General features: G+C 36.5%; 30 protein-coding genes, 1 tRNA gene and 16 pseudogenes. 25 read left to right on the forward strand and 22 right to left on the reverse strand.

Annotated elements, in window-relative coordinates; genetic code table 11:
- Window positions 1–111: 111 nt before the first annotated feature.
- Window positions 112–1,878, reverse strand: a complete 1,767-nt coding sequence (locus BTN50_RS07010; protein WP_223823288.1) for a GGDEF domain-containing protein — start codon at window positions 1,876–1,878, stop codon at window positions 112–114.
- Window positions 1,879–2,650: 772 nt separating this feature from the next.
- Between BTN50_RS07010 and BTN50_RS07015 the strand changes: the two are divergent.
- A pseudogene (locus BTN50_RS07015) lies at window positions 2,651–3,202 on the forward strand (transposase); the annotation flags it as partial.
- A gap of 167 nt (window positions 3,203–3,369) precedes the next feature.
- Window positions 3,370–3,705, forward strand: coding sequence for a DUF413 domain-containing protein (maoP, locus tag BTN50_RS07020; protein WP_096619598.1), 336 nt, complete (start codon window positions 3,370–3,372; stop codon window positions 3,703–3,705).
- Between the two features lie 372 nt (window positions 3,706–4,077).
- Here the strand turns inward: maoP and BTN50_RS10510 are convergent.
- Window positions 4,078–4,713: pseudogene (locus tag BTN50_RS10510) on the reverse strand (transposase).
- 971 nt (window positions 4,714–5,684) lie between these two features.
- Window positions 5,685–5,760: transfer RNA gene (locus BTN50_RS07025), tRNA-Asn, on the reverse strand.
- A gap of 593 nt (window positions 5,761–6,353) precedes the next feature.
- On the opposite strand from BTN50_RS07025, the gene nadE reads away from it, so the two are divergent.
- Complete coding sequence (nadE, locus tag BTN50_RS07030; protein ID WP_096619599.1) at window positions 6,354–7,190, forward strand: ammonia-dependent NAD(+) synthetase; 837 nt, start codon at window positions 6,354–6,356, stop codon at window positions 7,188–7,190.
- Window positions 7,191–7,277: 87 nt separating this feature from the next.
- On the opposite strand, the pseudogene BTN50_RS07035 reads toward nadE, so the two are convergent.
- Window positions 7,278–8,125, reverse strand: a pseudogene (locus tag BTN50_RS07035) (IS5 family transposase).
- Between the two features lie 306 nt (window positions 8,126–8,431).
- Between BTN50_RS07035 and BTN50_RS07040 the strand changes: the two are divergent.
- Window positions 8,432–8,614, forward strand: coding sequence for a hypothetical protein (locus BTN50_RS07040; protein ID WP_096619600.1), 183 nt, complete (start codon window positions 8,432–8,434; stop codon window positions 8,612–8,614).
- A gap of 347 nt (window positions 8,615–8,961) precedes the next feature.
- Here the strand turns inward: BTN50_RS07040 and BTN50_RS07045 are convergent, their stop codons facing one another.
- The gene (locus tag BTN50_RS07045) at window positions 8,962–13,014 is read right to left on the reverse strand and encodes a hybrid sensor histidine kinase/response regulator (protein ID WP_235611004.1); all 4,053 of its coding nucleotides are present in this window, start codon (window positions 13,012–13,014) and stop codon (window positions 8,962–8,964) included.
- A gap of 527 nt (window positions 13,015–13,541) precedes the next feature.
- Here BTN50_RS07045 and BTN50_RS07050 point away from each other — a divergent pair.
- Entirely contained in the window at window positions 13,542–14,081 is a 540-nt protein-coding gene (locus tag BTN50_RS07050; RefSeq protein WP_150137325.1) for a hypothetical protein, read from the forward strand.
- A gap of 289 nt (window positions 14,082–14,370) precedes the next feature.
- Here the strand turns inward: BTN50_RS07050 and BTN50_RS11435 are convergent.
- Window positions 14,371–14,869, reverse strand: a pseudogene (locus tag BTN50_RS11435) (transposase); the annotation flags it as partial.
- Window positions 14,870–15,448: 579 nt separating this feature from the next.
- On the opposite strand from BTN50_RS11435, the gene BTN50_RS07055 reads away from it, so the two are divergent.
- From BTN50_RS07055 to BTN50_RS07060, 3 genes are all read left to right on the forward strand, one after another.
- Window positions 15,449–15,640: a transposase gene (locus BTN50_RS07055; RefSeq protein WP_161492987.1), complete on the forward strand. Its 192-nt coding sequence runs from the start codon at window positions 15,449–15,451 to the stop codon at window positions 15,638–15,640.
- Window positions 15,612–15,788 (forward strand): hypothetical protein, encoded by a 177-nt coding sequence (locus tag BTN50_RS10225; RefSeq protein ID WP_161492988.1) that lies wholly within the window; start codon window positions 15,612–15,614, stop codon window positions 15,786–15,788. Before BTN50_RS07055 ends, BTN50_RS10225 begins: the two co-directional genes overlap by 29 nt.
- A 916-nt stretch (window positions 15,789–16,704) precedes the next feature.
- Window positions 16,705–17,706: a D-alanine--D-alanine ligase gene (locus BTN50_RS07060; protein ID WP_096619603.1), complete on the forward strand. Its 1,002-nt coding sequence runs from the start codon at window positions 16,705–16,707 to the stop codon at window positions 17,704–17,706.
- Window positions 17,707–18,110: 404 nt separating this feature from the next.
- Here BTN50_RS07060 and BTN50_RS10230 read toward each other — a convergent pair whose 3' ends face one another.
- Together BTN50_RS10230 and tkt are read right to left on the reverse strand one after the other, a co-directional pair.
- The gene (locus BTN50_RS10230; protein ID WP_161492989.1) at window positions 18,111–18,269 is read right to left on the reverse strand and encodes a hypothetical protein; all 159 of its coding nucleotides are present in this window, start codon (window positions 18,267–18,269) and stop codon (window positions 18,111–18,113) included.
- Between the two features lie 534 nt (window positions 18,270–18,803).
- Window positions 18,804–20,798, reverse strand: coding sequence for a transketolase (gene tkt, locus BTN50_RS07065; protein WP_096619604.1), 1,995 nt, complete (start codon window positions 20,796–20,798; stop codon window positions 18,804–18,806).
- 828 nt (window positions 20,799–21,626) lie between these two features.
- Here tkt and BTN50_RS07070 point away from each other — a divergent pair.
- On the forward strand, window positions 21,627–22,085 hold the full coding sequence (locus tag BTN50_RS07070; protein ID WP_096619605.1) for an L-alanine exporter AlaE: 459 nt from the start codon (window positions 21,627–21,629) through the stop codon (window positions 22,083–22,085).
- 558 nt (window positions 22,086–22,643) lie between these two features.
- On the opposite strand, the pseudogene BTN50_RS11440 reads toward BTN50_RS07070, so the two are convergent.
- Window positions 22,644–23,256 (reverse strand): annotated as a pseudogene (locus BTN50_RS11440) (transposase).
- A 135-nt stretch (window positions 23,257–23,391) separates the two neighbouring features.
- Between BTN50_RS11440 and BTN50_RS11445 the strand changes: the two are divergent.
- The 4 genes and pseudogenes from BTN50_RS11445 to BTN50_RS07090 form a co-directional block, all read left to right on the forward strand.
- A pseudogene (locus tag BTN50_RS11445) lies at window positions 23,392–23,533 on the forward strand (IS5/IS1182 family transposase); the annotation flags it as partial.
- A 147-nt stretch (window positions 23,534–23,680) separates the two neighbouring features.
- Window positions 23,681–24,229, forward strand: coding sequence for a YaeQ family protein (locus BTN50_RS07075; protein WP_096619606.1), 549 nt, complete (start codon window positions 23,681–23,683; stop codon window positions 24,227–24,229).
- Between the two features lie 731 nt (window positions 24,230–24,960).
- Entirely contained in the window at window positions 24,961–25,167 is a 207-nt protein-coding gene (locus BTN50_RS12445; RefSeq protein WP_096619607.1) for an IS1 family transposase, read from the forward strand.
- A 1,014-nt stretch (window positions 25,168–26,181) separates the two neighbouring features.
- Complete coding sequence (locus BTN50_RS07090; RefSeq protein WP_096619609.1) at window positions 26,182–28,164, forward strand: replication initiator protein RctB domain-containing protein; 1,983 nt, start codon at window positions 26,182–26,184, stop codon at window positions 28,162–28,164.
- A 128-nt stretch (window positions 28,165–28,292) separates the two neighbouring features.
- On the opposite strand, the pseudogene BTN50_RS07095 reads toward BTN50_RS07090, so the two are convergent.
- The 4 genes and pseudogenes from BTN50_RS07095 to BTN50_RS07110 all read right to left on the reverse strand — a co-directional run bounded on the left by BTN50_RS07095 (window position 28,293) and on the right by BTN50_RS07110 (window position 32,900).
- Window positions 28,293–29,091: pseudogene (locus BTN50_RS07095) on the reverse strand (IS5 family transposase).
- A gap of 552 nt (window positions 29,092–29,643) precedes the next feature.
- A complete protein-coding gene (locus BTN50_RS07100; RefSeq protein WP_096619610.1) occupies window positions 29,644–30,894 on the reverse strand; it encodes a quaternary amine ABC transporter ATP-binding protein in 1,251 nt (416 codons plus the stop codon).
- On the reverse strand, window positions 30,887–31,786 hold the full coding sequence (locus BTN50_RS07105) for an ABC transporter permease (protein ID WP_096619611.1): 900 nt from the start codon (window positions 31,784–31,786) through the stop codon (window positions 30,887–30,889). The genes BTN50_RS07100 and BTN50_RS07105 overlap by 8 nt, the downstream gene beginning before the upstream one ends.
- Before the next feature lie 121 nt (window positions 31,787–31,907).
- Entirely contained in the window at window positions 31,908–32,900 is a 993-nt protein-coding gene (locus BTN50_RS07110) for an ABC transporter substrate-binding protein (protein ID WP_096619612.1), read from the reverse strand.
- A 724-nt stretch (window positions 32,901–33,624) separates the two neighbouring features.
- On the opposite strand from BTN50_RS07110, the gene BTN50_RS12450 reads away from it, so the two are divergent.
- Window positions 33,625–33,738 carry a hypothetical protein gene (locus BTN50_RS12450; protein ID WP_096619642.1) on the forward strand — a complete coding sequence of 38 codons (114 nt, stop codon included), beginning with the start codon at window positions 33,625–33,627 and terminating at the stop codon, window positions 33,736–33,738.
- Between the two features lie 1,509 nt (window positions 33,739–35,247).
- Here the strand turns inward: BTN50_RS12450 and BTN50_RS07125 are convergent.
- Together BTN50_RS07125 and BTN50_RS07130 are read right to left on the reverse strand one after the other, a co-directional pair.
- Window positions 35,248–35,775: a nicotinate-nicotinamide nucleotide adenylyltransferase gene (locus BTN50_RS07125; RefSeq protein WP_096619613.1), complete on the reverse strand. Its 528-nt coding sequence runs from the start codon at window positions 35,773–35,775 to the stop codon at window positions 35,248–35,250.
- Window positions 35,776–36,111: 336 nt separating this feature from the next.
- A pseudogene (locus BTN50_RS07130) lies at window positions 36,112–36,896 on the reverse strand (IS5 family transposase); the annotation flags it as partial.
- Window positions 36,897–37,539: 643 nt separating this feature from the next.
- Between BTN50_RS07130 and BTN50_RS07135 the strand changes: the two are divergent.
- The gene (locus BTN50_RS07135; protein ID WP_096619614.1) at window positions 37,540–39,087 is read left to right on the forward strand and encodes a Re/Si-specific NAD(P)(+) transhydrogenase subunit alpha; all 1,548 of its coding nucleotides are present in this window, start codon (window positions 37,540–37,542) and stop codon (window positions 39,085–39,087) included.
- 12 nt (window positions 39,088–39,099) lie between these two features.
- Window positions 39,100–40,494, forward strand: coding sequence for a Re/Si-specific NAD(P)(+) transhydrogenase subunit beta (pntB, locus tag BTN50_RS07140; protein ID WP_096619615.1), 1,395 nt, complete (start codon window positions 39,100–39,102; stop codon window positions 40,492–40,494).
- A gap of 240 nt (window positions 40,495–40,734) precedes the next feature.
- Here the strand turns inward: pntB and BTN50_RS11460 are convergent.
- Window positions 40,735–40,984, reverse strand: a pseudogene (locus tag BTN50_RS11460) (transposase); the annotation flags it as partial.
- A gap of 96 nt (window positions 40,985–41,080) precedes the next feature.
- Between BTN50_RS11460 and BTN50_RS12455 the strand changes: the two are divergent.
- Entirely contained in the window at window positions 41,081–41,299 is a 219-nt protein-coding gene (locus BTN50_RS12455; RefSeq protein WP_201260745.1) for a hypothetical protein, read from the forward strand.
- Window positions 41,300–42,172: 873 nt separating this feature from the next.
- Window positions 42,173–44,260 (forward strand): elongation factor G, encoded by a 2,088-nt coding sequence (gene fusA, locus BTN50_RS07150; protein ID WP_096619617.1) that lies wholly within the window; start codon window positions 42,173–42,175, stop codon window positions 44,258–44,260.
- Between the two features lie 104 nt (window positions 44,261–44,364).
- On the opposite strand, the pseudogene BTN50_RS09565 reads toward fusA, so the two are convergent.
- Window positions 44,365–44,475: pseudogene (locus tag BTN50_RS09565) on the reverse strand (IS5/IS1182 family transposase); the annotation flags it as partial.
- Between the two features lie 68 nt (window positions 44,476–44,543).
- Between BTN50_RS09565 and BTN50_RS12460 the strand changes: the two are divergent.
- A pseudogene (locus BTN50_RS12460) lies at window positions 44,544–44,731 on the forward strand (IS5/IS1182 family transposase); the annotation flags it as partial.
- 76 nt (window positions 44,732–44,807) lie between these two features.
- Here the strand turns inward: BTN50_RS12460 and BTN50_RS07155 are convergent.
- The 4 genes and pseudogenes from BTN50_RS07155 to BTN50_RS12465 form a co-directional block, all read right to left on the reverse strand.
- Window positions 44,808–45,476 carry a DedA family protein gene (locus tag BTN50_RS07155; RefSeq protein WP_096619618.1) on the reverse strand — a complete coding sequence of 223 codons (669 nt, stop codon included), beginning with the start codon at window positions 45,474–45,476 and terminating at the stop codon, window positions 44,808–44,810.
- 1,928 nt (window positions 45,477–47,404) lie between these two features.
- A complete protein-coding gene (locus BTN50_RS07165; RefSeq protein ID WP_096619619.1) occupies window positions 47,405–49,255 on the reverse strand; it encodes a DEAD/DEAH box helicase in 1,851 nt (616 codons plus the stop codon).
- Window positions 49,256–49,689: 434 nt separating this feature from the next.
- Entirely contained in the window at window positions 49,690–51,195 is a 1,506-nt protein-coding gene (locus BTN50_RS07170) for an EAL domain-containing protein (RefSeq protein WP_096619620.1), read from the reverse strand.
- Window positions 51,196–51,666: 471 nt separating this feature from the next.
- Window positions 51,667–51,831: pseudogene (locus BTN50_RS12465) on the reverse strand (IS5/IS1182 family transposase); the annotation flags it as partial.
- 95 nt (window positions 51,832–51,926) lie between these two features.
- Between BTN50_RS12465 and BTN50_RS09575 the strand changes: the two are divergent.
- The 6 genes and pseudogenes from BTN50_RS09575 to BTN50_RS07200 form a co-directional block, all read left to right on the forward strand.
- Window positions 51,927–52,081, forward strand: a pseudogene (locus BTN50_RS09575) (IS5/IS1182 family transposase); the annotation flags it as partial.
- A gap of 354 nt (window positions 52,082–52,435) precedes the next feature.
- A complete protein-coding gene (rfaD, locus tag BTN50_RS07180; protein WP_096619622.1) occupies window positions 52,436–53,380 on the forward strand; it encodes an ADP-glyceromanno-heptose 6-epimerase in 945 nt (314 codons plus the stop codon).
- A 67-nt stretch (window positions 53,381–53,447) separates the two neighbouring features.
- The gene (lpxM, locus tag BTN50_RS07185) at window positions 53,448–54,389 is read left to right on the forward strand and encodes a lauroyl-Kdo(2)-lipid IV(A) myristoyltransferase (RefSeq protein ID WP_096619623.1); all 942 of its coding nucleotides are present in this window, start codon (window positions 53,448–53,450) and stop codon (window positions 54,387–54,389) included.
- Between the two features lie 527 nt (window positions 54,390–54,916).
- Window positions 54,917–55,839: pseudogene (locus BTN50_RS07190) on the forward strand (IS5 family transposase).
- Window positions 55,840–56,160: 321 nt separating this feature from the next.
- Entirely contained in the window at window positions 56,161–56,439 is a 279-nt protein-coding gene (gene ppnP, locus BTN50_RS07195) for a pyrimidine/purine nucleoside phosphorylase (protein ID WP_096619643.1), read from the forward strand.
- A 149-nt stretch (window positions 56,440–56,588) separates the two neighbouring features.
- Window positions 56,589–57,373: pseudogene (locus BTN50_RS07200) on the forward strand (transposase).
- Window positions 57,374–57,507: 134 nt separating this feature from the next.
- Here the strand turns inward: BTN50_RS07200 and BTN50_RS07205 are convergent.
- Window positions 57,508–57,666, reverse strand: a pseudogene (locus BTN50_RS07205) (transposase); the annotation flags it as partial.
- Between the last annotated feature and the right edge of the window lie 5 nt (window positions 57,667–57,671).

Here is a 57,671-nt window from a genome sequence, read left to right on the forward strand (position 1 = left end):
AATCAAGCTTTAATTAATCGTAGCTCAGGCCTTGTTTCTTAATGCTAATTGATATTTTTTGTCTGAATTCGCATTAAGAAATAAAGCTAAGACATTCCGGAAATAATGCATTTAGAATGGATGAGAAGTGTCTTTTGGCACAATGTCCATCCGCTTAATTTCAGCTCTGTTTCTGCCACTACGTTTAGCATTATAGAGGCGTTGGTCGGCGGTTTCGAGCAGCTGATTTGGTTGTGTGTCACTATCTGGTGCACAAATAACACCACCGATACTAATGGTAATAATTCCGCTATTTCTACTACCCTGATGCGATATACTCAAATCACGCACGGCCTGACAGAGTAGCCATGCCGCTTTTTGTGCCTGCTCATAGTTACAACGTTTTATGAGAAGCGCAAATTCTTCACCACCGAAGCGGGCAATCGACCCTTCCAAGTTGGTTGCCACTTGATTCATTGTACGTGCAACATAAGTAAGGACTTTATCACCCTTCAAATGACCATAAATATCATTATAAGCTTTAAAGTGATCAATGTCGATCATCATGATAGTAAGCACGGACTCCTCCTTTACTGCATCGTACAAGGCGGCGTTAAGCAGTCTCCTAAACGGACGACGATTAAGTAAACGAGTGAGCTCATCCGTCTCAGCTTCAACCCGTAGTCTTTCATTTGCTAAAATTAACTCTTCTTGAAGCTCTGTCATTGCAATATGATCACGTTCCCTAATTGTCAATTCACTGAGCATTGTTGCAAAGCGTTTTAGCAATAGGCTTTTATTCTCATTCCATTGCAAAGAAACTTGTCTTTTAGTGACAACGAAAATACCGAAACTTTTGTGCCCATCAGACAGTGGGAACATTGCGAGGCTATGAATGCCGACTTTTTTGAGAAATGCACGTTCAGTGAGTGCATTACTTTGTAGAGTATCAACATCTACTATTATAGCAGTGTTATGAACTTCCATCAACCAACGCTTCAACTTATACATATCACTGAAATCAATCTCTGGTTCATCGCTGTTTTCTGGAAATGACGCACGATAGATAACTTTATTAAAATCAAGTGACAGCCAAAAGATATGGTCGGCCTTTAGTAAGTTAGCCATTTGCGGCATGCTCAAACGAACATAATGTTCTATATTGGTTTTATGGCCGCTGAGCAACCTTAGCGATAGGTTAGCAAGTAATTTATTAGCGTTATTCTGCCAATCCAGTTCTTGTGTTCGAATACTGACTTCTTCCGCTAGTAAGGTTTTGTGTTGACGAAGAGTTCTTTCTTCCAGTTTCTTTCCAATCAAATCAACACGAACACGCTGGTACAGTGCTTGGATGGATTTTGCTACCTGACCAATCTCATCCTTACTTTTTATTAATGTCTGCGTGATAGCAAACTTCCCAATGTTAGTTAAATCAATTTTATCAACATGTTCGGCGAGTACTTTCATCCTGCTTGTAAAAGTACGTCGAACAATAAAAAGAAGCAGTAAGGCGATAACAATTGCTTCAAGCAGATAAATCAGTGCAACAGAGCTTGCGTTTTCAATTGCAATATCTTCAATGGCTTTAAGATCTAAGAATACTTTGAAAGATCCACTATAATCTTCTGCATCATTCAAGTTATATTGAGTGAAAAAATCAGTCGGTAATAATTGTTTATCTATGTATGCCCATTGTTGACGGTCATCATTGTCGATGAAGAGAACATTGCGGATATATGGCATATTGGCCAGACTTTGCAGCTGCTGATGGATTAATGTCTGATCGTTCTTTTTGATAGCATCTTTAACGACAGAAATCGTACTGTCCATACGTTTTTCTAAAGTACTTTTAGTAGCATCGACAGTATGTGTGTAGTTAATACTTATTTGTACACTCATTGAAAGTAGTGCAAAAAATACGCTAACCCCCAACACTAATATGGTTAGTTGTGTTTGGATGTTGTGACGTAATTTAAAACAGTTTTTCAGCATGCAATAGACTTAACATATTGAATTTTAATTAATATTATTAGTTGAGGAGCTGTTGCATAGTATGTAATCCTTTTAAATATTTTGTAGTTTTTTGTGTTTTTAAATAATGCAAATATTAATTGAACAATGGATGCTGATTTTCTGGATGACCCATGAATTTTATGTAAGTGAAAGAAATAGAATAATCGCTTTATTGTTGTTACATAATAAAAAAGGAAACTATAAAAGCTACTTTTTTGGAAGGGCGTGTGTGTACAAACGCTATAGCACTTACCTGAAGAGGGCCTTCGTATACTGTTCAACTGATGCTCACCTAAGGTCCCCTTGGCGTAAACATATTTCCTACTAACGTTGAGAGTTATGATCAGCGCGAAACGTACAAGCCTAGAAAATGATTCTTTCATCTTCTCTCTCCCAAGTATCGACAATTTTTCAACCATTTACAGTCGGTATTTGAAGTTTACAGCACTTTTAGAGCTTACCTTGACTAGAAATTCATTTAATCGGAGGAGTATGTATCATATGTGCAAATAAAAAGCACTTTAAATGCTGCTGTTATTCTTCTGTATCATATCAAAACGCTTTTGTTTATTATTAATTGGAGCTTTATTTCCTAAATAAGGGAACTGAATGATCAATCTACGCTCTAAACAGCTAGGTCACTTAAATGTTCAGATCTATAAGAAAGCTTTACTACAAAACAACTAACGGGAAGCAGTATAATCAAGCTTTAACCAACAGGGGCTCTCTAACATTCTAGATTAATGCAAAAGCTATTCAGCTATGGAATTAAATTAAGCAGAGTAATGACAGAAAACCTCATTTACTTAGCGACTTAGCAATTACAACGGCCACCATGGTTAAACACGTATTTTTAATACCATTGGGAGATCTGCAAAGATTCATTAATTCTCTTTACAAGCTTGTTCCACTGCCATGGTTATGCTCTCACTATTCATGCATTAGCAAACGAACCAAGACGATTAACATCACACTCAAGATGAAGAATAAAGGAACCATCCAGCACTTACTCATTAATTTAAGAAGGCTCAAAATCTACGGTGAAGGGAAATGGAAAGTAAAAAAGCATGGTACTGATGAAAAACAGCTAGTCTGGCACCAGTTACATTTAGTGGTAAAGATAAATACTCATGAAGGCATTGCTGCTGAGTTCAGTGCATCAAATATAACTGACGGTGAAGTGCTACCTAACTTACTCAAACAGATCCGCTGAAAAATCAATGAAAGATCCGACGATAAAGACTCGACAATACTTTTAATCATAGTTATAAAATAGACTAAGAATTAGATTTATTTATTGTTACATTAAAAATATTTTTCTTTACAGTTGCATAGGTTAGAGATAAATATTATGCAAATATATTAAGGAGTTAAATAATGTTTAGTGGTCAAAAATTTTTTGATGACAAGCATTTTCCAAAAGGTTTTGCCCGGTCCGGTTACTTCACCATCAAGGATGCGCAACTTTTGGAAACCTGTGGGCGTACTATGACGGCGTTGTTCGAAGGCACGATGGTTCCACAAGATGAGGAACAACAAAGGTTTGTTGACGAAATAAACGGTCGTCGTGCTGCTGAGTCTCAATATTCTTTGTGTTGGTTGAAATATCTTAAAGAGATTAACCAGAAGCATGTAGTTTATAACCTTTGTTCAACATCTCGTGGTGGTCCCATGGAAGACTATTTAGAAGCAGAGATTGACGAACAAAGTTAATTTAAGGATTTGATTGTTTACCTATGATAGTCGGTTCAGGCGAGTATGACAGGTTAAAGTGTCTTCAATGCATTATGCATATACTCAAATTAATTTAAAGATGCCGGTTTAAAGCTTATTATTTATAATACGTTAAAGAACATGTAATCACTGATAAAATCACAGTGAAAAATTGTTCAATAGTTTCTTTAACTTCTTTAAAACAACGTTTACTTTAAAAGTAAACGTTGTTTTTTGATTATTCATTTATCATCTTCCAGAACTGTTCTATCGGGTGAATATTTAGGAGTTTAATTTTATCATTCGAGTTCAGATCATAAATTTCAACAGAATTTACTATTAAACAATCACTTTCGTTTTAGGCACACCTAGCTAAGTCAACTTATTTAATGCTTTTATCATGGCGTAAACTTCCTTAATCTAAACATTGTGATTCCTGAAGCTCAATATCTATCCGGAAAGTATTTTGATTCGAAACATTGGCGTTTCTGATAGGGAAGATTTATGGTAATCATCCCTAATTTTTCAATGCTAATTGGAACCGTATAACTTCTGGTAACTGACCGTTAAATTATACGAGTAATTTCGTTTTAAAAAATTATTTTTTAGAGGGATGAGTAGAACTACTTGTTTAATACAAAATGATTTTTGTAAAATTGTCCGGTGTTATAAGCACTATCGGCTGATCTTTCATTGCTTTTCCAGCAAGTTTATTTAAGCAAATTAGGTAGCACTTCACCGTCAGTCACATTTGATGCACTTAACTTAGCAGCAATAATTGCATGCGTATTTATATTTACCGCTACACGTCGCTTATACCAGACTCACCATTTCCCATCAGTACCATGTTTTTTTACTTTCCATTAGCCTTCACAGTAGACTTTGAACCCTGTAGAATCAATGACTAAGTCACTAAATAAACGAGATCTCCCATGATTACTCTGCTTCATTTGATTTCATAGCTAAACATTTTTTATCAATTCAAAATATTAGTGAATCACGATTAATTAAAGTTTGATCATATTACTTCCAGTTAATTGTTTTGTGGCTAAGCTTGTGCATAGGCCTAAATATGTAAGTGAACCTAGCTATTTAGAGCGTAGATTAATAATTTAGTTCTCTGATTTAGGAGATAAAACCTGTCAAAAAACAATATTTCGAATCAAAAAACTTTTCAGAGGGACATTGAGTCTAAAAGACTACGATGCCCAAATTGACGAAATCTTCACAATAATAAAATCGTCAAACAAACAGATAAAGCTAGGTATGCCTAACACGAAAGCGATCATCAAATAGTTAATGATACTGAAATTCGCTATTGAAACTAAAATTAGGGAACCAAGTCCCTAAGCAATACAGTTCACTTAAATATTTAGGTTTATAGGCAAGCTTGACTCCAGAACAACCACTGAGAGCAGTATAATAAGTTTCAATTAATCGAGGCTAACTAGTACTAACATTCTAGATTGATGAAGAAGCCATTCAGCTATGGAACCCCACCAAGTAGGATAACCATGAAAAATTTAATTTATTTAGTAACTTAACCGGTTTTACTATATAAACTCGAATCAGGAAACAAAACCGACAAAATACGTAATATTTTTCTATGCTAAACAAAAACTAAACTTTCCTTCCTCCCGTGAGCACCATATAACAATAGAATGAACGTTCCATTAATTTAGGCATCTAAACTTCATAATTTATTGTATGCACTTTATTTGCTGCTACCTCACCACAATTTTACTGAGCTCATCTCAGATCTGCGCAACTGCTTGAATATCAAGCTTAATCATCTTGATACTCAGCTGCTTTCATCAAAAAAATCTTAATACTTAGTTGTCCAATTATTTGGGTCACTTCAAAAAAGAACATTTCTTCTATTTAATTTTTAAGTAAAATTTAACAGAATCCACTCAAACTTTACAATAAATTACGCTAAAATTTTTAAAAAACCTCACCTTTTGGCAAAGCCTTAAATTTGGCTCCCTCTGCAAGACTTGAACTTGCGACATACGGATTAACAGTCCGCCGTTCTACCAACTGAACTAAGAGGGATTTTTTATTCAAAAATATGTTACCTTTCGAAAACAAGATAATATTAGGCAATGGGCTGAGCGCATGCAAGCACTAATTTATATTCCACGCTACAATTAGTACAAGTGGCTAATAGATGAGCTAATTAACACTATTCTGGGCTTTATTTTTTAAATTAGAGAACTAGATCTTTAATCAGTACTCCATACAGCTAGGCCAACTGAAATATTTAGATCTATGAACAAGATTCGCTGCAAAAGAACTAACTGGAAGCAGTACAATCAAGCTTTAATTAATCATATCTCAGCCTAATACTCGGGAAATGATGTATTATTGGAACCATTTTTAACCAATTAAAACTATTTAAAATTAAACATTATCGGAGCCGTAGTTGTGTCAACTTTATGGTTCACTTGTTGACTGGACTCATAGGGTATTCATTTCGACTAAATCAACAGAGCATCAAGATAACTAAGATTGCTCCATAAGCACTTATGAAAATTTGAGATTAAATTGTTTGCAATGGTTGTTGCTGCAATAATTAATCATTTTTTATGATTAAATTATTACAGCATGGAATTATTGTATAACAACGCAATGAGGAACCCCACGCAATGGAACAAGCTATTCGCGCAAAGATGAAAGTGCTACCGTCAATTGACCCTGAATTTGAGATTCAACGTCGTGTTAACTTCATCAAAAAGCGTCTTAATGATTCTCTTACAACCTCTTTGGTACTGGGTATAAGTGGCGGCTTAGATTCTTCGACATGTGGTCGACTGGCCCAGATTGCTGTTGATCAGTTAAATAAAATTACAGGCTTTAATGACTATCAGTTCATTGCTGTTCGATTACCATATGGCGTGCAAGAAGACGAACATGACGCGCAGTTAGCCTTAAGCTTCATTTGTCCTACCCACTCTGTGAGCGTAAATATCAAAGATGGTGTAGATGGGCTTCATACATCAACGCTTACATCACTTTCCAAGACTAACTTACTATCAACGGGCCATGAAAAAATCGATTTCATTAAAGGCAATGTTAAAGCACGTGCACGTATGGTCGCACAATATGAAATAGCAGGGATTGTTGACGGCTTAGTGTTAGGTACTGACCACTCGGCAGAAAATATCACCGGTTTTTACACCAAATTTGGTGATGGCGCATGCGATTTAGCACCTTTATTTGGTTTAAGTAAACGTCAAGTTCGTCAGCTTGCGGCACATCTGGGTGCACCTGACTTATTAATTGTAAAAACACCCGCTGCTGACTTAGAAGAACTTGCATCACAGAAGTCTGATGAAGATGCATTACAATTAACCTATGACGAGATCGATGATTTCTTAGAAGGTAAACCTGTAGAGGATCGTGTTACTGAACGATTGATTTCTATCTATAAAATTACCCAACATAAACGTCAACCTATCCCAACTATTTATGACGAAGAGTGAGTGTCATACTTTAATTGTTTGAGTCTAACGAAGGACTTGGCCTCCTGATTTAAGTACAAGTAGCAAAGCCCAACACAATTCATTATTTCATTGTGTGCTCACTTTTATTTTAAACATACCTAGTCCTATCAGCGTATTTAACGCTTTTACCATGGGATAAGTTTCGCTAATTGAAGCATTGCGATCTCTTAGGCTGAATGTTCTTCCCAGTAATTTTTTATTTCAAAACATTTCCGTCTCCAAAAGGGAACATTTATTGTAACTATACCTCGTTTTTTACACTAATTTGAACCGTATAAGTGCTGGTAATTACTCGCTAAATTACGCGGATAACTTCGTTCCAAAAATTGCGATTTTTCTTAGTGAGGTGATTGGAACCACTCATTTAATATGAACGACATCGTAAGCTCCATTGCCTGTTATTTCATTGATTTTTCAGTGTATCTGCTTGAATAAATTAGATAGTACTTCACTATCAGTCACATTTGATGCACTAACTCAGCAGCAGTAATTTCATGCGTATTTATATCTACAGCTAAATGTAACTTGTACCAGACTCACTGTTTTCCATCAGTGCCATGCTTTTTTACTGTACATTAGCTTTCACCATAGACTCTGAGCTCTGTAAAATTAATGGCTACGCACTGGGTGATCTCTTTAGTCTTCGTTTTGAGCGCGACATTAACCGTTTTAGCTCGCTTGCAAATGCATAAATCGTAAGGGCATGACAACGGCAGTTGAGCAAATTTGAAAACAACATTAATGAATCTTGGCAAACCTTGCAATGACCTTAAGAATACGCATTTAACCATGAGAGCTATCGTAATGGCTAAATTGTTAAATAAACGAAGCCTCCCATAATTACTCTGATTAATTTGATTCCATATTTGAAAGACTTCTGTCTTAATCAACAATATTAGTGAACCACGATTAATTGAAGCTTAATTACACTGCTTCCAGTCAGTGGTTTTGTGGCTAAATTTGTTCATAGACTTGAACATTTAAGTTAGCGTAGCTGTTTAGAGCATAAATTGATAATGTAGTTCCTTGATTTAGGAAACAAAGTCAAGATGAATGAAAAAATTTAAAAAATATACGTTGATGGGAGATGGCTAGTTTGGGGTAAGTTACATTTAGAGGTAGATGTAAATACGCATGACATTATTGCTGCTGAATTAATGTCATCAGACGTGACTGCCGGTAAAGTGCTACTTTATTTGTTCAAATAGATCCACCGCAGTATGGATGAAATATCAAGTGATGGCACTTATGATATCAGACAATGTTACGAAATCATTCGTATTAAACGAGCGGTTCCACTCACCCTTCTAAGAAAAGGAGCAATTTTCAAAAATGAAGTTATCCACAGAATTGAGCGATCAATTACCAGCATTTCTACGGCTCACATCAGCATTGAAAAATAAAGTGTAGTTATCATACGTGTTCCTTATTAAAAACAGTAATGTTGCGAGTGAAGAAACTCTTCTAAGAGGCATTTAACCTAAGGAATTACAATACTCAGATTAGCGAGGCCTACGCAATGATAAAAGCGTTAAATAAGCTGACAGAGCTAAAGATGCCTACACGGAAGCAATCATCTAATAATTAGTCACAATAGGATTTATTATCCTAACTCAAATTAAAAAACAAACACTCATTGACTTCGTTCACCCAACGTAAGCAATAAGAATCATTCAAAAAAGTTAATATATTATGCTAGGTTTAATTTCATGAATGCATCACTCGTAATTGCGTGTCATTTACGATTCAATTAAAATAATGATGAAGTACTTTCTTCTTCATCATCTTCCAGAGATTCCAGCACAATCTCAAGCTTCTTAGAAGCTATTTCATATTCAAATTTACGAATAGCATTTTCTATGTGTTCCAGATTTACTGCTATATTTTTAGATTTTTTTTTAATTTTTGCAATGAAATCAACGGCTTGCGTATCAAAATTGTTCAATAATATTTGAAGTTGCTCGAGTTCTATACGAAACTCCTTAAAAGTATAACCCATAAAGCTGACTTGAACGGAGCTTTTTTCATTTTGTTTTATTGGGATATACCGTTGGATTTTTAGCAACATACTTTGTATTTTGTCTATTAAAATGACTTCTATTTCGTTTGTACTGCCCGCTTGATCTTCTAAATTACCTGCAAGTACCGCCAATTTTTTTGCAGAGACATTCGCAGCAGCGCCTTTCAATGAGTGTGCAAATAGCGTTACTTCTTTTCGGTTGCCCTCAGCCAAAGCATAACGTATTTGATTAATTGTTCCCAACTGACTGTCAGTAAAAGCTGTCATCACTTTCCAATATGCGGCAGTGTTACCGCCGATACGACGAGTACCTTCATTGGCATCTAGCACTAAAGGGTCTATGTCACTAAAATTTAAGCACGACTGTGTTTCTACTTCTTTTTGCTCGTTAGCTATCACTGCAGTCTTAACTACTTCTTGTGATGCAGACGTCCAACGATAAAGAGCTTTTAACAATTCGTTTACATTTATTGGCTTCGAAACATGATCATTCATGCCTGCTTCTTTACATTGTTGCACGTCACGTTCCATTGCATTTGCTGTCATTGCAACAATCGGTAGCACAGATAATGATTTAATTTTACGAATTTTTTTCGTTGCTGTCACCCCATCCATTATGGGCATTTGCATATCCATTAATACAATATCGTACTGTTTTTTTTGTATCATATACAAAGCTATTTGACCATTATTAGCAACATCTATATTCGGCTGAAATTGCTCCAATATGCCTTTTGCAACTTCCTGATTAATAACATTGTCTTCAACAAGTAAAATATTCAAACCTGTAAAATCATAATTATCAACATCCGAATCTTCAGTGTTACGCAAATTAACTAATTTTAGTTCTTCTTTTCCGAATACTTTCATCAGTGCATTAAACAAAGCAGATGCGTTAATAGGCTTCACTAATATGGCATCAAAAATGCTTTGCATATTATGATTGACAAGATCAGCGTTTTCACCGTAGGCCACCACGAGAATAATCTTCGGTATTTTATCGAGAGGCATCGCTTGAATCTGCATAGTTGCTTCATATCCGTTTATGTCTGGTATTTCCCAAGCCATAACGATGATATCAAAGCCATCAAAATTTTTACTTGCAGTTGCAACCTCATATATAGCCTCTTTACCATTTGAGGCATCTGTAACACGCAAATCAAGATTGTCGAGTAGCTTACACATAATATTTTTAAATGCCGGATTATCATCCACCACTAGCACGCGTTTGTCATGCAAAATGGTGCTTTTAGCTACTTGCTCTTTGATACTATAATCACTGTGTCCACAACGGATGGTAAATGAAAAAGTGGATCCTTGACCTACCTCACTTTTAACCCAAATGCGGCCACCCATCAGCTCAACAAAGCTCTTAGAGATGGTCAAGCCGAGGCCTGTACCACCATACTTTCGGGTAATTGAACCATCAGCTTGTGAAAAGGATTGGAATAAATGCGCCATCTGTTCATCATTCATACCAATACCGCTGTCTTGAATATCAAACTGAATTTCCACCATCTCATCATCATCCATCATTTTTTTTGCACGAATGATAATTGCACCGCTTTCAGTAAATTTCACCGAGTTACCAGTAAGATTTATAATAATTTGACCAAGCCGGAGTGGATCCCCCACTAAATTATTAGGCAAATTGGGATCTATATTGAAGATAAGTTCTAAATCTTTCTCTTTTGCTTTCACGGAAATAATATTTTTGATGTTGTCCAACACTTCGCTAAAACAGAATTCAATATGCTCGACCGTGAGCTTTCCGGCTTCAATCTTCGAAAAATCAAGGATATCATTAATAATACCGAGCAAAGATTTACCAGCTTTTTCTATATTTCCTATATAGTTACGCTGTTTATCATTTAAACTCGTTAATAACGTTAAATGTGACATACTCAAAATAGCATTCATTGGCGTACGGATTTCATGACTCATGTTTGCCAAAAATTCACCTTTTGCTTTACTTGCTTCAGTCGCTTGATCTTTTGCAGAAATAAGGTCAATTTCAAGACGTTTTTGTGTCGTCACATCGACAAACAAACCAACAATTCCCAGTGGTTGTCCATCGCCACCATAATATGTGGCTTCATAAACCGTCATGGTACGAACATCACCATCCGCATTTGCAAGCTTAATGTCATAGACATGAGAACCTGGCTTTTGAAGAAGCAGTTTTTCTTCTTCTTCGAACATAGCTGCTACATCGCCTTTAAACAATTCGCTGGGTGATTTACCCACTATATCCACATAAAACAAGCCAAGAAAATCAGTAAACGCATCATTAACACCAATATAATGACCTGATGTATCACGAAAATATGTGGGATTTGGCATCGCATTGATAATTTGTTGATTCAGCTTTAGTTGTTCTGATATGCGGTGCTCAGCTTCAATTTGAAGCTCTGCATTCATGGTTAATTGAATCCCTACCGCCAGGTCTTCTTGGGCTTCAGTTAACCAATCAATTTCTTTATCAGACAACACACGTACTGATCCAAGTTCTAACACACCCACCATATCATTGTTAACACATAACGGAATGAAATACATTTCCGCCAGTTTCAGAATACCAGCAGGTAAGGTCAGTGAAAACTGTTCATTTTGGTTACGAATACGCAAAAATTCTTTAGACTCAATGATGGCGCGGTGAAATGATACACTTTCAGCTTCCATCACTTTTGTTTGCTCATCAACGCCTACTCCTCCCACTAAATGCAATTTTTCGTTCCGTAATACGTAAATTGCAGAATAGGGAATTTCGAAACGTTGTAAAAAAAAGATGGGAATTCGATTACCAAGATCTTTGGTATCAACACATCCCCGAATAAGATCAGAAAAAACTTTGATTTGGCGGCTAAATTCGAAGCGTTCAGCTATCTCCTCTAACACTTTATTTTGCGCTGTCGCGAGATCTTTTAATTCTCCTTGACTATCCACATCTAGCTTAAATTCAAATTCTTTATTACGAACCTTACTTACGATTGTTCGCCTAATATTATCAAGCGGTTTCAAAAATTGCACCCACAGCAACATGGTTGTAATAGCAACAGTGAAAATCAGTAGGTACGCCATTGACACGGCAATACGATCCATATTGTGTTTATCTTGAATTAATTGCTTAAGCTCTTTTCGCGTACTTTGATCGATAGCATCATAAAAAGCCCCTATTGGTCCCATGATTTTATTTTTTTCATGAATATAATCTGGACTAAATAGCATCTGTTGTACACGTTTAGGGTCAGGGATAACCCGCTCAATACCTCTAGCTGTATGCTTTTTACCCTGCATTAAGTCCATCGCACGTTGCTCGATGGCGATTAACTCTTGAGAACGATACAGTGCTTGTGTGAGAAACGTTAAATGTGCTTCGCTGATACCTACATTGCGTAATCGACTTAACAATGATGGATAATCAGGACGAACTGGCACATCAAGTTGTTGCACCTCATAACTAGGATCAGACATCTGTGCCCAATAGTCAAAATTATACCTTTCTGGCAGAGGTAATTGACCGTCCCGAATGCCTTTTACACGTTCAAATAGATAACTCCAGCGTTTATCAGATGTCACGGCGTAGTTTCGCGCAAACAATGTTAATAAATCAGAACTTTGTTTCAGCTCTATAGCTAACGCATATTGCTGATAGCGCTGTTCATAAATAGTGTTAATATTTTTGCCTAACACTCCAGAATGAAGAACCGCGAAAATGATTGAAATTCCTAAGATGAGAATGAATCCCATAAATGCAAAATACACGTACCGAATTGATCTCATTTTACTTTCACACTCTCATTTTCGTGACATGTATATTATTTCAGCGTAGACTCTAACTTTTAATTAATAAAGTGAGAAGAAGTAAAAGTCTATTAATTGATGTATTTATATTCAAAGAATGTCACTAAGTAGATGGTCAATCATTCATTACTCGTTTCAATTATTGCTAAAAATAAAATATTATTGATAATATATAAAGCTGTATTTTCGAAACAAAGCAACTTAATCATTAACTTGCAACCTAAACAGCTAAGTGAACTTAAATACCTAAATTTATGGTAAAGTCTAGTTACAAAATAAAGCCCTTTGAATGCGTAAATATTTAGGCATATAAGGAAACAATTCGGTATTATTCATAGTAATATCTTTTACATAAATATGATGTGCCAATATTTTTTAAAAATTAAACAACTCATTGAAATTTACCAATGAACTGACTAACCTTGGTCTAACTTTGGTCGCTCCTATATGAATGATATTTATTTGTTTGGGTGATGACTGCAATCACTGCATGCAAGGGCCTCATTATGAGTGCAATATTTTTAACACTTAGCTGCAATGCAAGTGCGTCACTTTTAGAAGCCACTCAAACGGTAATGCGCCTAGGATTTTGGAGTGGTGATGCGTGCACGAATGAAAAACGTTTACCTGAACAAAAATTTTTAGATGCTATAAATACAACAATATCAACCATTCAGTATGAGACAACCGATTGGGGTAATAAATATTATGATATCATTGAATCTGATAATCAAATTTGCTACTTTGATGAAATTAGTATGCACAAATTAAATGATGCAGTTATCTTTGTTCGATGTGCAGAAGAAATGCTTCGAATCCAAGTAGAAAGTACATTTACATGTCAAACAAATGTACTCACTCCGGAAGTTTTATCGGCAATTGGTCAGTTAAAAGTTACAGTACAACAGTTACGTATATCAGTTGAAAGTATCATTAAAGTTGAGCTCAAATTGCAACGCGAAGAGGCAACTGATGAAGCAAGTTTTGATGCATTCGTTGAAACATTACAGGCAATGAAAAAAATAAAAACAACTAGATATCATTAATTTTTTTATTTAGATATATGCTAGGGTTTAGAAGAACAGTCGTGGTAACGAGATCTAATTACTCATTACTTAAATTCTTTGCAAATAGTTTCGAGAAGTTAGTTATGTATTCAACGGATCGAGCGTAGTGTGATGTCTCCATTTTTTATGAAGTAATTATTGTGGTTACTATTGATGTTAAGTATCGTTTGCTGTTAGCAAACCAGTGCAGTTCAAAGGTAGTTAATAGCCAGGATGGGCTTTGTTTCCTCATTCAAATTCAAATGGCTAATTTCAACAGAATGAGCTATTAGACGATCGTTTTAGACATACCTAATCCTACCAATATATTTAACGCTTTTATCATGGTGTAGCTTTCGCCAACCTGGATATTGTAATCTTTTGAGCTCAATGTCTATTCAAGTAATTTTTTAACTCGAAACAGTACCTTTTTTAATAGGGCATACTTATGGTATACATACTTCATTTTCAAAAAATTGCTCTTTTTTAAAGGATGAGTGGAACCACTCATTTAATACGAATGGTTTCGTAACATTCTCTGATGTTGTAAGCTCCATCACCTGCTATTTCATAGATTATGCGGTGAGTCTTTTTGAGCAAATTAGGTAACACTTCACCATAAGTCACATTTGATGCACTCAGTTCAGCAGTAATGATTGCATGTGTATTGACACCTACCGCTACATGTAATTTGTACCAGACTCAACGTTTACCGTCAGTACCATGCTTTTCACATTCCATTCACCTTCACCTTAGACTTGAAGCACTGTAGAGTTAATAGCTAAGTAGCCACATAAATCAAGCCCTCCCACGATTACTCGGCTTAGTTTGATTCCATACTAAATATTTAAGTGAGCCCAGCTGTTTAGAGCGTAGATTGATAATTGAGTTCTTGATTTAGAAAACAGAATTACCACCTATTTGAAGGAACTGTGTTAAGCAAAATACACGGCAACGAGAGTGATCCAGTATCTTCATCATAATACATTCAATTATAAGATGCTAGAAGGGAACCTACACAAATTTAATGCTGACAAACAAAACGATTATACTCGTCGCTATGATGTCTTGAAAGCCCATTTCACTAAGAACACACCCATTTTATTCATTGACACGGCCTTGTTGCCTAAATCAGAGAACTAAATTATCAATCTACGCTCTAAACAACTGGGCTCACTAGCATTCTGGATTGATAAAGAAGCCGTTCAGTTACGGAGTCACACTAACCCGTACAATCGTGGGAGGTTTTCAATCATATAGCTATTTAGCCATGTCTGACAGCTCTCATGGTCAAAACATATTTTTAATGCCATTGAGAGGTCTGCACAGATTCAATAATCTTATTTTTTAAACTTACTCACTTTCCATTGTCATGCTCTCAGTATTTATGCGTTAGCAAACGAGTCAAAACGGTTAACGTCGCGTTCAAGATGAATACTAAAAGAACCATTCAGCATTTAGCCATTGATTTTGCGGGACTCAAAACCTATGGCGAAGACGAATGGCAAGTAAAAAAACATGACAAAGATAGTGAAGTGCCATCTAACTTACTCAAATAAACACACCGCAGCATCAATGAAATATCAGGCGATGGAACTTGGGGCACCAGACAATGTTACGATACCGTTCGTATTAAATGAACGGTTCCACTCATTCCTCCAAGCAAAGGAACGACTTTTGGGGAATGAAGTCATCCGCATAATTTAGCGGTTAGTTACCAGCCGTTATACGGTTCAGATCAACATTGGAAAATGAACTATAATTACCACAAATGTTTTCTATTAAAAACGGTAATGTTTCGAGTCAAAATACTACTGGAAGAGACATCAAGCCTAAGGGGTCACAATACTCAGATTAATGAAAGCTAAGCCATAATAAAAGTGTTAAATAAGATGATCGGGCTAATTATGCCTAAAATAAAAACGATTGTTTCATAGTTAATCCTGTTGAAATTTGCTATCCTAACTCGCATTAAAAATAAAGTCCGTTGACATCTTTCACCCAATGCAAGCGATCAAAATGACGCATAGATGAATACGCAAAAGTAAAATTAAGCCCTCTAAACGACGGAGAGCAGTAGCAGCTTAAGTTTTATTAGCGGCCTAAATTTTTTGAAATACTCTTGGTGATATAATGCGCAATTATGAATACAATAAATAGTAAAAAATAAAGCCTATTTTTTAATAAATTAAAAAAATTATTCATCCATTTATTAATTCCATATTGTTATCTATGGAGCGAAGTAATATTGTTAAACATACAGTCTTAGTTCTAAATGTTGAACCACATTACCTTCCACATTATAGCCCATATCTCAACCTAATAGAATAGCTATGGAAGGTGATGAATGGACAATCAATAAAAAAGGTTTTCCCCAAAACTCAGCGTTACTTCAAAACAAGGCTATTAAATAATTTTTTGCGGTTACTTTTTCAGAGATTGCAAGCTCTTTAATATGTCCTCAATAAATAATAAGTTTCAGGTTCTCAAACCTTCATCTTCAAGTTGATTGAGTATAGGGCTTAAATTGATGATGTAGTTCCCAAGTTTAGAAAACAAATTTATTTTGTTAATAAAATTTAACCATCCCTGAAATACTACTCAAAACGGAGTATGTAAGATTATAAGTCTAATTCAAGTATTACTTCTGTGCGGCGGTGGCAGTGCAGAACATGAAGTTTCCATGGTCTCAGCGAACTATCTCGAATCAGAGCTTCAAAAATTGCTTACAGTCGTTGTAACTCGTGTTGAAATAACAAAAAATGAAGGATGGAAAGATTCAAACGGACAAACTTGTCGCTTAAATTTTGATAAAAGCTTAAACATTGGCAGCGATATTATTGCTATTGATTATGTTGTGCCATGTATCCACGGTTTCCCAGGTGAAACGGGTAATATTCAATCTCTACTTGAATTATTAGGCCTGCCCTTTATGGGTTGTGATGCATCTGCAAGCATTGTTTGTTTTAACAAGATTGCATCAAAACTTTGGTTTGATGCCATTGGCATACCGAACACCCCGTATGTTTTCCTGATCGATAATAACAACGACAGTGTGTTGAAAGCGGAAGAAGCATTCAATCGTTGGGGTACTATTTTTGTGAAGGCATCTTCCCAAGGTTCATCTATTGGATGTTATAAAATCATCGATAAATCAGAAATTAAAAAAGCGGTAGAGAATGCCTTTACCTTCTCAAATCAAGTGTTAGTTGAAAAAGATATGCATCCAAGAGAGTTAGAAATTGCAATATACTATTATAATGGCGAAGTTATAGTGACGAACCCTGGTGAAATCAGCTTTCCAGTTGATTCATTCTACACATATGAAGAAAAATACAGCATAATGAGCCACAGTATAACAACACTAGAACCAGCTAATCTAACAGATATGCAAATTGCAACAATGCGTGAATACGCAAAAAGGGCATTTATGCACTTACGATTGAAAGATTTGTCGCGTATTGACTTTTTTTTGACAGACGACGGAAAAATACTATTAAATGAAATTAATACATTTCCAGGAATGACACCAATTTCAATGTTTCCAAAATTACTAGAACATAATGGACACACATTTATAGATTACCTGGATAGTTGTATCAAGAGTGGGATTCATCAGTATTAAGTCCTCTCCAGTTTGCGTTTGAGTTTATCCATAGACACGTGTTTCACTTTTTAGTTAGCTTTGTTTTCTAATTTAAGTGCAGATAGCCATTCCCAGCATAGTTCACTATTAAACAATCACTTTCGTGTTAAGCATACCTAGTCCTATCAGATTATGGAACACTTTTATTATAGCGTAGATTTCTTTAATTTTAGCATTATGATTTTTTACGCTCAATGTCCCCCCCGAGGAGTTTTTTAATTCGAACCATTTCCGTGCTCTGATAGAGAACGTTTATGGTAACTATACCTCGTTTTTCAGTGCTAATTTAAACCGTATATTTTCTGGCAACTAACCGCTAAATTACACGGATGATCTCGTTTCCAAAAAAGTGCTCCTTTTTTGTGTGAAATTAATGGAACCACTCATTTTATACGAACGGTTTCGTAATATTTTTTAATTTCATAAGCACCATTGGTTAATATTTCATTAATCTTTCGGCAGGTCTGTTTGAATGAGTTAGGTAGCCCTTCACCGTCAGTCACATTTATTGCACTTAATTCAGCAGCAATCATTTCGTGCATATTTATATCTACCGCTAAATGTAGCTTGCTCCAGACTTTCCGTTTTCATCAATACCATGCTTTTTACTTCCCATTCTCCTTCATCATTGGCTTTGAACCTAAAGGATCATGCAACTCAGATTAGTGCAACCGACGCCATGACAGAAGCGTTCAATAAGCTAACAAAGCTAGGTATGCCTAAAACGAAAGTGATTATCTCGTAGTGAATTATGTTAAAATTGTCGATCTGGACTTTAATTAAGTAATAAAGTTTTTATTTACTGATAAAACTAGACTTAACATCAATGGTATCCACAATAATAACTTTAAAAAAATTTATTTTATAAAGTTGAATTAATTTAATACGTATTTTAAAATAATAAGTAACAGTGTTCAGGTAACTTATACATGATGCTATCTCTTGAAATAATCGGAAAAAGAACAACTTTGAACAAGCATAGAAATCAGGTCTTGCAAGTTTCTTGACTACAACATTCAATTTAGTGATTATTCACCAAATAATAACATGTTACCACTACGACAGTGTACAAAAGTTTACTTAACCAGCTCTTTTGATATTTTAATAATGTTTGTAATGGTGAAGCCAAACATTTCGAATAACTCATTGGCTGGTGCAGATTCACCGAACGAATGCATGCCGATAATACGACCATCAAGACCAACATACTTGTACCAAAAATCCGCAATGCCCGCTTCAATTGCAACACGTGCAATTACATCTGAAGGCAGTACTGATTCACGGTAAACCACGTCTTGCTTATCGTACACATCGGTTGCAGGCATAGATACCACGCGTACTTGTTTACCGTCTACCATCAATTGCGCAGCCACTTCTACGGCTAGTTCAATCTCTGAACCAGTTGCAATCAAAATAAGCTCCGGTTTACTTGTGCAATCTTTCAGGATATAACCACCCTTCTCGATATCAGCAACTTGATCCGCAGTACGATCTTGTTGAACCAAATTTTGACGCGAGAAGATTAACGACGTTGGGCCGTCTTTGCGTTCAATAGCCAGTTTCCATGCAACAGCCGATTCAACTTGGTCACATGGACGCCATGTGCTCATGTTTGGTGTTAAACGCAGTGACGCGATCTGTTCAACCGGTTGGTGTGTTGGACCATCTTCACCCAAACCGATTGAATCATGAGTATATACTTGAATGTTCTGAAGTTTCATTAATGCCGCCATTCGCATTGCATTATGTGCGTACTCCATGAACATGAGGAAGGTCGCGCCATAAGGCACGAAACCACCGTGTAGCGCGATACCGTTAATGATAGCAGTCATACCGAACTCACGTACGCCGTAGTGAATGTAGTTGCCTGATGCATCGTCAGCAGTAATAGCTTTTGAGCCAGACCACATAGTCAAGTTTGATGGTGTAAGGTCCGCTGAACCGCCCATTAATTCTGGCAGCATTGCGCCGAATGCTTCCAGTGTATTTTGTGATGCTTTACGTGATGCAATATTTGCTGGATTTGCTTGTAAATCCACAATAATTTGGTTAGCTTTCGCTTCCCATTCAGTTGGCAGGTGACCGTTAAGACGGCGTTTAAACTCAGCTGCAAGCTCAGGGTATGATGCTTCATAAGCTACAAATTTTTCATCCCACATCAATTCCTTTGCTGCACCTGCATCTTTTGCAGACCACGCGGAATAAATGTCTTGTGGTATTTCAAACGGTTCATATTCCCAGCCCAATTGCTTACGGGTTGCGTCAATTTCATCGTTGCCTAATGGAGCGCCGTGACAGCCGTGAGTACCTGCTTTATTTGGTGAACCAAAGCCAATTACGGTTTTAGTACAAATAAGAGTTGGGCGACCTGTTTCCGATTTTGCCGTTTCAATTGCCGTATTAATTGCAATAGCGTCGTGACCATCAACTGAGGGAATCACATGCCAGCCGTACGCTTCAAAACGCTTAGGCGTATCGTCTGTGAACCAGCCTTTAACATGACCATCAATAGAAATACCGTTATCATCCCAAAATACAATTAGTTTACCTAGACTTAACGTACCCGCTAATGAACATGCTTCATGTGAGATACCTTCCATGAGGCAACCGTCACCTAAGAACACATAAGTATTATGGTCGACGACATCGTCACTTCCACGATTAAATTGAGCTGCCAGAGATTTTTCTGCTATTGCCATACCTACTGCATTAGTAATACCCTGACCCAAAGGACCTGTAGTAGTTTCTATGCCTGGGGCGTAACCATATTCAGGATGACCGGGGGTTTTTGAATGCAGTTGACGGAAATTTTTGAGATCTTCGATCGATAAGTCATAACCTGTTAAATGAAGTAAAGAATAGAGCAACATAGAAGCGTGACCATTCGATAAGACAAAGCGATCACGGTCCGCCCATTCAGGGTTTTGTGGGTTATGATTCATGTGATCGCGCCACAAGACTTCAGCAATGTCTGCCATGCCCATGGGGGCGCCTGGATGACCGGAGTTCGCTTTTTGTATGCCATCCATGCTTAATGCTCGGATGGCATTAGCAAGAGTTTTACGTTCCATCTTAAGCTTACCTTGTGTAATTATACTCAAATTTTATAACAATCAACAGAATGATATATGAAATAAAATAGCGGTAATATATTAAAGCTTAATTATACTGCTTCCAGTTAGTTGTTGTGTAGCCAGGATTGTTCATAGACCTGAATGCTTAAATAAGCCTAACTTTTTAGAGTGTCAATTAATAATTTAGTTCCCTAGTTTAAAAAATAAAGCGGGTTACCATAAACCTTACCTAGCAGAGACAGCAATGGTTTGAGTTACAAAACTACTGGGAGGGACATGCAGTCTAAGGGATCACGTAACTCAGATTAGTAAAACCTGCGCCATGATAAAAACGTTAAATAAATTGGAAAGACTAAATATGCCTAAAACGAAAGTGATTGTCTAATAATGGATAATATTGTGATTTACTGTCTGAACTCGGATTAGGAAACAAAGCTAGTTTTTATGACTCAAATAAATAAACAGCAGAATATACTAAAAAATAAAAGATATACGCTACATTTTAATACTAGCTAGTTAGCGATACACTGTATGAACTCAGCTGTAAAATATCAGTTTTTTAATATCTGTTTTTTGCATATATGTCTTGAAAATCACGCTGCTCATGGTGAATGATCTCAAAAGGAAACAAACTAAACACATATTAAATATGCTTTTTTATCTCTACATTTATTAAGTTTATTTTTCTATATTTATGTTAAAAATTGAAATTAAACACTATTTTTTAAAAAAATAGCAGCTATTTGGTAAATATTTTGCTCTAATAACATTCAATTTTATGGAAAATTTACCGCTTTTGTATTGTGATACTAAGGTGAGAAAGAGATGAGAGGTACTTGCAAATTTCGTTGTGTTGTGGCTGATATGTTTGCCATGGTAGTGTTCTGTTTTGTAACTGGCATGATAATTGAAGTTTTTGTATCACGTATGACATTTGAACAGTCGTTAGCGTCACGTTTATTGGCAATTCCTGTCAATATTTTTATCGCGTGGCCATATGGTGTATTCCGTGATGGTATGATTAAATTTGTGCAGCGTCATTCTACCACCAAGGTCGTAAAGAAAATGGCAGATTTTTTTGCTTATATGGCTTTTCAATCCCCAACCTATGCAGTGATCCTATTTATTGTTGGCGCAGATCCAAGTCAAATCTTAACTGCTGTAGTTAGTAATGCGGTACTATCCGGTGCATTAGGCATTTTTTATGGTGTGTTCCTAGAACGTTGTCGTCGTTTATTTCGAGTTCCTACCCCAGTGCAAGTTGATGCTTCGTTAAATATGTAAATTATAGTCCTATATCACGAGGGGATGATTTGTATAAAATATATTTTTTGCTATTATAGCAATCATTGACACTAAATATCGTTACTGCTAGGATACAAAAATAATTTAAAAAGTATTTTTTTAGCAAAGGGTAGACACTAACTCTAGGATTGTCAGGCATTTTACCTACTCTTTCACTTTAAACATACATACACAGTATTTCTTGGGAAGTGGAGAGAATATTACACTAAGTTCAATGCATTGAATGTATAATCGGAAGTAGTATTTATCTGCTAAGTGAATGAGCAATGACTTTTCGCGGTAGCACAAACCCCCCCCTCACTGACTTTAGTATACTTGGGCACCTAAATTAAAAAATTATTTAATGTTTTATTGAATCATTTATCAGTATTCAAAATTATATTTCAAAGTACTGATGATTTTAAACGTACACTTCCTTCCTTGAAATCAACATGTTGTGAATAAGGGTATTATTCTCTAATTCAAGTTCAGATAGCAAATCCCACCATGATTCATGATTAAATGCTCACTTTTATTTTAAGCACACCTAACCCACTATCAGCTTAGTGAAACTTTTTTTATGACATAGATTTCACCAACCTCGCATCATAATCCCTGGGGCTCAATGTCCCTCCGAGTAGTTTTTTGACTCAAACCATTGCCGTCTCTAATAAAGAACGTTTATGGTAACCATCCTCGTTTTCCGAAGGCTAATTTGCACCGTATAATTTCTGGCGACTGACCGCTAAGTTACGTGGATAATCTCGTTCCTAAAAAGTTGTCTTTTTGCTGAGATGAGTGGAACCGCTCATTTAAACCGAACAATATCGTATGCACCATCGGTTGATGTTTCATTGATTTTTCAACGGGTCTGTTTAAGTAACTTAGGTAGCACTTCACCACCAGTCACTGTTGATGCACTTAACTCAGCAGTAATGATTGCATGCATATTTATATCTACCGCTCAATGTAACTTGCGCCAGACTCGCTGTTTCCCATCAGTACCATGCATTTTTATTTTTTATTCTCCTTTATCGGAGACTTTTATCCTCGTAGAATCAATGGCTAAACCGCTAAATAAACGAAATCTTCCGTGACTACTCTGCTTAGTTTGATTGTATAACTGAATAGTTTTCTCGTCAATACAGAATATGAGTGAACCACGATTGATTAAAGTTTGATTCTACTTCTTCCAGTTAGTTATTGTGTAGCAAAGATTGTTCATAGACCTGAATATGTAAGTGAGCTTGACTGTTTAAAATGTCGATTGAAAATTTAGTTTCCTTATCTAGAAAATAAAGCCGATTACCATAAACGTTTCCTGTTTAGGGATGGCAATGCTTCGAGTCAAAAGACTGCTCGGAGAGACATTAAGCCTGAGGGATCACGATGCTTATATTAGCGAAACCTATGCTATGATAAAAGCGCTAAATAACCATCTGAGCTAAGTATGCATAACATGAAAACAATTATTTAATAGTAACTCATGTGGAGATTTGCTATCTGAACTCGCATTAGGAAAAAAGCCTCTTTTTGCGCCAAACAAAACCTGATACAAATCTTATTCAACAACAGTATGTAATCTAGGAAATACCATGGTACTTAAAGCAACGGTGTATAAAGCATCACTTAGTGTGGCAGATATGAATCGTCAGGTCTACCTCAATCATTCTGTAACGCTTGCTAAACATCCGCCTGAAACAGAGCAACACCTTATGCTGCGACTTATTGCATGGACACTATACGCAGATGAGCGGTTACAATTTACAAAAAGCATCTGTGATAAATCAAAGCCAGAACTTTGGATTCAAAATTACAGCAATGAGATTGAACTGTGGGTTACGCTTGGTTTGCCTGATAGCAAGCGCATCAAGAAAGCATGTAGTCAAGCGAAACAAGTTATTTTGTTCACGTATGGTGATGATGCAGCCGCTACTTGGAGATCTCAACTGCTGAATAAACTTCATCCTTTTAAAAACTTGACGGTAATTAATATTATGGATGAGGTATTGTTGGCAGCAGCAGCCTTCTCTAACCGCAACATGGTGATTCAAGCGACCATCGAAGATGGGCAGGTTTGGTTTTCTGTGGGTGAAACAGTCCTGTTAATTCAGCCTGATATATGGAAAATATCGAACGCATAATTTTAATAAGCAGTCTAATTTCCGCAGTCTAACATCCAATGATGTATACCTTAAATTGAACTTATAATATACTTGTAAACATTGATAGTGATTGATTTTTAATGTTTTTAAGTAACATTCATAAATTATAAAAGCTTTGCTAACCGATAGTCCAGAATAAAAATTCTGGACTCAGAATGACAAGACTAGTAATAGTCGAATGGGTAGCTATTATAATTAATAATTTTGTTTCCTAACTCGAGTTCAGATAAAAAATTTCACCATAATAAACTATTTAAGTATTACTTTCATTTTAGGCATACCTAGCTCGGCCAGCTTGTTTAACTTTTTTATGATTGTGCAAATTCCACAAATATGAGCATGGTAATCCCTGAGGCTTCACATTCCGCTGAGTAGTTTTTTTAACTCGAAATCTTACCGTCTTTGATGAGGAACCTTTATAGTAACCATACCTCATTTTTCAAAACTAATTTTAACCATATCACCTCTGATAACTGACCGGCTTTATTTCTTGACTCGAGTTCAGATAGCAGATTTCAACATTATTCACCGTTAAACAATTGCTTTTATGTTAAGCATATCTAGCCTTGTCAGCTTATTTAACGCTTTCATCATAGCCTAGGTTCTATGAATCTGAATTACGGTGATACCTTAGGCTCAACGTCCCTCTCAGTAATTTCTTGACTCGAACCATTGCTGTCTCTGCTAGGGAACGTTTATAATAATCGGTTTTGTTCCCTATAATAAATACATGGTTAGTAAGCTCTATTACGCAACACATTAAGAAGAAGAATTTAACTCTGCATACTCACTTAAAGCAACTCAAGAAGAAAACGATCAGATACACAGAATCAATGAAAATGCACGATACAGTAATTAGTAAATTCATTGTGTCTGAGTATTATCTTTGGATTAAAATCACTTTATTAAATACATGACCGATAAATTTTTTAAACTAAAAAATATATTTCTTGAAATGTTCAACTAGATAAAATAATGGAGGTTATTCATACAACATATAATCATAATTATGCAATAATGGTTACGTAAAATTAAATATTAATATTTTGCACACACTCACCAAAAAGCTCCTCCTTGATCATCTTTCCATTATGAATAACACCACAAGGAAACATGATCAAGGAGAAATAGAGGACAATAAAACACCATTTATTCTCGTCCTTATAATCCTCAATATCGAAATAATGATCAAGGAAAGACCTTATGCTTTTCTTTAACATAATAGTCATGGATCAATATTTATCACAGACAAAATGACGGTTTATGCCTTTTCAATACTAGACTTATCAACGTAAATATCCGTAATCAAAATATTATAGATTCAATAATTGCTACTGAAAAAATAGTATTGAAATACATAAGCATTTACTTGATCATTGTTTCAGTTACCGGACACATATTATCCTCCGGCTAAAATACGTCTCTGGTAAAATCAATTTGTGCAAATGAACTGAACTACGGACATTAATCTATGCATTCATAGCCTAGTTCAACGGAAACACAGTCAAAAATGCATGTACTTGATCATTTATTCGAACTTAATCGGCAATAAATCTAAAAATAAAGGAAGCAGGACAGCAATAAGATACAATTTTCTGTGGATAAGTTGTGCGGTATCCATGATCATGCTTTTAATTAAATGATGATCATGCTTTCAAAAGATAATGATCATTTGTCCCATTATACCCTGATCATTCTTTCAACGCCTATTTACAATTAAAGGTTTATATTCAATGTGTTAAGATTAAATAAAAAGCTAGATCATATAATCATATAATCATATAATCATTTTTTATTAAAAAATGGTTAAAATAGAACCTTAAAAAATTGTTCATTATCAAATTTTTCTATTACTCTTTTTGGAAAGATGGCTTAATTACGGTCATATGAATTCTGGTTACTGCACAGGCTTAACAAGGAACTATGGTATAATGGTTTCAAATGCATCAAAAAAAATACTAATTCCATGGCCTCGTTCTCACAAGGATGGTCACCTTTTTGAAATTCCTAGAAAATTACTCGATTGGTTGCCACAATATGAATATTTTAGGGGTGTAACAAAAAGTATTATTGAATTGCTAAACTTAATATTACTCCGAAGTTTTACATCAAAAGATGGCATAGTATCAACTACTGAGTTAATTGAAGCCACGGAAGGACAACTAACACGTGCTGCTATTCAGCAACGTTTGCGTGCTGCCGTTCAAATAGGTTTATTTACCCAACAAAGTGTGAGATTTGAAGAAGGGTTAGCAGGTAAAACAATGCTGCACCAATTCGTAAATCCGAGTCAATTAATATCCATGTTAGGGTCTGCTAGTTTACAGTCTGAAAAAACTAAAGTAATGGCAAAGCAAAAACGTTCAAAAGCATTAGCACAGAATTATGTAAATAAGCAATTATTAAACGAACATGGCTTAGGTACACCACCTATGATGCCAGATGAAAAAGATCAAATATTGATATCACCTACTAGTTGGGCTGGTATTATTGACCAAGCATTAGCCCCACCACGCACAAAAAAAAACTATCAAAAATCAATGGTTGCAATTAGTGGTACTAAAGCCATCATCGAAACCCGCTCTTCAAAGTCAATTATGACGGTAGATGATTTGATGACATTATTTGCATTGTTCACACTAACAGTGCAATATCATGATCATCATTTACCAAATTATGAGCTTCAAATCCAAAAAGTCGGCAATAAAACACCAGTATACATTACGGATATTTTGTCATTACGAGGCAAAAAAGACAGTGGTCCTGCCCGTGACTCAATTCGAGAAAGTATTAATCGGATTGAATTTACTGATTTCCAATTACATGAACTTACGGGACGTTGGTTAAGTAAAAATATGCCTGAAGGGTTTAAAAGTGATCGTTTTCGCTTTATTGCTCGAACAATTACGGCGTCTGAAGAAGCCCCAAGAGAAGGTGATGACGGAGAAATACGCATTAAACCGAATCTCTACATTTTAGTATGGGAACCATCATTTTTTGAAGAATTAATGACTCGAGATTACTTTTTTTTATTTCCACCAGAAATATTACGGCAACATGCTCTGGTTTTTCAACTTTACAGTCTCTTCAGAAGTCGTTTATCACGTCGCTTAGAAGATTCACTTACTTTGACTGACCTAAATCAAAAAATCGCCAGAAACATTGAATGGCGACGTTTTTCAAACGATCTGATACGCGAACTAAGAAAACTGGCGAAACAAAAAACACAAAGCGAGGATATTTTTACTGTTAACTTATGGGGTTATCATATGATAGTCCATCAATTAGACAATGATAAAAAACACCCAGATTATCGTTTAGACATCCGTTGCAACGTTGATGAAGTAATCAAATTTTCGCGTGCAAAAACGTTCAATGAGGGCAAACGCTCCTTGGCACCCACAATACCTAATCCACTTCGTAATGAGATAATGCCTAAGCAAAACCTTGATCAACTTTCTGAAATTATTAACGGTGAATTTGAACCCATCCAGCAGAAAGAGAAACGTGGCGGTCGTTTAGGGCGTCGTGTTAAACTTCGTAAATACTTAGTTGAAATCAATGCGGATGAATTAACCATTACTTTGTCGAAATACACTTCACCTGAAGCAATGAAACGTAGTATCACTGCATTATCGGCAATGACAGGCCATCCTCCTGTAACTATCACAGAAGAGTGTCAGGGTTACATGAATAAATTGGATTGGCTACGTGTTAATGGTGAGATCATGTCGTATGAAACTTTGAGCCGTACAATTGAGTTTTATAATGCACAACAAAACTCCGGACACCTTTCAATCGAGCGATTAATCTCTAGTTTAGCAGTACGTAAAAAAGTTTGTCGCAAAGTGTATGATGGATACCTTGATAGCTCTGTGCTCGCAGTGCTGGATGAAGTAGCATCTAGTGGTTAATAACCATAACATAAATTGTCGAGCATTGACATAAAGGGTACGATGATACGCTAACTAGGATTAATGACGAATAGACTGTTTTTCTGAATGCGAATTCAAATAGCAAATCCCAACAATATGATTCACGATTAAAAAATAACTTTTATTTTAAGCATACCTAACCTGGTCAGCTTATTTAAAACTTTTATCAGACCGTAAGTTTCGCTAATCTGGGTATTATGATCTCTTAAGCTCAATGTCCCTCCTTGTAGTTTTGTGACTCAAAACATTGCCGCCTCTGATAGGGAACGTTTATGGTAACTATCCTTCGTTTTCCAAAAGCTACTTTTTTTCTTGGTAGTATGAGTGGAGCTGCTCGTTTAATACGAACGGTTGCGTAACATTGTGTAGTATCGTAAGTGCCATCGGTTGATATTTCATTGATTTTCGGCGGGTTTGTTTTAGTAAGTGAAGTAGCACTTCGCCCTAAGTCACATTTGATGCACTTAACTCAGCAGCAATAATTTTATCCGTATTTATATCTACCACTAAACGCAACTTGCACCAGACTCTCAGTTTTCCATCGATACCATGCTTTTTTACTTTCTATTTCCCTTCACCGTAGACTTTAACCCCCAATAGAATTAATGGCTAAGTGCTGTATGCTTCCTTTATTCTTCGTCTTAAACGTGACGTTAATTGTTTTGGTTCGTTTGCTAATGCATGAATAGTGAGAGCATGGCAATGACAATTGAATAAATTTAAAAATAGAATTAATGCATACTTGCAGACCTCTCAATGACATTAAAATACGCATTTAATTATGAGGGCTGTCGTAATGGTTAAGTCGCTAAATAAACAAGGTCACCCATGATTACCTTACTTAGTTTGATCCTATAGCTGAATAACTTCTTCATCAATCCAGAATATGAGTGAACCACAATTGATTAAAGCTTGATTATACTGCTTTCAGTTAGTTGTTTTGTAGTGAAGATTATTCATAAACCTGAATATTTAAGCGGGTCTACTGTTTAGAGTGTTTATTGAGAACTTAGTTCTCTTGTTTAGGAAATAAAGCCTGTTACGATAAAATGGTACCTAGCAGAGGCAGCAATGATTCGAGTTATAAAACTATTGGGGGGGAGAACATTACGCCTAAGGAATCACACAGCTTAGATTAGTGAAACCTACGGCATGATAAAAATGTTACATAAGCTGACAAGATTAAATATACCTAACACAGAAGCAATTGTTTAATAGTGAATCATGTTGAAATTTGGTATCTGAACTGGAATTAGAGAATAAAGCCGATAAGTTCAAAAATTTATTTTTTTATTTCCTCCGCATACCTCATGTATATATATAAATTGGAAGGTTCGACAACATGTCTGACAATTATAATCTTGGTGTCCATCATGGTTAATATTGTTTCTGTATGCTGGTTAAAACATATTTAACGTCAACGATAGCTATAATGACCTCCATGAAAGCAAATATTTTTTAAAAACAACTCATTGAATACAAGATATTGTTAGCATTAGCGGATGAGGAATTAGATTGGTTACTTAACACTTCCGCGAGATTAACTCGTGAAAGTTGCCCTTGAATTTTACCGTCTTCATCGAGTACTGGCAAAGGTAACTCGTGCTTAAGTGTATCAGATATCACTGCTTCAAGTAATACATTAGCTTGAATGCTAGGGACAGTTTCAAGTATTGAACCATCAATTACATTACTATATTGCGATGAGTCAAAGGATTCTAAATGTTGACGACGGAGTACGCCTTGGTAAATACCATTATTAATGTAATATCCGTGTGCTGCCTTTGCATTGCGCATTTGTGAAATGGCCCCACCAATTGTATCAACACTCACACGGCAGTCAGGTGGCTTCATTACCGTCTCAACCGTAATTGCGCGCGCACGGTTAACATCTTTTACGAATGCTTCAACATAATAATTTGCAGGACTCATTAATATATCCACAGGACGACCCTGTTGCACTAACTTTCCGTCACGTAAAATAGCAATACGATCACCAAGTTGCAATGCTTCATCCAAATCATGTGTGATGAAGATGATTGTTTTTTGCAGTTTCTCTTGAAGGTCAATTAATTGATTCTGCATCTCACTTCTTATCAGTGGGTCAAGTGCAGAAAATGCTTCATCCATTAGCAATATCTCAGCATCAGTACATAGTGCACGAGCAAGACCTATGCGTTGTTGTTGACCACCAGAGAGCTGGGATGGGTATTGATTTTCATACCCGGAAAGACCTACTGTTTCCAGCCAATCAATGGCTTTCTTATTTCTATCTGTTTTAGCGACACCTTGAATATGCAAGCCGTAAGCCACGTTCTGTAATACAGTTCGATGTGGCATCAAACCAAAACGCTGGAATACCATTGACATTTTGTAGCGACGAAAATGTTGAAGGCCTTTTGCGTTAAATTTCATAATATCTTCGCCTTCAACAATAATTTGACCTTCAGTGGGTTCAATCAGGCGGTTAAAGTGACGAATTAGTGTAGATTTACCTGAACCAGACAGTCCCATAATAACAAATATTTCACTGCGTTGAACGTTTAGGTTAATTTGTTGTAGACCAACGGTGTGACCAGTAGTAGCTAAAATATTAGCTTTTGATTTCCCTTTTTTTACAAAAGGGAGTATCTTTCGTGGTGTGTTACCAAAAATTTTATAGAGGTCCTTAACTTTAATTAATGGGTCAGTGTTATCAATACTACTCATAACGACCTCCGCTCAAATGCTGCTGTGTACGTTTTGCGTAGCTTTGTGATACACGGTCAAAAATAATCGCTAGTGCAACTATAGCTAAACCGTTAATGAGTCCAAGTGTGAAATATTGATTAGTGATTGATTTTAATACAGGCTGTCCTAGGCCTTTTACGCCAATCATTGATGCAATCACAACCATAGCAAGTGCCATCATGATGGTTTGGTTTATCCCAGCCATAATGGTAGGCATTGCTAACGGAAGTTGAACACTAAATAAACGTTGAGAAGAACTCGCGCCATACGCTGTTGCGGCCTCTAAGACCTCTTTATTCACCAAACGAATACCGAGATTCGTTAGTCTTATTACTGGTGGAATAGCATAAGTCACTACTGCAATGACACCAGGAATTTTACCAATACCTAGCAGCATAACGATGGGTATTAAATAAACGAATGCTGGCATTGTTTGCATAATATCGAGTAATGGTATGATTGTTGATTGAACGCGGTTTGATCGTGCCATCGCAATACCCAGGGGTATACCAAGTCCGATGGCAACCATGGTACACACAAGAATAATACTCATGGTACGCATAGTGTCCTCCCACATACCGAAATAACCAATAACTGAAAATACAAAGATAACGCTACCAGCTAGCTTCCAAGAGCGGCTAACGAGATAAGAAATAGCTGAAAGCATAATGATCATTATCCACCATGGTGTGTTTAAAAGTAGTCTTTCAAACCAGATAAGAAAAGAAAGAAGAGGGTCAAAAAAAACTTCAAGGGCTTCACCATAGTTTCGTGAAAACTCGCGATAAGCCCTATCGAGGGTTTTTCTGATGGCGAGCAGATCTGCGCGTTCCATCTCTGGAAACTCCGTTAACCAAGAGTCGTCTATCATAACAGTACAATGTCCTCTGTTTTTATAGTGATAGAAAATATATAAATAATTTATTGATGCTGTAACAATGTTAATGTGAAGGCAAGCGTATGAGTATAAGCTTGTCTCTTGATATGAAAACTTAAAGTGCGCTTTTTACTTTTTGTGCAATCTCAGGAGATACCCACTGCATCCATACATCCGCGTGGTTGTTTAAAAAGTACTCACTTGCAATCTCGCCATCAGCTTGATTTTTTTCCATCCAAGCCAGTAAAAGGTTTAATTCTGCCGTGTCAAAAGAACGATTTGCAAGATAATTCACCACTTTTGGAGCACGCTGAGCAAAGCTCTCAGTAATCACTGTATCTACCGCTGCAGGCGGATACATAGTAACTTTAGGGTCAAGGCATTCTGCGTCAATGGTACAGGTTTTAAAGTGTTCTTTATCAATACCTGAGCCGAAATCCACTTTAACCATTTTATATTTGCCTAATACTGCTGTAGGCGCCCAGTAGTATCCGAACCAACCTTCACGACGTTCATACGCTTTTGCGATTGAGCCGGATAGACCAGCGCCTGAGCCTGGATCAATTAGCTCAAAACCTTTATTTTTTAGGTTTAATGCTGCAAATAAATTATTTGAAGAAATTTGACAGCTCCAGCCTGCTGGACAGCCATAGAATGCTGCTTTTGAAGGATTCTCAGGGTGTTGAAAAAATTTTGCGTTTATAATGACGCCTTCTATGGTTGCAAGGCTTGGGTCTTTATCTACTAGGTACTGAGGAACCCAAAATCCTTCTATCCCACCTTCAGAAAAAACTTTACCTACATAACGTAGATGACCTTCGTCAACACCTCGATCTAGTGCTGTTTTTAGGCCGTTACTCCAAAATTCAGGTGCAATATCAGGCTTGCCTTTCTCAATCATTGAGATGCCAGTAGGCATGGTATCACCGGGAACGAGTTCAGCGTTACAATCGTAGCCATTAACCAGAATAAAACGGTCGATGTTCGCAATTAAGGTGGCTGAGTTCCAATTCATATCAGCAATGGTTACATTGGCACACTCTGCTGCAAAGCTAATAACTGGCATTACTGCAAGTAGCAAAACTGAAGTGGTCAATAATTTTTTCATGAAGTTAACTCTCAATAGTTTTTACGTGCCATTAGTGTTAAATACAACTCTAACCAATTAGTTTGTCGAGGTTACATTATGTCACCCAGATTATATATAGTTTAATATATTGAAAACATATGCATAGTAAAGGTAATCATAACAAATTCTTCACGTTCATTCCTTATTACAGTTTTTTTTTAAAAAATTAGTTCGTGTTCTAAATTATATTATTATTTTTACCATCAAAATATTTTTTAATTGCATGAATATTAGCAGTCTATGGAGGACTCTCAGGCATACAAGTTGATAGGATGAAATTATTATTTCAGAAATGAGATTTAGTTGTTAAGTTAAGATTTTCCTAGTGTTTAGTGAAATTTATGGCTTTGTTTCCTACATTCAGAGACTAAATGATCAATCTACGCTCTAAACAGCTAGGTTAATTTAAATATTTAGATCTATGGGCAAGCTACGCTACAACACGGCTAACTGGAAGCAGTTAAAATAAAGTTTTCATTAATCGTGGTTCATGAACATTCTGAATTAATAAAGAAGCCTTTTAGCTCTGGAATCAAACTAAGTAGGGTAAGTATGGGAGACTTCATTTATGTAGCGACTTAGTCATGATGACGGTTTTCGTGGTTAAATGCGTATTTTAACGTCATTGAGAGGTCTGCATGGATTCATTAATTCTGTTTTTTAAACGTTCTTAACGACCGTTTTATGCCCTGATTATTCATGCATTAGCAAACGAGCCAAAACGGTTAATGTCACGTTCGAGACAAAGAATAAAGGAACCATCCAGTACTTAGTCATTGATCCCACAGAGCTCAGAATCTACGGTGAAAGCGAATGAAAAGTAACGAGTCTAACGTAAGTTATACTTAGTGGTAGATATAAATACGGATACAATTATTGCTTCTGAATTACATGCATTGAATGTGATTGACGTTGAAATAAACTGTTTATCAACATAGACAACTATATGATAGGAAACATGATCAAAAGCAGGCTAAACTACGGCTGACGTCATTTTGATATTAAAAATATGCAAGATCTCAGGCTTTGATGATTATTTACAACATAATTTGAGTCTAAGTAAAATAATGAATGTTGCAAAAAATTTTAAAAGAACTTGTTTTATAACGATAAAAAATAAAAAGTAAATAACTTATACGGATGCATATAACTTGATCATCTTTCCGTTATTTCTAAATCATGTATTCAATAAGTTGATTATATTTTAAAAGTAATACTTGCACTCAATAAATGTACCAATTGCTTTGTCATGTCTTTCCGTTAATTTTGAATATTTAATCATTTTTTATCGAGTTATTTCAAGCAAATACATATAATTACATCCTCTTTTTCAGTATGTTGCGTATAATACTTACTGCTAATGTATGGATTATCGGTAAAACCTTATTTTGTAAATCAGGCAACTTACTTATTAATCTACGTTGTAAACAGTTAGGTTTACTTAGATATTTAAGTTTATGGACAAGTTTAGTTACCAAAGAACCAACTGGAGCAGTATAATTAAGCTTTAATTAGCCGTGACTCACTATTATGCTGGATTGATGAAAAAAACCATGTAACACTTGCTATTAATTCTAGGGGGCTCAAAATCTACGGTGAAGGTTAATAATAAGTAAAAAAGCATAGCGTTGATGAAAAAAATTGTGAATTTAGCGTAAGTTATATTTAGAGGTAGATATAAGTATGCGTGAAATTATTGCTGCTGAATTAAGTTCATTAAATGTAGCTAACGGTGAAATGCTATCTAACTGACTAAAGTATACCCGCTCAAGAATCATATAAAATATCAGACGATGGTACTTACGATATCGTTAATACTAAAAGATTGATTTTACTCATTCCACCTCAAAAAAAAATAACTTTTAGAAAATGAGATTATCCATGTAATGTAACAGTCCGTTACTAGAAGTTATAAGGTGCAAATCAGCCTTTAAAAATAAATATGATTATAATAAATATTTTTATCGCAAACGACTATCTTTTGAATTAACAAACTGCTCGGAGAAAAATTGAGTTTAAGGAATGATAATGCTCAGATTGAAGAAACCTATGGCATGATAAAAACATTAAATAAGCTAACTATCTTAAATATGCCTAATACGAAAGCGATTGTCTAATAGTGAATTATGTTAAAATTTGCTCTCTGAACTCTCATTAGGAAATAAAGCTATTGAGAGGGGGGTAAAGGCAGAGAGATAGACCGCAAGCAAATGTTACAGCGTCACTAAAATATTAATTATTAGGAATATAATATTATAAACGACTGAATACGGTACAAAATAGTTCTGTGCTTACAATTAATATTATTTTTGCGGGTTAGGGAGGATTATAAGCAGTCTTTTTTTTCCAGTGTTATTACCAATCTTGGGGTTGTTAATGAAGAAATATCTTCTCCTCTCTGAAGTGCATCACGGATGTGCGTGCTTCTCACTTTGACCGTTTCAGGGCACGTTAAAATACTCCACTTTTTTATGATTTCTTTGGCTTTGTAAAACTTCATAAAATTTAAAAAATTATCCGGCCCTATAACAAACGTAAGTAATGAACATGGATATTGATTTTGAAGATGACTAAGTAATATCCAGGTAGTGACCAATGTATTTTTTGAAATATCACGCTCATCTGCACAAAGAAAAGCATTGGAAATATTTACGTCCGTAATAAATTCATTGACCCAATCGCACCGCTTATCAAAATCTGCCATTTTTTTACCCCAAGCATGCACAACACTCGGAACCAATAAAACAGTATCAAAATGAGAAAGGCGCTTAATAACACTTAAATGTCCAAGACTAGGCGGATTAAATGCGCTACCAAATACAGCAATGTGTTTTTGTTCATGCTGATTATTCATTATTTACTTTCTTCCTAGCATACAAGAATTAGTAATTTTACACAGTTATTAGCTTAAAAATGTGGTCATGCATTCAAAAGGTTATTTATCGTGCAAAAAATTCGTTTTTCATAGAGATTATTGTAGTTACCCTTGACGTGAAATATTATTTTTATTACAATATAAAGTGTATTTTTTGAATCATGGAACTAGATTATCAATCTATGCTCTAAACAGCTAGGTTCACTTAAATATTCAGGTTCATGGATAATTTTACTGCAAAAGAGCTTTATTTCCTACTTTTAATTTAGATATACTTAGTCCTATCAGCTTATTTAACGCTGTCATCATGGCTTAAATTTTGTTAATGTGATCCCTTAAGCTCAATATCCTTCCCCTCGGTTTTTTGACTCGAAACACTGCTGTCCCTGATAGAGAACGTTTATGGTAGCTATACCTCATTTCCTGATGCTGATTTGAACCGTATAACTTCTGATCACTAACCACTGAATGACGCGAACAATCTCGGTTTCCCAAAGTCGTTCTTTTTCGTGGTGAGAATGAATGGAACCTCCCGTTTAATACGAATGGTTTCGCAATATTATCTGGTTGTCGTAAGGTGCATCACCTGATATTGAATTGATTCTTCGGCGGGTCTGTTCAAGGAAGTTTAGTATCATTTTACCGTCAGTCACATTTGATGCACTTAACTTAGCAGTAATGATTTGATGTGTATTCATATCTACCGCTAAATGTAACTTGCATTAGACTCTCCGTTTCCCATCAGTGTCATGCTTTTTTATTTGCTATACATCTTCACCGTATACTTTTAGCCCGTAGAATCAATGAAAAAGTACTGGATGACTCCTTCAATCTTCGTCTTGAGCATGGCCTGCTTTGGCTAGCTTACTTATGCATGAATGATGAGAGCATGGCAATGACCATTGAGCAAGCTTGAAAACAGAATTAATAAATTTTTGCGGACCCCTCAATAACATTGAAAATACGAGTTTGACCATGAGAGTTGTCGTAATGGCTAGGTCACTAAATAAACGATGTCTCCCATGATTACCCTGCTTAGTTTGATTTCGTAGCTAAATGGCTTTTTCATCAATCCAGAATATTAGTGGGCCACGATTGATTAAAACTTGATTATGCTACTTTCAATTAGTTATTTTGTAGTAAAGTGTGTTAATAGACTGGTATATTTAAGTTAGCTTAAATTATTTTAGTTGTTTAGAGTGTTGATTGGCAACTTAGTTCCCAGATTGAGGAAATAAAACTGATCGTTATAAACGTTCCCTAGTAAGCAGAACAATTTTTCGAGTCAAGAAACTGCTGGTAGGTGCATTGATTTTAAGAGATCACACAACTCAGATTAGTGGAACCAATGCTATGATAAAATCATCAAATAAGCTGACAAGACTAGGTATGCTTAATACGTGACGAATAAATGAGCGAAAGTTATTAAAAAATTTTTAACTAAGCGCTAAAAATAAAAGCTTAAAATCTAGCACGATAAGGCTCGTAATAGTGGAGTATGTGACCGTATTAAAGTGGTGCTGCTTACAGCAATAGGTTTGCGTACTGCCTTTAATTGAGGAAACAAAGCAGGAAGAGGTGTGACCTGTGTCCATTATTGATTTACTAAAACTCGTTAGTATAATTTTATGTAATATTTAATTATTGATTGTTTTGGGTCTCTTTACCTATAGCAATCTTGATTAAGCACTTACAATTTGTTACAAGTAATTTACTTATGTTGCTAAAAATCGGGAACTAACTATGCAGATTGGCGTTCCAAAAGAGATACTTGCGTATGAAACTCGAGTTGCTGCTACGCCAAAAACGGTAGAGCAGCTAATAAATATGGGCTTTGATGTTGTTATTGAAAGTAATGCGGGATTGCTTGCTAGTTTTGATAATGCTGCTTTTGAAAAAGCAGGAGCTAGAGTTGTTGATGCTGAAGCCGTTTGGCAATCAAACATCATTTTCAAAGTTAATGCACCAATTAAGCTCGAAAAAACTAATGAGTTTGAGCGTTTGAAAGAAGGAATGACACTGATTAGCTTTATCTGGCCTGCTCAAAACGCGGTATTGATGGAACAGCTTGCTGCCAAAAATATTAACGTTCTCGCGATGGATGCGGTACCACGCATTTCTCGGGCTCAAGCAATGGATGCTTTGAGCTCGATGGCAAATATTGCTGGTTACCGTGCGGTTGTGGAGGCCGCGCATGAGTTTGGTCGTTTTTTTACTGGCCAAATTACCGCTGCAGGCAGAGTGCCGCCAGCAAAAGTGTTTGTAATGGGAGCTGGTGTTGCTGGTCTTGCAGCGATCGGCACTGCGAGTAGTCTTGGAGCTATCGTTAGTGCATTTGATGTTCGTCATGAAGTCAAAGAGCAGGTTGAAAGTATGGGTGCATATTTTTTGCCAGTTTCTTTCACAGAAGAAGCCAGTAGTGGAGATGGGTACGCAAAAGAGATATCTGATAATTTCAACCGTAAAGTAGCCGAGCTATGCTTTGAGCAAGCGAAAGACGTTGATATCATCATTACAACTGCTCTTATTCCTGGTCATCCTGCACCAAGGCTAATTACCAAAAAAATGGTTAACTCAATGAAATCTGGTAGTGTAATTGTTGACTTGGCTGCAGCAAATGGTGGTAACTGTGAATACACGGAAGCTGATAAAATTATTTTAACTGATAATGGTGTGAAAGTCATCGGTTATACCGATATGGTTAGTCGTCTACCTACTCAATCTTCTCAGCTATACGGTACTAACTTGGTTAATTTAATGAAGTTACTCTGCAAAAAGAAGAGTGGAGATATTAATATTGATTTTGAAGATCTCATACTTCGTGGAGTTACTGTTATTAAAGAAGGTGAAGTTACGTGGCCTGCGCCACTGATGCCAATCTCTGCTCAATCACAAGTAAAATCTAAATCTGTGACCAAAGAAGCGAAAGTTAAAAAGCCTATGTCTTGTGTTAAAAGGGTCACAATGCTCTCAGTAGCAGTGGGAGTATTTGGTTGGCTAGCTTCTGTTGCACCCGTAGCTTTTTTGTCTCATTTTACCGTATTTGTTTTAACCTGTATTATTGGTTATTATGTCGTTTGGAACGTTAATCATGCGTTACACACCCCGTTAATGTCAGTAACCAATGCAATTTCAGGTATTATTATTGTAGGTGCCCTTCTGCAAATAGGTCAGGGTAATGGTATTGTCTCGTTTCTTGCGTTTATTGCCGTTTTGATTGCCAGTATTAATATATTTGGCGGTTTTACAGTGACCCAACGAATGCTTGAGATGTTCCGTAGAGATAAGTAGGAGTGGTCAGTAATGTCTGAAGGCTTAAGACAAGCAGCATATATTGTTGCTGCTCTCTTTTTCATATTGAGTTTGGCTGGTCTTTCGAAACAAGAGTCTGCGCGTGTAGGTAACTACTTCGGCATCTCAGGTATGGCTATTGCATTAATAGCAACGATTTTTGGGCCTGACTCAGCAGGGATGGCATGGGTTATTATTGCTATGGTTATAGGTGCTGGTATCGGGATCAACTACGCTAAGCACGTTGAAATGACTGAAATGCCGGAACTTGTTGCGATGCTGCATAGTTTTGTTGGTATGGCTGCCGTACTGGTAGGTTATAATAGCTTCATTAATCCACCAACAATTGAACTGATTAATCTGGAAGATGCACATGCTGAACATGTTATTCACATGATTGAAGTGTTCTTGGGCGTGTTTATCGGTGCAATAACTTTTACTGGCTCTATCGTTGCATTTTGTAAACTACGTGGGATCATCCCTTCTATAGCACTAGATATTCCTTATAAACATAAATTGAATTTTGCTGCGATTATGGCTTCAATCACGCTATTAATTTATTTCGTGAGAGCCGATGGCAGCATATTTGCTTTGATTATAATGACACTCATTGCATTTGCTTTCGGTTATCATTTAGTTGCTTCTATCGGTGGAGCTGATATGCCAGTGGTAGTATCAATGCTTAATTCGTATTCAGGTTGGGCGGCGGTGGCTGCCGGTTTTATGCTTGCAAATAATCTGCTTATTATAACGGGTGCATTGGTAGGTTCTTCTGGCACAATTTTATCTTATATCATGTGTAAGGCAATGAACCGCTCATTTATTAGCATTGTTGTGGGTGGTTTTGGCAAGACGGTTACAATATCTAGCGATGAAGAAGAGTGTGAGTACAGGGAAATTAGCACGGAAGATGCGGCAGAAATGCTGAGAGAGTCACGTTCTGTGATTATCACTCCTGGATACGGTATGGCGGTTGCTCAGGCGCAATGTCCGGTAAATGTGATGATTGAAAAATTACGTGCTAAAGATATTAATGTTCGTTTTGGTATTCACCCTGTAGCTGGTCGTTTACCGGGACACATGAACGTACTGCTAGCAGAAGCAAAAGTGCCATACAATATCGTTTTGGAGATGGACGAAATAAATGAAGACTTTTCTCAAACAGACACTGTTCTTGTTATAGGCGCAAACGACACGGTTAACCCAGCAGCAATGGAAGATCCACATAGTCCACTTGCTGGCATGCCTGTACTTGAAGTGTGGAATGCTAAAAATGTTATCGTATTCAAACGTTCTATGAATACTGGCTATGCTGGAGTACAAAACCCACTGTTCTTTAAAGAAAATACTGTTATGTTGTTTGGCGATGCGAAATCGAGCGTAGAGGCAATTTCAAAGGTAATTTAGAAGAACGTTTGTTTATGCTTAATGGATGATAATACAAGCATTCACATAAAGCTGCTCGTTTAAGGATTAGTGGCATTTTAATCCCTTTTACTCGTCGGATATTACGTTGCTTTTCTTAACCAAGTCCTAAAATAGGTCTTTGTTGTATATTCGATAAATTATTTTTGTGTAAAATACCTCTTTTCATGACGGCTAATATACCTACTATTAACGTGAAATATTTTTTATTAATATACAAAAATAGTTAAAAAGCATGGTGTTGTTCATGGCTAAGTGCAGGATCATTGCTTTGTTCTTCGTCTTGAACGTGACGCTAACTGTTTTGGCTCGTTTGCTAATGCATGAATAGTAAGGACATGGCAAACGGCAGTTGAATAAATTTGAAAACATAATTAATGAATTTTTGCAGACCTCTCAATGGTATTGAAGATACGCATTTCATCATGAGGACCTCCATAACGGCTAAGTCATAAAATAAACGAGCTTTCCCAGGCTGTGTTTCGTTGCCCTATTAACATCAGTTTAGAAAATTTATTATACTTTGAAAACTTGTAGTAGCTGGTAAACGATACCACCAACGTTTTTTGTGTGTGAAATCATTGCTGCTGAGTTAAGTGCATCAAATGTTACTGATGGTGAAGAGGAACCTAACTTGCTCAAACAGACCCGTTTAAAAATCAATGAAATATCAGCCGATGGTGCTTGCATACTAGATGATGGTACGAAACCGTTTGTATTAAACAAGCAGTGTCACGCATCCCACCAAAAAAGGAGCAACTTTTTAAAAATGAGATCATTCGTATAATTTAGCAGTTAGTTACCAGAAGTTATACGGTTCAAATCAGTATTTAAAAACGAGGTATGGTTACCATAAGCGTTTCCGATCAATGACGACAATATTTCGAGTGAAAAAAATACTGGGAGGAACCTTGAACTTAAGAGATCAGAATATTTAAATTAGCGAAACTTATACCATGACAAAAACATTAAATAAGCTGACCGGACTAGGCATGCCTAAAACAAAAGCAATTGTTTAATTATTAATCATATTGAAATTTACTATCTAAACTTAAATTAGGGAAAAAAGCTTAATGAAAATAAAATTTTCTTAGTTTTCTGCATCAAACGTCTAGGGAATAACTTTAGGTATCTTATAACTAAACGTATTATGACAAGGTCATTGGTTTATTCCAGCTGCTGTGCATGGCACCCTAAACTGCTCATCAACACAGTCAACAATTTGATAGGTATGGTGACCAATGAGCTTACTGAAGTGTTCAACAAGGAGCATTGTTTCAGCAGTAAAAAAATAGCTATTTAAGCCATCATTTTAAGGTTTTAGTTGCTCAGACTGCTCGTAATCTTTACGGTAACGTAGAACTATTGCTTCTTGGAAACGTAAAATTTTAAAAAATTATCGCAAAATGCTAACCTTTTAATATAAAAAATATGGCTATTATACGACATTCACTCGATTATCATGCGTTTTATTATGCTGGATTTTGAATTTTATTTGTGATTATTAGTTAGAGTAATCTTCATAATCTACATTATGATTCTGAATCATTAAGAAATCCAGCATCTTCAATGATGACTGGTATACATGTTTCTTTACGTGACAACGCCTGCTATAATCTTCGTCCTTATATAAGCCAGCAATTGTTTATAGAGATGAACAATGATAGATCTAAGTAGATACAGAAACATTGGTATTTTTGCGCATGTTGATGCGGGTAAAACCACAACTACCGAGCGTATCCTAAAGCTTACTGGTCAAATTCATAAAACTGGTGAAGTTCACGATGGCGAATCTACTACCGATTTCATGGAACAGGAAACTGAACGTGGAATTACCATTCAGTCAGCAGCGGTAAGTTGTTTTTGGAAAGGCTACCGTTTTAATGTTATTGATACTCCGGGACACGTTGACTTCACCGTCGAAGTTTATCGCTCACTAAAAGTACTTGATGGTGGTATCGGTGTTTTTTGCGGTTCTGGTGGTGTTGAGCCGCAGTCGGAAACTAATTGGCGTTATGCGAATGACTCAGAAGTTGCACGTATTATTTTCATAAATAAATTAGACCGTATGGGTGCAGATTTCCTTAATGTTGTTGATCAAATTAAAAACGTTCTAGGTGCAGTGCCACTAATTATGACACTTCCCATTGGTCGTGAAGATGATTTCGTGGGTATTGTAGACGTTCTTGACCGTACAGCATACGTGTGGGATGACACCGGATTTCCTGAAAATTACACAGTTACTGATGTTCCTGCAGACATGATTGACGACGTCGAAATGTACCGTGAAGAGATGATTGAAACGGCTGTAGAGCAAGAAGATGATCTTATGATGGCGTACATGGACGGCGAAGAGCCATCTGTCGAAGACATTAAGCGTTGTATCCGAGCGGGTACACGTACTTGTTCTTTTTTCCCAACGTACTGTGGTTCAGCATTTAAAAACAAAGGGATGCAGTTAGTGCTTGATGCAGTTGTTAATTATCTGCCAGCTCCCACAGAAGTGGATCCTCAGCCACTGATTAATTCAGAAACTGGCGAGCAAAATGGCAAATTTGCGATTGTTTCTGCTGATGCTCCATTAAAAGCGCTTGCGTTCAAAATTATGGATGATCGTTTCGGTGCTTTGACATTTATTCGTATTTACTCTGGTAAACTAAATAAAGGAGATATTATTCTTAATAGTACAACTGGTAAGACTGAACGTATCGGGCGTATGGTTGAAATGCAAGCGAACGAGCGTCACGAACTGGCTTTTGCGCAAGCAGGTGACATTATCGCTGTAGTAGGTATGAAGAACGTTAAGACAGGTCATACTCTGTGTGATGTTAACCACGAGTGTACACTTGAGCCAATGATCTTCCCTACTCCAGTTATCTCAATTGCTGTTTCTCCTAAAGACAAAGGTGGGTCTGAAAAAATGAGTATTGCAATCGGTAAAATGGTTGCAGAAGATCCAACGTTCAAAGTTGAAACTGATGAAGAAACTGGTGAAACCATTCTTCATGGTATGGGTGAACTTCACTTAGATATCAAAGTTGATATCCTTAGACGTACATATGGTGTTGATCTGGTTATTGGTAAGCCACAAGTTGCATATCGAGAAACTATTACTAAAGCTATTGAAGATAGTTACACGCATAAGAAGCAATCTGGTGGTTCTGGTCAGTTCGGTAAAATTGATTACCGTATCAAACCAAGTGAAGCGAACACTGGTTTCACATTCAAGTCAGTGGTTGTTGGCGGCCATGTTCCTAAAGAATTTTGGCCTGCAATTGAAAAAGGATTTGCATCAATGATGCAGACTGGTCCTCTGGCTGGTTTCCCAGTAATGGACGTTGAAGTTGAGTTATATGACGGTAGTTTCCACGCAGTTGATTCATCTACAATAGCATTTGAAATAGCATCGAAAGGAGCATTCCGTCAATCTATGCCAAAAGCTGGTCCACAGCTTCTTGAACCAATTATGACAGTTGACGTGTTTACTCCGGGTGACCATGTTGGTGATGTTATCGGCGATCTTAACCGTCGTCGCGGCATGATCAAAGATCAACAAGCTGGTGTTACTGGTATTCGTATCAAAGGTTATGTCCCTCTTTCAGAAATGTTTGGTTACATAGGTACCCTGCGTACTATGACATCAGGTCGTGGTCAGTTCTCTATGGAGTTCGCACACTATGCAGCATGTCCTAACAGCATTGCCGAGTCAGTAATAGCTGAGCAAAAAAAGAAAAACGATAAGAAGTAATTTGACGGCTCTCATGGTTGAAAGTGTATTTTTAATACGAATGGGAAATCTGCAAGGTTTTATTTTTTATTGCGAATGCAAACTATAAATCTTAACATGATAGGCTATGTGACACTCATTTTTATTCTATGCATACCTAGCTCCGTCAGCTTATTTAACGCTTTTATCATGGCGTAGGTTTCGTTACTCTGAGCATTGTGCTCCTTTAGACTCAACGTTGTGAAATCGTTCGTATTAAACGAGCGGTTTCACTCACATTGCCAAGAAAAGAAGTAATTTTTGAAAAACGAGGTATAGCTACCATAAACATTCCCTATCAAAGACGGCCATATTTCAAGTTAAAAAATTTTTTAAAAAATATTGACCCTGAAGGAGCACAATGCTCAGAGTAACGAAACCTACGCCATGATAAAAGCGTTAAATAAGCTGACGGAGCTAGGTATGCATAGAATAAAAGTGAGTGTTGCATAGCTCATCGTATTGAGAGGGGCTATATGAATTTAAATTAAGAAACAAAGCCCTTTAAGGTCAATATATAAAGACTTTTTTAGATCAACTTCAATTTTGTTTGCAGTGCCTTACGAATTTTCCACGTAATAGCTGTAATAATAACTATGCTCAGAGTGATAAGAGGTGCAGCCATCAACCCCATAGTGACGATGCGGCTAATCGGTTCAGGTAGCACTGGTAATATGAAACCAACTCCCGCAAGTAAACCTACCCATAAGCTTGCACTCAACCACGAGAAGTAATGGAAACGGGGCTCTTCATGAACTCGCATTCCCATCATCATTGGAAGAATGGATCGTACCACAGGCACAAACCGTGCAGCAAATAGGGCTACAAGACTATGACGACAAAGCAATGTATCCACAGTCAGCATTTGTTTTGTGGGTGCTTTGGATAACCAAGACTGCACAAACGGTAATTTATTAAGCCAACGTCCCTGAAGAAAAGCGAGCCAACTACCTGCAGACGCAGAAATAATCAGCAAAGGAAAAATAATGATAGGCTCCAATACGCCTACGCTAGATAGCGTTCCTACTAAGATAACAATGCTGTCACATGGCAGTGGTGCTGCAGGTAAAAAGCCACTTTCTAAGCTAATCAAAATAGCGACGAGTATATATATTAAGGCTGCACTGCCAGGGGTTAGTAATGCGTTGAAGTCTTGATGCCAAATGGCAACCAGCACTTCTTTCATAGCTTCAAACATGGTTTCTCCAAAAGACCAATTTTTAAAAATTATGTTTATCAGGAATCATTAACATTTTTAGACTTTATTTTGCTGTGATTGTTGAGGTAAAAACACAATCCATTATTTATATGCAAAATGTAGAGCAAACAATCAGCGGGATTACATGAATCGCAATTAAAAATTGCTGTCATGCCATCCTGTAAAGCGATGATTGTGAGCCCAAAAAATAACTTAGAAGTAACTTTTTTATCCGACCCAAGTTATTGATGATAGTAGCCAATGTAAAAAAATAATAAATTAAAATAGTGGTGTATTATTGGGCGATTTTATGTCTAAATATAAAATACTTTTCGTCAATGTAGCGTGAAACGATACGATTCTTGATGACCCTCATTGAATAGCCAGCGAGCCACTCGCTGTCTGTGGGATAGAGTTTGGGTTTAAGATAGTGTCAATGCAGTTTTTATCGTGATTGAATCTAATAGCACCGATGGCACAGCTACAAAGTAAGACCAAAAATAATATTATAATAAAAGTCCGTTTATAGATTAGAGTATGTTACATAGAATCCACCATAAAAAAGTACTCTCTATGTACTTCTAAACATTTCAAAAGGCAATATGTTTGTTAGGGTGTAAAATACACTTTATTAAACTAGAGTTCACGGCTTTATTTCCGGATCTGAGTTACAATAATAAATTTCACCATGATGCACTATTAAATGATCGCTTTCATTTTAAGCATCCTAACTCTATCAGCTTATGTAACACTTTTATCATTGCGTCAATTTTGCTAATTTGAGCTGTGTAATCCCTTAGGCTTAATGTCTCCTCGAGTAGTTTTTTGACTCTAACGGTTGCTGTTTTTGCTAGGTAACGGTGATGGTAATCGACTTTATTTTTTAAATTAAAGAACTAAATTTTCAATCAATACTCTAAACAGTTAGGTTCACTTAAATATTCGAGTCTATGAATAATCTTCGCTATAAAATAACTAACTGGAAGCAGTATAATCAAACTTCACTCGATTGGGTTAACTAATACTCTGCATTGATGAAGAAGCTAGTTAGCTATGGACTTAAACTAAGCAGGATAATCATGGAAGACCTCGTTTACTTAGCGATTTAGCCATTGATTCTACGGGGCTCAAAGTCTACGATAAAGGAGAATAGAAAATAAAAAAAATTGCACTGATGGAAAACGGTGAGTTTGGTGCAAGACGGTGAAGTGGCATCTGATTTATTCAAAGTAACTCGTTAAAAATCAATGAAATATCAGTAAATAGTGCTTATGGCACCAGAAAATATTACGAAACGATTCGTATTAAACGAGCGGTTCCACTCATACCACCTAAAAAATAATAATTTTTTAAAATCGATGTTATCCGTGCAATTTAGTGGTTAGTTACCAGAAGTTAGATAGTTCCAATCAGTATTGTAAAACGAGGTATGGTTACCATAAACGTTCCCTCTTAGAAGCGATAATATTTTGAGTCAAAAAACTCCTCGGAGGGACATTGAGCTTCAGAGATCATAATGCTAGGATTAGTGAGACTTACGGCATGATAAAAGCGCTAAATAAGCTGGCTGTGCTAGGCATACCTAAAATAAAAATGATTGTTTAATCATTTTGGGATTTGTTATTTGAACTTGAATTCAGAAACAAAACTCCATTCAACACTAACTAAAAATCCAATTATTTTTCAGTTAGTGCATTCAATAGGTGATTATAATTTAAAGATGATACTTTCGTTCAATGTATCTCCCAATCACTCTATTATGCATTTCCATTGATTCAGAAGTTTATCCATTTAATACATAACCAGCTTTATTATCTAATTTTGAGTTCAAATAGGTTTTTGTTTCCTGCTTTAGGAAAGACAACAAACAGAAAAAAGAGTCAACTATAGCTGACTCTTTTTAACATTTATGCGTTTGCGTGACAATGTTACCCTCTGAATGATGAATAACTATAACTACCACGGTCATGGTTCACACGGCGTTGCTCACTTTCACCACGCGAAGTCCCACGGTTATTCCGCTGGCCACCACGAGGACCGTTATTATCAAAACGACGTCCACCGTTACTTGCATTGCTATTACGATCACCAGTGTTACGACGACGTGATGGTTCCATGTTCACATGCCCTTCAATCAACTGTGCTTCGGTTGCTTGCTGAAGAATACGTAGCTGCTTTAGTTGACCTAATAGTTCTTTAGGCATCTTTTTAGGGAGCTGCACATAAGTGTGTCCAGTTGCTAGTTTAATTGAACCGATAGAGTTTTTTTCAAGACCAAGTTCATTAGCAATTGCACCAACGATATCTTTAACTTGAATGCCTTGCTCACGACCAATTTGCAATTGGTAAATATCCCAATCATCAGCATTATAGCGTCGACGTAAGTTATCAGAATGTGGTCCACGGTTGTCACGACGCTTCCTTTCATGCTCAATCACAGAAATCATTGGATCGGAGCCAGTGTAGAACAACGGACGTTTACCTTGTTGACGTTGTAGCAACATCGCAGAAAGTGTTACAGTGTCAACTTCTATTTGCTTTTGAAGCTTCTCAATTAAGTTTATAAAGACTTCCAAGTTGTCAGACTCTTTCTGTTTAGCTAGATCGTTCGCTAGTGCCGCTAGACGTGCAGCAGTTACTTGATTACGCATTGGAAGTTGAATTTCTCCCATTTTAGTAGACGTGACACGTTCAATGGTACGCAGCATACGGATTTGATTGGTGCGAACCAATAGGATCGCTTTACCAGTGCGACCGGCACGACCAGTACGACCTATACGGTGGATGTATGACTCAACATCAAATGGAATATCATAGTTGAACACATGCGTGATACGTGGAACATCAAGACCACGTGCAACAACATCAGTGGCTACTAAAATATCAATTACGCCTCGTTTAATATGGTCAATAGTACGCTCACGTAATGACTGTGGGATATCACCATGCAGTGCAGCTGCTTTGAAACCGCGTACTTGTAGCCAATCTGCTAGACGCTCAGTATCTTGACGAGTACGCACGAATACGATAGATGCATCAATTTCTTCAGTTTCAAGTAGCCGATCCATTGCTTCATCTTTGTCTACGCCTTTAACAATCCAAAATTGTTGCTCAACTTTTTCAACTGTTTGGTTGCTACCAGCAACATCAATACGTGCAGGTTCGCGAAGAAAGCGGTTAACGATTTCTTTAACCATTGGAGGCATGGTCGCAGAGAACAACACACGTTGTGCAGTAATGGGTGCTTGTTCCATTATCCATGTGACGTCATCAATAAAACCCATTTTTAGCATTTCGTCCGCTTCATCAAGAACAAAGGTTTTTACTTCGTCAAGTTGAAGACGATCACGCTTAATAAGATCTTTAACACGACCTGGAGTACCAACAACAATGTGTACGCCAGAACGTAAAGCACGCATTTGTTCAATGATTGAAGCGCCGCCATAGATCTCTAGCACTTTTAAACCTGCAATTCTTTGGCCAAGAAGTTTAATTTCTGCTGCAACCTGAATAGCCAACTCACGAGTAGGTGCCATAATTATTACTTGTGGCTTATATTGGCTTAAATCAAGTTTATTCAACACAGGTAATGAAAATGCAGCCGTTTTACCAGTACCAGTTTGTGCTTTACCTAGTGCATCAACACCTGTTAATAGAATAGGGATTGAAGCTGCCTGAATAGGGGTAGGCGACATGAATCCGATTGAATTCAAAGCGGAAAGAAGAGTTTCATCTAGTGCGAGCTGACGAAATTCAGTAATAGATACAGTATCGTGCATTGAGATCCCAACATATTGAATAAAGTAACGGGGCCCCTGTAAGCGGTTTCGCACTGTTATCTTTTACTAATACAGGATCACTGCAATATAAATCAGTGCTATCCTACTCTCTGTAACAGCAACTAACGCTACGGGCCTCGACAAATGAGGCACAAAGTCTGCGCTATTATATCAGAAAAAGCTAGAAAAAATTAAATAAGTTCATAACTTTTCCTACAATTGACAGTCTTTTAACTTCAACTTGACTTTATGACTCTGTTTTTTAAATCAAGGAATGAAATTAGTAATTGACGTTCTAAGCAGCTATGCTCATTTAAATGTTTAGGCTGATGAACAAGCTTCGCTACAAAATAATTAACTGGATGCAGTATAATCAAACTTTAATGAATCATGCTTGAATTTATTATTTAAACTAGAATTAGGAAATACAGCCTCTAAAAAATGCTATCTTTGTTCGTAGTAATCTGTTTAAATTTAAAGGATTCAAAAGGAACGGGATCTGCAAAATATGAACCTTGTAGCATTTCGACACCATTTTTAATAAGATAGTCAGCTTGTACTTTAGTTTCTATCCCTTCAGCAACAACATGGAGATTTGATTCTCTTGCAAACGCTAGGATTGCCCCTAATATATTGTTTTTAAAGTCTGCCAACCCAATACTAGTTATAAACATTCTATCAATTTTAATCGTATCAATATTCAAGATGTGTAGATACGAAAAGGCGCCATATCCCGTTCCACAGTCATCAAGCTTAATAGAAATCCCTTTAGCTGTCAGAGTTTCAATACAGGCTGCCGCTTTGTGTAAATCACTAAACTTCGTACGTTCTGTTATTTCTAATGACAGTACATGAGGATCTAATCCTACAGCCGCAATTTTATTAAGAAGCTTGTCCGCCGTATCGGTCTTTTCCAAATAGCTAGGCGAGACATTCACACTCATGAAAAAATTTTCAGGTAAGTTAAGCATCTGAATATCAGCAAGTACATTGTCAATTAATTGATCAGTGATTCTGTCAATTGTGCCATTTTGCTCAGCAATAGGAATAAAAGAGCTAGGGGGAATATATTCACCATTTTCAGCTAACCAACGTACTAAGACTTCTGCGCCTACAACTTTGTACTTACCTCCCTCAGGCATAACGATAGGCTGATAAAATGGAATTAGCACATTAGACTCAATTGCATCGTTCAGTAAACTGTTAAGCCCTTTATAATCAGGTTGATTGAGTTCAATCCCCACGGCGAGCAGTACACCTAAAAGTACCACTAAAATAGCAAAAAATTTGACCAAATTTCCTACAAGGAATTCAACGCCTCGTTCGTTAATATAGAGTTTTGCTCCTATTCCATTATTTAATGTCCCATTATATATTTCTTTGTATGGTTCATTAGTTTGGGAGTAAAGCTGGATATTTCTACCGTTGACATCCACTATTATAAATAGGCAATGGTCACAGTTAGTCAAAAAATTACGAGGTTGTTGAAAAGCAAAGCGTAAAATGCCGCCATTACGATTAAAATGCATTTCTTTAAATTGATTTTTGCTCAAAATAATAGACATATTGTCGAAATTTAGCTGCTCGCTCTCTGGAAACATCATCAGTTTTCGGTCAGCACGATTATTATTGTAGATAGAACAAGACTGGCTATTCTCTAGGTGTAAATCAACATAATCAACAAAAATATTACGCATCTTTGCTTGACTCATGAGTTCAATATCACTGCGATCACAAATAAACATAAGTTGCTCTGATAATTCTCGCATTTGTTCAAAACTTTGTCTATATAAGCTGGTATACAACTGGGAAAAAGCAGTAATGTCTTTCCTGATTTTCTTTTTAACCAACCAATCTGACATTGTGACTTGAGAAAAGTAAGCGATAAGAATAGCAGTAATAATAATTAATGCTTTAAGGTGTTTCTTAAGCCAATGCACTTAGATTTCCACAATAATCCCAATAGATGTGTATAAGAATAGGACACATACAAGTGTTAACTTTGAAAATAGTAATACTTAGTTTAATTGAATCTTAACTTACGATGGTCTGTTGATCTCTGGTGTATATTAATTGTTTAATACTGCAGTAGTAGCCACATTAATATGAGTACTAACGATAAACTTTGTTTCCTAATGCGAGTTCAGATAGCAAGTCTCCATGTGAGAGACTGTTAAACAATTGCTTTCGTTTTAGGCATACCTAGCCCGGTCAGCTTGTTTAAAGTTTTTGTCATGGCGTACGTTTCGCTAATTGGAACATTGTGATACACTTAACTCAGCAGCAATGATTGCATGCACATTTATATCTCCCGCTAAATGTAACTTACATCAGACTTGGCGTTTTTCGTCAGTATCATGCTTTTTTACTTTTCATTCTCCTTCACCCTAGACTTAGAACCCCGTAGAATCCATGGTTAAGTTGCTAAGTAAACGAAGTCTCCCATGGCTATTCTGCTTAGTTTGATCCCATAGCTGAATATCTTCTTCATCAATCCAGAATGTTAGTGAGCCACTATTGATTAAAGCTTGATTGTATTGCTTCCAGTTAGTTGCTTTGTAGCGAAGATTGTTCATAGACCTAAATATTTAAGTAAGCCTAATTATTTAGAGTGTTGATTGAAAATTCAGTTTTTTATTTAGGAAATAAAACTAGTTACTATCAACATTACCTAGCAGAGACAGCAATGGTTCGAATTAAAAACGACTCGGAGGAACATTGAGCTTAAGGGATTACAATTCTCAGATTAGAGAAACCTACGCCATGATAAAAGCGTTAAATAAGCTAATAGGACTAAGTATGCCTAACATTAAAGAGGTCATCTAATAACTAATCATGTGGGCATTTTCTATCTGAATCCGGGTTAGAAAACAAAGTTACAGAAGCGCCGTGGAAAAATTGATCGCGTATTGATCTAAAATACTGTGTATAATTTCCTTGTCTTCATTAAAGTGATCGTATGAATTTCTGGATTAATTGTGAGATTAGCTGTAATGTAATTGACTGTTACGTGGGTTCTCACTGCTCATTAAACAGCATCGATGCAGAATGAATAATGCGATCATGAGTTTGTATGGCTAAACTGCTATCCTTCAAGCGTTAAGCTCCTGATGGCAGGATAAATACTACTATAGCTATCACATCAATGATGACTTAGTTTGTCAGAATTTAGGCAAAAATATGATTATAGTGACTGGCGGTGCCGGTATGATTGGTAGCAATATAATTAAAGCTTTAAACGAAAAAGGAATTAATGATATTTTAGTCGTCGATAACCTTAAAGATGGTACTAAGTTTATTAATCTGGTCAATCTCGATATTGCTGATTATATGGATAAAGAAGACTTTATTGCACGAATCATAGCTGGTGATGATTTTGGAATTATTGACGCTCTTTTTCACGAAGGTGCATGCTCTGCAACCACTGAGTGGGATGGCAAATACATGATGCTCAATAACTATGAGTATTCTAAAGCGCTGCTTAGTTTTTGTTTAGAGCGTGACATTCCATTTTTGTATGCTTCTTCTGCTGCGACTTATGGCAGCCGTAACCATAACTTCATTGAAGAGCCACAATACGAATGCGCACTGAACGTTTACGGTTACTCAAAACAACAGTTCGACAACTATGTTCGGCGCCTATGGGCTAGCGCAAAAGTGTACGGTGAAACACTTTCTCAGATTACTGGCTTCCGTTACTTCAATGTATATGGACCATGTGAAAACCATAAAGGTAATATGGCGTCAGTGGTATTTCATCTAAATAACCAAATCAAAGCTGGCCAGAATCCTAAATTATTCGAAGGAAGCAACGCTTTTAAACGTGATTTCATTTATGTCGGTGACGTTTGCAAGATGAACCTATGGTTCTTGGAGAACTGTGTGTCAGGCATCTTCAACTGTGGTTCGGGCCAAGCAGAAACTTTTCGCACCGTTGCAGAAGCAGTAATCACTTACCATAATCAAGGGGAAGTGGAAGAAATTTTATTTCCGGATCACCTTAAAGGCCGATACCAAACATTCACCCAAGCAGACCTTACTAAGGTTCGTGCGGCGGGTTATAGCGAAGCATTTAAAACAGTCGCTCAAGGTATTTCTGAGTACATGGTAATCCTGAACAAATAATTAAGACATAAATGTGCTTAAGCCTACTTTTTGTTTCACCGCCCGATTCAGCTGCAGTTGTGATTATATGAACAAAAAATTTAGTACCCACTATTATTTACCCAAGTTTGAATGGGTATTCCTTCATCCACGGTTTTGGGGAACATGGCTAGGTACGTTCTTTGTCATCATTCTCGCATTTGTTCCTTTTCGCCTGCGTGATAGATTTGCTGAATTTATCGCTAAGCGGTTGGTCAAACTGAATAATCGCGCTAAAAAGCGCGCAGTGATCAACCTTCAGCAATGTTTTCCAGAAAAAACAGAAGAAGAGCGTTTTGCTATCCTCGAACAAAGCTATATTAATGCAGGATGCGTAATGTGTGGCTTTGCTACCATTATGATGCGTAGTAAGCAATATTTAAAAAAACACACCTTATTCCACAATGAGGAATTAATCATTGATTTAGTAGAACAGGGTGAAAAAATAATTTTATTCGTGCCACACAGCTGGGCAATAGACTACCCAGCTGTGCAGCTTGCTTCCCGTGGTTTGCTTGTAGCCGCAATGGTGAAAAAACAAAAAAATAGCCTGATTAATTGGCTCATGAATGTACAACGCTTGAAATACGGTGGCCGCACACACGAGCGTTCTGATGGTGTGAAACCATTTATCAAGTCCATCCGTGAGGGTTATCTGGGTCATTATTCGCCAGACGAAGATCATGGTTTTGAGCACAGTGTATTTGTACCTTTATTCGGTGCTCAGAAAGCAACATTATCTGGAGTAGGAAGGCTAGCCAAACTGAGCCAAGCTAAAATTGTGCCACTCATGCCTGTCTATAACCGCGCCACAGGTAACGTCGAAGTTATCGTACAGTTACCAATAGCTCCGTTCCCATCAGGCAGTGAAGAAATCGACGCCCGCATGATGAATGAACGAATAGAACAATTTTTAAAATCTGATCCTAGTCAATACATGTGGATTATGAATCTGCTCAGGTCAAGGCCGGATGGAGGTCAAAATTATTGAAAAGTCATTAAATGTGAAGAGTAACACTAAAAATATTTTTTTAAATAGTATCATTTTTCCGCTTTTAAATAGAGCTGAAATTAGAAAAGACAATGCCACTATATTGATTTATTCCCCACAAATGAGTCACTGTTAAATCTCAGTCGCAGGCATAGATAACAGATTAATTGCCAAAGACGGCTCCAATTTAAAAGAGTACATATTGAACTTAATGGCTTAAATGGGCTTAACTTTTTAATTTGAGTGCAGATAGCAAGTCTCAATATAATGAACTATTGAATAATTGCTTTTGTTTCAGGCAAACTTAACCCAGTTTAGCTTATTTAAGGCTTTTATCATGTGTCGGTTACACTAATCTGAGTTGTGTGATTTTTGAAGCTTAATGTTCCTCCAAGTGTTTTTTTGACTCGCATCATTGCTGTCTCTGCTAGGGAACATTTATGGTAACCGGCTTTATTTCCTAAGTAAGGGAACTAAATTTTTAATCAACATCCTAAACAGTTAGGGTCACTTAAATATTCAGATCTATGAACCATTCTCGCTACAAAACAACAAACTGGAAGCAGTATAATCAAGCTTTAATCAATCGTAACTCACTAATATTCTGGGTTGGTGAGGAAGCTATTCAGTTATGCATTAAACTAAGCGGAGTATTATGGGAGCCCTCGTTTATTTAGGGACTTAATCGTTACGACGGCCCTCATGGTTAAATACGTATTTTCAGTGTCATTGAGAGGTCTGAAAGGATTCATTAATTCTGTTTTTAAACTTGCTGAACTGTCTTTGTCATGCCCTCACTGTTCATGTATTAGCAAGCGAGCCAAAGCGGTTAACGTCACGCTCAAGATGAAGAATAAAGGGAGTATCCAGCATTTAATCATGGATTCTACGAGGTGCAAAGTTTGTGGTGAAAGAGAATGGAAAGTAAAAAAGCACGGTACTGATGGGAAATGGAGAGTCTAGCGCAAGTTACATCTAGTGATAAATATAAAGATACATGTGATCATTGCTCCTGAGTTAAGTGTATCAAATGTGACTGACGGTGAAGTGCTACCTAATGTACTCAAATAGATCCGCTTAAAAGTCAATAAAATATAAGTCGATGGTGCTTATGACACTAGACAATGCACGAAACCGGTCGTATTAAACGAGCGGTTCCACGCATACCATTCAAAAAAGGAAGATTTTTTGAAAATGAGGTTATTTGCATAATTTAGAGGTCAGTTACTAGAAGTCATACGATTCAAATAAGTATTGAAAAACGAGGTGTGGTTACCATAAACGTCCCCTATCAAAAACGGCAATGTTTTGAATTAAAAAACTACTTGGAGGGACTGTGAGCCTAAGGGATTACGCAGCTTAAGTTAGTGAAATTTTCGCTATGACAAAAGCATTAAATAAGCTGACAAAGCTAGGTACGTCTAAAATGAAAGTAATTGTTTGGTTATAATTTAAATTGGCATTATGGTGTACCGATGGTTTTGATGTATACGATATCTTTTCCAAGAATACACACCTTGTTTGGCAAGCCTTACACGCAACGCACTAAACAAGATAATGTGACTCCCCACACTTGTTTGAAACGACGCAACAGAAAAAAGCGATATTCAAAATTAAGAAGAATGCATAACAAAGTTATACTAGTTTGATTTATTGGATACATAACTTAATTTAGTTTTTATCGCCACTGAAATAGTGTTTGGGAACATAAGAAGACTGTGATAGCGTTTAGCGATTAAAATACAACGTAATATCAGGAGGTGGGAGAGTGATGTCGAAGGTAAATGAATACTTTGACGGGAATATAAAGGCAATTAATTTTGAAAATAAAGGCCCTTTAAGTATTGGCGTGATGGAAATTGGTGAATACATTTTTAGTACTGTTGCTCCTGAACGAGTGACCATTATTAAAGGTGCGATAACTGTGAAGTTACCAGGGCGTATTGAGTGGAAAATTTACGGTACAAATGATGATTTTGAAGTTCCTGGAGATTCGTCTTTCCAAATGAAGGTTGAGCAAACCACCGCATACTTTTGCGAGTACCTATAGTTTCGACTTTTATGCTGAATTTATTTTCTTAATTAAAAAACTTAATCATCAATTTACGCTTTAAACAACTAAGTACATTTAAATATTGAGGCCTATGGGTCAAGTTTCGCTACAAAATAACTAACTGAAAGCAGTATAATCAAGCTTTAATCAATCCTGGCTTACTAACATTCAGAATTCATAAATAAGTCATCCGCTATGGAGCCATATGAATCAGAATAATCATGGGGGGACTTCACTTATTTAGTGGCCTAGCCATTATGATGGCTCATAGTGAACCGCGTATTTTCACTGCTATTGAGAGATCTGCAGGGATTCATTGATTCTGTGTTCACACTTGCATAACTGCTGTTATTATGCTGTGTCTTAGCAAGCGAACCAGGGCAGTTAACATCGCGTTCAAGACTAAGACAAAAGGAACTATGCAGCGTTTAGTCATTTCTTCTACGGGGCTAAAAATCTACGATGGAGGTGAATAGAGAGTAAGAAACATGGCGCTAACGGACAACATATAGTTTGGCGCCAATTACATTTAGTGGTAGATACAAATACGCATGAAATCATTGCTGCTGGGTCAAGTGCATCAAATATAATTGACAGTGAAGTGCTACCTAACTTACTCAAATAGAATCATCTAATAATCAAGGAAACGTCAGGCAATGATGTTTACGACATTAGACAATGTTATGAAACCATTCGTATTAAAAGAGCAGTTTCACTCATTTTACCAAATAAATAATTTTTGGAAACAGTGTATAATTAGTATAAATATTTTTTATCAAAAATAGTAATGTTTCAAGTCAAAAAACTACTCGGAACGACATTAAGCCTAAAAAATCAGAATGCCTAAATTGATTAATCCTCTGCAATAATAAAAGCATTAAATAAGTTGATAGGATCAGGTACGCCTAACACGAAAATAATTATTGAATAGTGAGTGATGTTGGCATTTGCTATCTGAACTCAAATTGGGAAACAAAGCCTTTGCTTGCTAATGCATCAATGATGATGGGATGACGACGACAGTTGAGTAAGTTTTAAATAAAATTAATATATTCTACAGACATTCAAGAGCATTGCAAAAACTCGTTTGACTATGAGAGCCGCCATTATGGCTAAGTAGTTAAATAAACGAGGTCTCCCATGATTACCCTGCTTCATTTTATTCCATCGTCGCATGGTTTTTGCATCCATCCAAAATGTTAATGAGCCATGATTGATTAAAATTTGAT

This window comes from Candidatus Enterovibrio altilux, from assembly GCF_002381345.1.
Taxonomy (GTDB): domain Bacteria; phylum Pseudomonadota; class Gammaproteobacteria; order Enterobacterales; family Vibrionaceae; genus Enterovibrio; species Enterovibrio altilux.

Excerpts from the sequence above, each read along its gene's own strand:
- ppnP (WP_096619643.1), top strand. The coding sequence starts at position 56,161 with ATGTCGAAGGTAAATGAATACTTTGACGGGAATATAAAGGCAATTAAT.
- BTN50_RS07070 (WP_096619605.1), top strand. The coding sequence starts at position 21,627 with ATGAGAGGTACTTGCAAATTTCGTTGTGTTGTGGCTGATATGTTTGCC.
- tkt (WP_096619604.1), bottom strand. The coding sequence starts at position 20,798 with ATGGAACGTAAAACTCTTGCTAATGCCATCCGAGCATTAAGCATGGAT.
- BTN50_RS07090 (WP_096619609.1), top strand. The coding sequence starts at position 26,182 with ATGGTTTCAAATGCATCAAAAAAAATACTAATTCCATGGCCTCGTTCT.
- rfaD (WP_096619622.1), top strand. The coding sequence starts at position 52,436 with ATGATTATAGTGACTGGCGGTGCCGGTATGATTGGTAGCAATATAATT.
- BTN50_RS07155 (WP_096619618.1), bottom strand. The coding sequence starts at position 45,476 with ATGTTTGAAGCTATGAAAGAAGTGCTGGTTGCCATTTGGCATCAAGAC.
- pntB (WP_096619615.1), top strand. The coding sequence starts at position 39,100 with ATGTCTGAAGGCTTAAGACAAGCAGCATATATTGTTGCTGCTCTCTTT.
- BTN50_RS07040 (WP_096619600.1), top strand. The coding sequence starts at position 8,432 with ATGGATGAAATATCAAGTGATGGCACTTATGATATCAGACAATGTTAC.
- lpxM (WP_096619623.1), top strand. The coding sequence starts at position 53,448 with ATGAACAAAAAATTTAGTACCCACTATTATTTACCCAAGTTTGAATGG.
- BTN50_RS07075 (WP_096619606.1), top strand. The coding sequence starts at position 23,681 with ATGGTACTTAAAGCAACGGTGTATAAAGCATCACTTAGTGTGGCAGAT.
- BTN50_RS07125 (WP_096619613.1), bottom strand. The coding sequence starts at position 35,775 with ATGAATAATCAGCATGAACAAAAACACATTGCTGTATTTGGTAGCGCA.
- BTN50_RS10230 (WP_161492989.1), bottom strand. The coding sequence starts at position 18,269 with ATGCACGAAATGATTGCTGCTGAATTAAGTGCAATAAATGTGACTGAC.
- BTN50_RS07165 (WP_096619619.1), bottom strand. The coding sequence starts at position 49,255 with ATGCACGATACTGTATCTATTACTGAATTTCGTCAGCTCGCACTAGAT.
- maoP (WP_096619598.1), top strand. The coding sequence starts at position 3,370 with ATGTTTAGTGGTCAAAAATTTTTTGATGACAAGCATTTTCCAAAAGGT.
- BTN50_RS07010 (WP_223823288.1), bottom strand. The coding sequence starts at position 1,878 with ATGAGTGTACAAATAAGTATTAACTACACACATACTGTCGATGCTACT.
- BTN50_RS07050 (WP_150137325.1), top strand. The coding sequence starts at position 13,542 with ATGAGTGCAATATTTTTAACACTTAGCTGCAATGCAAGTGCGTCACTT.
- BTN50_RS07110 (WP_096619612.1), bottom strand. The coding sequence starts at position 32,900 with ATGAAAAAATTATTGACCACTTCAGTTTTGCTACTTGCAGTAATGCCA.
- nadE (WP_096619599.1), top strand. The coding sequence starts at position 6,354 with ATGGAACAAGCTATTCGCGCAAAGATGAAAGTGCTACCGTCAATTGAC.
- BTN50_RS07135 (WP_096619614.1), top strand. The coding sequence starts at position 37,540 with ATGCAGATTGGCGTTCCAAAAGAGATACTTGCGTATGAAACTCGAGTT.
- BTN50_RS07100 (WP_096619610.1), bottom strand. The coding sequence starts at position 30,894 with ATGAGTAGTATTGATAACACTGACCCATTAATTAAAGTTAAGGACCTC.
- BTN50_RS07105 (WP_096619611.1), bottom strand. The coding sequence starts at position 31,786 with ATGATAGACGACTCTTGGTTAACGGAGTTTCCAGAGATGGAACGCGCA.
- fusA (WP_096619617.1), top strand. The coding sequence starts at position 42,173 with ATGATAGATCTAAGTAGATACAGAAACATTGGTATTTTTGCGCATGTT.
- BTN50_RS07045 (WP_235611004.1), bottom strand. The coding sequence starts at position 13,014 with ATGAGATCAATTCGGTACGTGTATTTTGCATTTATGGGATTCATTCTC.